Source organism: Microbulbifer magnicolonia (genome assembly GCF_035117725.1).
Classification (GTDB): Bacteria; Pseudomonadota; Gammaproteobacteria; order Pseudomonadales; family Cellvibrionaceae; genus Microbulbifer; species Microbulbifer magnicolonia.
This window is the reverse complement of record NZ_JAYEFD010000002.1, coordinates 1-57,044: the sequence shown is the minus strand read 5'-3', so window position 1 is coordinate 57,044 and position 57,044 is coordinate 1. Positions and strand designations below refer to the sequence as shown.

General features: G+C 63.0%; 52 protein-coding genes and 1 rRNA gene. 25 read left to right on the top strand and 28 right to left on the bottom strand.

Features of this window, described 5'->3' with window-relative positions:
* Positions 1-125 precede the first annotated feature (125 nt).
* Positions 126-338: a hypothetical protein gene (locus RRF64_RS09595; RefSeq protein ID WP_323845666.1), complete on the top strand. Its 213-nt coding sequence runs from the start codon at positions 126-128 to the stop codon at positions 336-338.
* 971 nt (positions 339-1,309) lie between these two features.
* Positions 1,310-1,990: a CPBP family intramembrane glutamic endopeptidase gene (locus tag RRF64_RS09590; RefSeq protein ID WP_323845665.1), complete on the top strand. Its 681-nt coding sequence runs from the start codon at positions 1,310-1,312 to the stop codon at positions 1,988-1,990.
* 105 nt (positions 1,991-2,095) lie between these two features.
* Here RRF64_RS09590 and RRF64_RS09585 read toward each other — a convergent pair whose 3' ends face one another.
* The 5 genes from RRF64_RS09585 to RRF64_RS09565 all read right to left on the bottom strand — a co-directional run bounded on the left by RRF64_RS09585 (position 2,096) and on the right by RRF64_RS09565 (position 8,813).
* Positions 2,096-2,908, bottom strand: a complete 813-nt coding sequence (locus RRF64_RS09585; protein WP_323845664.1) for a symmetrical bis(5'-nucleosyl)-tetraphosphatase — start codon at positions 2,906-2,908, stop codon at positions 2,096-2,098.
* A 27-nt stretch (positions 2,909-2,935) separates the two neighbouring features.
* Positions 2,936-3,766 carry a 16S rRNA (adenine(1518)-N(6)/adenine(1519)-N(6))-dimethyltransferase RsmA gene (gene rsmA / locus RRF64_RS09580; RefSeq protein WP_323845663.1) on the bottom strand — a complete coding sequence of 277 codons (831 nt, stop codon included), beginning with the start codon at positions 3,764-3,766 and terminating at the stop codon, positions 2,936-2,938.
* 27 nt (positions 3,767-3,793) lie between these two features.
* Complete coding sequence (gene pdxA / locus RRF64_RS09575; RefSeq protein WP_323845662.1) at positions 3,794-4,798, bottom strand: 4-hydroxythreonine-4-phosphate dehydrogenase PdxA; 1,005 nt, start codon at positions 4,796-4,798, stop codon at positions 3,794-3,796.
* A gap of 68 nt (positions 4,799-4,866) precedes the next feature.
* Entirely contained in the window at positions 4,867-6,201 is a 1,335-nt protein-coding gene (locus RRF64_RS09570) for a peptidylprolyl isomerase (RefSeq protein ID WP_323845661.1), read from the bottom strand.
* Between the two features lie 8 nt (positions 6,202-6,209).
* The gene (locus RRF64_RS09565; RefSeq protein WP_323845660.1) at positions 6,210-8,813 is read right to left on the bottom strand and encodes an LPS-assembly protein LptD; all 2,604 of its coding nucleotides are present in this window, start codon (positions 8,811-8,813) and stop codon (positions 6,210-6,212) included.
* 225 nt (positions 8,814-9,038) lie between these two features.
* Between RRF64_RS09565 and RRF64_RS09560 the strand changes: the two genes are divergently transcribed.
* From RRF64_RS09560 to trpC, 8 genes are all read left to right on the top strand, one after another.
* Positions 9,039-10,148, top strand: a complete 1,110-nt coding sequence (locus tag RRF64_RS09560; RefSeq protein ID WP_323845659.1) for an aminoglycoside phosphotransferase family protein — start codon at positions 9,039-9,041, stop codon at positions 10,146-10,148.
* A 29-nt stretch (positions 10,149-10,177) separates the two neighbouring features.
* Positions 10,178-10,894 (top strand): N-acetylmuramate alpha-1-phosphate uridylyltransferase MurU, encoded by a 717-nt coding sequence (gene murU, locus RRF64_RS09555; RefSeq protein WP_323845658.1) that lies wholly within the window; start codon positions 10,178-10,180, stop codon positions 10,892-10,894.
* Positions 10,895-10,917: 23 nt separating this feature from the next.
* Positions 10,918-11,595: a ribulose-phosphate 3-epimerase gene (gene rpe / locus RRF64_RS09550; protein WP_323845657.1), complete on the top strand. Its 678-nt coding sequence runs from the start codon at positions 10,918-10,920 to the stop codon at positions 11,593-11,595.
* A 261-nt stretch (positions 11,596-11,856) separates the two neighbouring features.
* Positions 11,857-13,434, top strand: coding sequence for an anthranilate synthase component I (gene trpE / locus RRF64_RS09545; RefSeq protein WP_323845656.1), 1,578 nt, complete (start codon positions 11,857-11,859; stop codon positions 13,432-13,434).
* The gene (locus RRF64_RS09540) at positions 13,421-14,269 is read left to right on the top strand and encodes an ion transporter (RefSeq protein WP_323845655.1); all 849 of its coding nucleotides are present in this window, start codon (positions 13,421-13,423) and stop codon (positions 14,267-14,269) included. Before trpE ends, RRF64_RS09540 begins: the two co-directional genes overlap by 14 nt.
* A complete protein-coding gene (locus tag RRF64_RS09535; protein ID WP_323845654.1) occupies positions 14,266-14,844 on the top strand; it encodes an anthranilate synthase component II in 579 nt (192 codons plus the stop codon). The genes RRF64_RS09540 and RRF64_RS09535 overlap by 4 nt, the downstream gene beginning before the upstream one ends.
* Positions 14,845-15,031: 187 nt before the next feature.
* Complete coding sequence (gene trpD, locus RRF64_RS09530; RefSeq protein ID WP_323845653.1) at positions 15,032-16,099, top strand: anthranilate phosphoribosyltransferase; 1,068 nt, start codon at positions 15,032-15,034, stop codon at positions 16,097-16,099.
* Positions 16,096-16,890 carry an indole-3-glycerol phosphate synthase TrpC gene (trpC, locus tag RRF64_RS09525; RefSeq protein WP_323845652.1) on the top strand — a complete coding sequence of 265 codons (795 nt, stop codon included), beginning with the start codon at positions 16,096-16,098 and terminating at the stop codon, positions 16,888-16,890. The genes trpD and trpC overlap by 4 nt, the downstream gene beginning before the upstream one ends.
* A 308-nt stretch (positions 16,891-17,198) precedes the next feature.
* Here the strand turns inward: trpC and crp are convergent, their stop codons facing one another.
* The gene (gene crp / locus RRF64_RS09520) at positions 17,199-17,834 is read right to left on the bottom strand and encodes a cAMP-activated global transcriptional regulator CRP (protein ID WP_323845651.1); all 636 of its coding nucleotides are present in this window, start codon (positions 17,832-17,834) and stop codon (positions 17,199-17,201) included.
* Between the two features lie 352 nt (positions 17,835-18,186).
* Between crp and RRF64_RS09515 the strand changes: the two genes are divergently transcribed.
* Positions 18,187-18,594, top strand: coding sequence for an OsmC family protein (locus RRF64_RS09515; protein WP_323845650.1), 408 nt, complete (start codon positions 18,187-18,189; stop codon positions 18,592-18,594).
* A 90-nt stretch (positions 18,595-18,684) separates the two neighbouring features.
* Here RRF64_RS09515 and coq7 read toward each other — a convergent pair whose 3' ends face one another.
* From coq7 to RRF64_RS09460, 11 genes are all read right to left on the bottom strand, one after another.
* Positions 18,685-19,329, bottom strand: coding sequence for a 2-polyprenyl-3-methyl-6-methoxy-1,4-benzoquinone monooxygenase (gene coq7, locus RRF64_RS09510; protein WP_323845649.1), 645 nt, complete (start codon positions 19,327-19,329; stop codon positions 18,685-18,687).
* A 109-nt stretch (positions 19,330-19,438) separates the two neighbouring features.
* Positions 19,439-20,734 carry a phosphoribosylamine--glycine ligase gene (gene purD, locus RRF64_RS09505; protein WP_323845648.1) on the bottom strand — a complete coding sequence of 432 codons (1,296 nt, stop codon included), beginning with the start codon at positions 20,732-20,734 and terminating at the stop codon, positions 19,439-19,441.
* A gap of 157 nt (positions 20,735-20,891) precedes the next feature.
* Positions 20,892-22,484, bottom strand: a complete 1,593-nt coding sequence (gene purH, locus RRF64_RS09500; protein WP_323845647.1) for a bifunctional phosphoribosylaminoimidazolecarboxamide formyltransferase/IMP cyclohydrolase — start codon at positions 22,482-22,484, stop codon at positions 20,892-20,894.
* Between the two features lie 221 nt (positions 22,485-22,705).
* Entirely contained in the window at positions 22,706-23,014 is a 309-nt protein-coding gene (fis, locus tag RRF64_RS09495; protein WP_323845646.1) for a DNA-binding transcriptional regulator Fis, read from the bottom strand.
* Complete coding sequence (dusB, locus tag RRF64_RS09490) at positions 23,011-23,949, bottom strand: tRNA dihydrouridine synthase DusB (RefSeq protein WP_323846684.1); 939 nt, start codon at positions 23,947-23,949, stop codon at positions 23,011-23,013. Before dusB ends, fis begins: the two co-directional genes overlap by 4 nt.
* A 314-nt stretch (positions 23,950-24,263) precedes the next feature.
* Positions 24,264-25,424: a DUF3426 domain-containing protein gene (locus RRF64_RS09485; protein WP_323845645.1), complete on the bottom strand. Its 1,161-nt coding sequence runs from the start codon at positions 25,422-25,424 to the stop codon at positions 24,264-24,266.
* Positions 25,425-25,498: 74 nt separating this feature from the next.
* Complete coding sequence (gene prmA, locus RRF64_RS09480) at positions 25,499-26,380, bottom strand: 50S ribosomal protein L11 methyltransferase (RefSeq protein WP_323845644.1); 882 nt, start codon at positions 26,378-26,380, stop codon at positions 25,499-25,501.
* A 380-nt stretch (positions 26,381-26,760) separates the two neighbouring features.
* On the bottom strand, positions 26,761-28,101 hold the full coding sequence (accC, locus tag RRF64_RS09475; protein ID WP_323845643.1) for an acetyl-CoA carboxylase biotin carboxylase subunit: 1,341 nt from the start codon (positions 28,099-28,101) through the stop codon (positions 26,761-26,763).
* Positions 28,102-28,116: 15 nt separating this feature from the next.
* A complete protein-coding gene (accB, locus tag RRF64_RS09470) occupies positions 28,117-28,578 on the bottom strand; it encodes an acetyl-CoA carboxylase biotin carboxyl carrier protein (protein ID WP_323845642.1) in 462 nt (153 codons plus the stop codon).
* 35 nt (positions 28,579-28,613) lie between these two features.
* Complete coding sequence (gene aroQ / locus RRF64_RS09465; protein WP_323845641.1) at positions 28,614-29,069, bottom strand: type II 3-dehydroquinate dehydratase; 456 nt, start codon at positions 29,067-29,069, stop codon at positions 28,614-28,616.
* Positions 29,070-29,308: 239 nt separating this feature from the next.
* The gene (locus RRF64_RS09460; protein WP_323845640.1) at positions 29,309-31,141 is read right to left on the bottom strand and encodes a protein-disulfide reductase DsbD family protein; all 1,833 of its coding nucleotides are present in this window, start codon (positions 31,139-31,141) and stop codon (positions 29,309-29,311) included.
* A gap of 120 nt (positions 31,142-31,261) precedes the next feature.
* Between RRF64_RS09460 and RRF64_RS09455 the strand changes: the two genes are divergently transcribed.
* From RRF64_RS09455 to RRF64_RS09440, 4 genes are all read left to right on the top strand, one after another.
* The gene (locus tag RRF64_RS09455) at positions 31,262-31,999 is read left to right on the top strand and encodes an N-acetylglucosaminyltransferase (protein WP_323845639.1); all 738 of its coding nucleotides are present in this window, start codon (positions 31,262-31,264) and stop codon (positions 31,997-31,999) included.
* Positions 31,996-32,532 (top strand): copper chaperone PCu(A)C, encoded by a 537-nt coding sequence (locus tag RRF64_RS09450; protein WP_323845638.1) that lies wholly within the window; start codon positions 31,996-31,998, stop codon positions 32,530-32,532. The genes RRF64_RS09455 and RRF64_RS09450 overlap by 4 nt, the downstream gene beginning before the upstream one ends.
* A gap of 67 nt (positions 32,533-32,599) precedes the next feature.
* On the top strand, positions 32,600-33,169 hold the full coding sequence (locus RRF64_RS09445) for a YajG family lipoprotein (RefSeq protein WP_323845637.1): 570 nt from the start codon (positions 32,600-32,602) through the stop codon (positions 33,167-33,169).
* Positions 33,170-33,352: 183 nt separating this feature from the next.
* Positions 33,353-35,140, top strand: coding sequence for an EAL domain-containing protein (locus tag RRF64_RS09440; protein ID WP_323845635.1), 1,788 nt, complete (start codon positions 33,353-33,355; stop codon positions 35,138-35,140).
* A gap of 234 nt (positions 35,141-35,374) precedes the next feature.
* Here the strand turns inward: RRF64_RS09440 and RRF64_RS09435 are convergent, their stop codons facing one another.
* Entirely contained in the window at positions 35,375-36,373 is a 999-nt protein-coding gene (locus tag RRF64_RS09435) for an adenosine kinase (RefSeq protein WP_323845634.1), read from the bottom strand.
* 310 nt (positions 36,374-36,683) lie between these two features.
* Here RRF64_RS09435 and mrcB point away from each other — a divergent pair, with 310 nt between their 5' ends.
* From mrcB to RRF64_RS09420, 3 genes are all read left to right on the top strand, one after another.
* The gene (gene mrcB, locus RRF64_RS09430; RefSeq protein ID WP_323845633.1) at positions 36,684-39,212 is read left to right on the top strand and encodes a penicillin-binding protein 1B; all 2,529 of its coding nucleotides are present in this window, start codon (positions 36,684-36,686) and stop codon (positions 39,210-39,212) included.
* Between the two features lie 65 nt (positions 39,213-39,277).
* Positions 39,278-40,201: a winged helix-turn-helix domain-containing protein gene (locus RRF64_RS09425; RefSeq protein ID WP_323845632.1), complete on the top strand. Its 924-nt coding sequence runs from the start codon at positions 39,278-39,280 to the stop codon at positions 40,199-40,201.
* A gap of 160 nt (positions 40,202-40,361) precedes the next feature.
* Positions 40,362-40,646: a response regulator transcription factor gene (locus RRF64_RS09420; protein WP_323845631.1), complete on the top strand. Its 285-nt coding sequence runs from the start codon at positions 40,362-40,364 to the stop codon at positions 40,644-40,646.
* A gap of 92 nt (positions 40,647-40,738) precedes the next feature.
* Here RRF64_RS09420 and hemB read toward each other — a convergent pair whose 3' ends face one another.
* Positions 40,739-41,749: a porphobilinogen synthase gene (hemB, locus tag RRF64_RS09415; protein ID WP_323845630.1), complete on the bottom strand. Its 1,011-nt coding sequence runs from the start codon at positions 41,747-41,749 to the stop codon at positions 40,739-40,741.
* A gap of 94 nt (positions 41,750-41,843) precedes the next feature.
* Here hemB and RRF64_RS09410 point away from each other — a divergent pair, with 94 nt between their 5' ends.
* A complete protein-coding gene (locus RRF64_RS09410) occupies positions 41,844-42,236 on the top strand; it encodes an MAPEG family protein (protein ID WP_323845629.1) in 393 nt (130 codons plus the stop codon).
* A 4-nt stretch (positions 42,237-42,240) separates the two neighbouring features.
* On the opposite strand, the gene RRF64_RS09405 is transcribed toward RRF64_RS09410, so the two are convergent.
* The 6 genes from RRF64_RS09405 to RRF64_RS09380 form a co-directional block, all read right to left on the bottom strand.
* Positions 42,241-42,867 (bottom strand): GntR family transcriptional regulator, encoded by a 627-nt coding sequence (locus tag RRF64_RS09405; RefSeq protein ID WP_323845627.1) that lies wholly within the window; start codon positions 42,865-42,867, stop codon positions 42,241-42,243.
* Positions 42,864-44,039: a benzoate/H(+) symporter BenE family transporter gene (locus RRF64_RS09400; protein ID WP_323845626.1), complete on the bottom strand. Its 1,176-nt coding sequence runs from the start codon at positions 44,037-44,039 to the stop codon at positions 42,864-42,866. The genes RRF64_RS09405 and RRF64_RS09400 overlap by 4 nt, the downstream gene beginning before the upstream one ends.
* Positions 44,040-44,225: 186 nt before the next feature.
* Positions 44,226-45,509, bottom strand: a complete 1,284-nt coding sequence (gene hemL / locus RRF64_RS09395; RefSeq protein WP_323845625.1) for a glutamate-1-semialdehyde 2,1-aminomutase — start codon at positions 45,507-45,509, stop codon at positions 44,226-44,228.
* A 442-nt stretch (positions 45,510-45,951) separates the two neighbouring features.
* Positions 45,952-46,737, bottom strand: a complete 786-nt coding sequence (gene thiD / locus RRF64_RS09390) for a bifunctional hydroxymethylpyrimidine kinase/phosphomethylpyrimidine kinase (RefSeq protein WP_323845624.1) — start codon at positions 46,735-46,737, stop codon at positions 45,952-45,954.
* A gap of 92 nt (positions 46,738-46,829) precedes the next feature.
* Complete coding sequence (gene hemJ, locus RRF64_RS09385; RefSeq protein ID WP_323845623.1) at positions 46,830-47,252, bottom strand: protoporphyrinogen oxidase HemJ; 423 nt, start codon at positions 47,250-47,252, stop codon at positions 46,830-46,832.
* A gap of 33 nt (positions 47,253-47,285) precedes the next feature.
* A complete protein-coding gene (locus RRF64_RS09380) occupies positions 47,286-49,106 on the bottom strand; it encodes a chloride channel protein (protein ID WP_323845622.1) in 1,821 nt (606 codons plus the stop codon).
* 95 nt (positions 49,107-49,201) lie between these two features.
* Here RRF64_RS09380 and argC point away from each other — a divergent pair, with 95 nt between their 5' ends.
* The 4 genes from argC (at position 49,202) to erpA (ending at position 52,067) form a co-directional block, all read left to right on the top strand.
* Complete coding sequence (argC, locus tag RRF64_RS09375; protein WP_323845621.1) at positions 49,202-50,248, top strand: N-acetyl-gamma-glutamyl-phosphate reductase; 1,047 nt, start codon at positions 49,202-49,204, stop codon at positions 50,246-50,248.
* Between the two features lie 57 nt (positions 50,249-50,305).
* Positions 50,306-51,046, top strand: a complete 741-nt coding sequence (locus RRF64_RS09370; protein WP_323845620.1) for a DUF6776 family protein — start codon at positions 50,306-50,308, stop codon at positions 51,044-51,046.
* A 67-nt stretch (positions 51,047-51,113) separates the two neighbouring features.
* Positions 51,114-51,527 carry a bactofilin family protein gene (locus RRF64_RS09365; protein ID WP_323845619.1) on the top strand — a complete coding sequence of 138 codons (414 nt, stop codon included), beginning with the start codon at positions 51,114-51,116 and terminating at the stop codon, positions 51,525-51,527.
* Positions 51,528-51,713: 186 nt separating this feature from the next.
* Positions 51,714-52,067: an iron-sulfur cluster insertion protein ErpA gene (erpA, locus tag RRF64_RS09360; protein ID WP_323845618.1), complete on the top strand. Its 354-nt coding sequence runs from the start codon at positions 51,714-51,716 to the stop codon at positions 52,065-52,067.
* 119 nt (positions 52,068-52,186) lie between these two features.
* Here the strand turns inward: erpA and RRF64_RS09355 are convergent, their stop codons facing one another.
* Together RRF64_RS09355 and RRF64_RS09350 are read right to left on the bottom strand one after the other, a co-directional pair.
* Positions 52,187-53,296: an anhydro-N-acetylmuramic acid kinase gene (locus tag RRF64_RS09355; protein WP_323845617.1), complete on the bottom strand. Its 1,110-nt coding sequence runs from the start codon at positions 53,294-53,296 to the stop codon at positions 52,187-52,189.
* Position 53,297: 1 nt separating this feature from the next.
* Complete coding sequence (locus RRF64_RS09350; protein WP_323845616.1) at positions 53,298-54,686, bottom strand: peptidoglycan DD-metalloendopeptidase family protein; 1,389 nt, start codon at positions 54,684-54,686, stop codon at positions 53,298-53,300.
* Positions 54,687-54,978: 292 nt separating this feature from the next.
* Here RRF64_RS09350 and tyrS point away from each other — a divergent pair, with 292 nt between their 5' ends.
* Positions 54,979-56,283 carry a tyrosine--tRNA ligase gene (tyrS, locus tag RRF64_RS09345; protein WP_323845615.1) on the top strand — a complete coding sequence of 435 codons (1,305 nt, stop codon included), beginning with the start codon at positions 54,979-54,981 and terminating at the stop codon, positions 56,281-56,283.
* A gap of 159 nt (positions 56,284-56,442) precedes the next feature.
* On the opposite strand, the gene RRF64_RS09340 is transcribed toward tyrS, so the two are convergent.
* Positions 56,443-56,871 (bottom strand): hypothetical protein, encoded by a 429-nt coding sequence (locus RRF64_RS09340; RefSeq protein WP_323845614.1) that lies wholly within the window; start codon positions 56,869-56,871, stop codon positions 56,443-56,445.
* Between the two features lie 83 nt (positions 56,872-56,954).
* Between RRF64_RS09340 and RRF64_RS09335 the strand changes: the two genes are divergently transcribed.
* Positions 56,955-57,044 (top strand): 16S ribosomal RNA (locus tag RRF64_RS09335); the annotation flags it as partial.

The window sequence follows — 57,044 nt, the reverse complement described above, 5'->3', positions numbered from 1 at the left end:
GGGGGCGACATTGGCTGCTGCGAATGGAGCGCGTTGGGGGGCTATCGGAGGCCTTGGAGGTATGGTCGCTGGTGGTGCTATTGGCCTAGCTGTTTACTATCTCCATTGAATAAGGAACTGAAATTATGCGTGAACTGACCTATATAGAGCTTTGTGAAGCTGGTGCTGGTGTCGATATGTTTGGGGTGTGGACATCAGCCGTTTCTCATGGTGGAGCAGGCATGGGGCTCGGTGCAGGTTTAGGGGCGTTTGCTGGTCCTGGCGGCGCTCTAGTTGGTGGACTGATTGGTTTTGGAGGTGGAACTATTATGGGAACAGTAAGAGCAATGATGCGTTAATTCCCAGATAATCAAAACCTAATTCTATGGGGTGCAAGTTGTCAAAAATAATATGCATCCCCTTTGGTCGGATGTGACCGGCAATTTTTTTTGCAGTCTGACTTGATGCATTAAGAGCGAATTAATTTTAGTCTATTGTTGATGGCCTGGATCACGATAAATTGTTGTTGATCTATTTGATGCCGTGAAGATCGGTTTAAATTTTTGAGCAGTTTGCAGACATATTGTTGGTGTTAATTATATGAATGATAAATGGATGCTTTGGGGATTAATTCTATTTTTCATAATGGCTGCGATAATCATATCTTTTGATGTTAATTTGATGGTTAAAGGGCTTTTTCTTTTGGCGTTTGCTTTTTTTTGTACCTATGTTCTAGCTAGAAGGTCATAGGTTTAAAGTAGAGAGCTGAAGGTATTTGTTAATACGATTAATTTGGATTGGAAATTGATTTTGCTGTCTTTTTGTTTCCTGAGTTAGCCATTAGCTAGAAGTCTGGATTGATGACGATCCATCAAAGAAATGAAGTTGCTTGGGGATGTAAGTTCGCGATTGAATGTATTATCAGCCTATCGAATCCCAAAGTAGCCTGTTTCCTCTGAATTCCCACACGGCCATGGCGGTGCGCACGGTCGAAGTGGTGTTGCTCTACTGTCAGTGGCTGGTGACGCTGTCCCTGCTGCTGGGGCCATCCAGGGAATCCAGAAAATTTGGCCGCGCCTATTCACCTTTGGGTCTAAGTGATACGGCAATACGGCAAGGAGTTCAACTTGGGCGATATCTGGTGGGCTAGCAAAGTGCATCAGTCGCTGGATCTTTAAATCAACGCAGCAATTAAAAGGAACAAACCATGGATTCTGCGCTTGAAAGCACTTCTACTTCGTCACGCAGTATCGAGAATGGGCTGGGGCCTGAGCCTGACTGGAGACCAGGGCCATTGCGCGCCGCGGGATGGCTTTTTGTTTTTGCCGTTTTGCATTTTCTGGCCATTTTTCTCTATATCGCCGGTTATGGCGGCTACTTGGGGGCGCAGATTGGGGCTAAGGGAGAGGTGCTCGACCCGGCGGCGATCCAGTCCGCAGTGCAGGCACATATGCAGACTCCGGCGGCCATGGCCGGCTTTTATCTACTCCAGTTCTCGCTGATTATGCCGGTACTCCTGCTTGTGGCCAAATTCAGGGGGCAGTCGCGCTGGGATACGCTGGCTGTGCGTCCCTTTGCACTCAAGTTCCTGTGGCGCTGGGTGGCACTGCTGCTGGTATTCCTGTTTGCACAGATATTTGTGGTGCGGCTGCTGGGGATAGGGCAGGGCGAGTTTATGGAGATGCTGGCCGGGATTCGCCATTTGCCGCTGGCGCTGGTGATAGTGATGGCGGCGCCGCTGCTGGAGGAGCTGGTATTTCGCGGCTACCTGTTCAGCGCCTGGCGGCGAACGCGCCTCGGCTTTAGCGGCACCCTGCTGCTGACTTCGGCCCTGTTCACGCTGTTGCACTGGGGTCAGTACCACTGGGTGCAGTTGGGCTCTATTTTCGTACTGGCATTGATACTCGGATTGGCGCGGGAGAAAAGCGGCTCTGTACTGTTGCCGATGTTGCTGCACCTGCTCAACAATCTTGTCAGTACGATCGTAGTGATCTACCTTGGTATCTTGTGAAGTCCAAGAGGATGGCGGGTCTTTGGCCCGCCTGCGGAGCTGAATCCATCAGAGTTTCACGGTAAATGGCTCCGCGTTCCCCGCCTGACTTTCCAGCTGTCGACCCTACAAACTGCAATCCACACAGAAAAATTTTTCATCGCTCAGCCGCATCGCGCTCAGATAGCCGCCCCAGACACAGCCGGTATCCAGCGCGTAAACATTCCTCGTATCGGCTCTGCCTTCCAGTGCGGCCCAGTGACCGAAAATAATCTTATCGTTTTTGGTTTTGCGCTCCGGAAAACTGAACCAGGGCCTGAAGTCGCCGTGGGTCGCCTCGGGGCCGCGTTTGGTCACCAGGTCCAGGGTGCCGTCGGCCTTGCAGAAACGCATGCGCGTGAAATAGTTGGTAATGGAACGCAGGCGTTCAATCCCGAGTAAATGCTCGCTCCAGCAGTGGGGCTCGTTGCCGTACATGCCGTAAAAATAGGCCTTCGCCATGGCGTCGTCGGCCAGCGCCTGGTGCACTTCGCGCGAGAGCTCCAGCGACTTGGTGACGCTCCAGATCGGCGGTATGCCGGCGTGCACCAGGGTAAAGCCCTTCTTGTGCACTACCAGCGGCAGGCTCTGCAGCCAGCTCAGTAGTGTGTCCGCGTCCCTCGCGCGCAGCACCTTGGCCAGGTCGTGCTCCCTGTCTGTCAGGCGCTTGGCGCCGTGCGCGAGGGCGAGCAGGTGGAGATCGTGGTTGCCGAGTACGGCCGTCACCTGGTGGCGGTGTTCGTACAGGAAGCGCAGGGTGCCGAGGCTGTCGTGACCGCGGTGTACCATGTCACCGGCGATCCACAGTTTGTCGCGGTCTGCGCGAAAGTGTATTTTTTTCAGCAGCCGCTGCAGCGGTTCAAAACAGCCCTGAATGTCGCCGATGGCATAAGTGGCCAAGACTCTACCCCGAAATCGATGCTCTGGTTATTGGTCTTCGAGTGCCGCGCAATAGTTTGCCAGCTGGACAAATTCCTGCACGCTGAAGGTTTCCGGGCGGCGGCCGGCATCCACCGGCAACTGCTCGGTATCGAGGTCAGGATACAGGGGTTTCAGCGCGTTGCGCAGGGTCTTGCGGCGCTGCTGGAACGCGACATTGACGATGCGCTCCAGCAGCTGTTCGTCCCGGGCCGGGTAGGGCAGCTCGGCGTGGGGAACCAGGCGCACTATCGCCGACTCCACCTTGGGGGCGGGGCGGAAGGCCTGCGGCGGCACCGGGAAAAGCCCCTGCACGCGGCAGTGATACTGCACCATGACGCTGAGGCGGCCATAGGATTTTGTGCCGGGCGTGGCGCTGAGGCGATCCACGACTTCCTTCTGCAGCATGAAGTGCATGTCCTGCACCTTGCCTTTAAAACTCAGCAGGTGGAACAGCAGCGGTGTGGAAATGTTGTAGGGCAGGTTGCCGACTATCCGCAGCATCCGCTCGCCGGCCCCGGTATCTTTGGTCAGTGTGCAGAAGTCGAACTTGAGCGCATCCTGCTCGACAATGGTGAATTCCGGGTAATCGCGGAACTTGAACTGCAGCAGCGGTATCAGGTCGCGGTCCAGTTCCACCGCCGTGAGGGAGGGACAGCGCTGCAGCAGCAATCGGGTAATGGCGCCCTGGCCGGGGCCTATCTCCACCAGATTGTCGGTTTCTTTGGGGCCGATGGCGCGCACGATGCGCTCGATAATATTCTCATCGACCAGAAAATTCTGGCCGAAACGCTTGCGCGCCCTGTGGTGAAAAAAGGAGTTTTGGGAAGAATTGTCCATTGAATAGTCTGTGATTTAACCGCGGGCTCACAGGCCGCGCAGTTTGGCTAACTGGATCGCCTGTAATATCGCGGCCTGCAGGCTGCCGCAATCGGCGACACCGGTGCCGGCAATATTGAGGGCGGTGCCGTGGTCCACCGAGGTGCGAATAAACGGCAGTCCGAGGGTGATATTCACCGCGTGGCCGAAGCCCTTGAATTTTAACACCGGCAGGCCCTGGTCGTGGTACATGGCCAGTACCGCGTCCAGGCGCGCCAGCTGCGGTGGCGTAAACAGGGTGTCGGCGGGCAGCGGGCCGATCAGCTGTATCCCCAGGGCGCGCAGCTTGTCCAGCGCCGGTTCTATGATCTCGATCTCCTCGCGCCCGAGGTGGCCGCCCTCACCGGCGTGCGGATTGAGGCCGCAGACGCCGATACGCGGTGTGTCGATGCGAAACTGATCGCGCAGACTGCGGTGCAGTATGGTGATGATCTGCTCCAGCCGCGGGCCGGTGATGGCGGCGCTGACCTCCTTGAGAGGCAGGTGGGTGGTGACCAGTGCCACCCGCAGCTCTTCCGCCGCCAGCATCATCACGACGCGCTCGACGCCGGCCAATTCGGCAAAGAACTCGGTGTGGCCGCTGAAAGGAATACCGGCGTCGTTGATCACGCCCTTGTGCACGGGGCCGGTCACCAGCGCGTCGAAACGGCGCGCCAGGCAGCCCTCGGCGGCCATGCGCAGGGTGTCGAGCACATAGCCGGCGTTGGCGCTGTTCAATCTGCCCGCCGCGGACGGTGCGCCCAGTGCAGCCGGTTGGATATAGAGGCTGCCGGCGGGGGTGCCGGTTGCCGGTGCCGCGGGATCGAACGGCAGCAACGTCAGGGGCTGGCGCAACTGGGCAGCGGCCCGCTGCAGCAGTTGCGGGTCGGCGACGGCGACGATTTGCGCCGCACCGCAGGCGCTCTGGGTGGCGCCGCAGTTGGCGAGTTTGACCGCCAGCTCGGGCCCGATGCCGGCGGGTTCGCCGGGAGTGAAGGCGATTCTGGGTATCATGTTTCCGTCGCGCTCTTCCATAAAAAACCGGGCGCAGAGCGCCCGGTATTGCGACTGAGAGCAGGCTGTTACTGCTGTTCAGTGCTCTCGGGCTGTTCCTGCGTTTCCGGCAGTTTGATCTCTACATAGGCCTGGTCGCGAATTTCGCGGCGCCAGTTCTGCAGCTCTTCCTCGTAGCGGCGGTTGCGCAGCAGGTTGGCGGCCTGGTTGCGGATATACTGGTCGGTCATGTCCTGCTTGCGGCGTCCGTCGACTTTCAGGATATGCCAGCCGAACTGGCTGCGAAACGGCATGCTCACCTCACCGACCGGCGTATTGTCCATGGCCTGGGTGAACTCGGGTACGAACTGCCCGGGCATGGACCAGCCGAGATCGCCACCGGAGAGCATGGTGCCGATGTCCTCGGAGTTTTCCCGCGCCAACTCGCCGAAATCGGCGCCCTTCATGATCTGCTCGCGCAGGTCGATCAGCTTGTTGTAGGCGTCGTCGTCGCTGAGGATCGCCGACGGCTTGACCAGTATGTGGCGCACCTTTGTCTGTTCCACTACCTGTTCGGTGGCGCCGCGCTGAGCGTGGATCTTCAGCAGGTGGAAGCCGGCGTCACTGCGGAAGGGCTCGGTGACTTCGCCGACTTTCAGCTCTTCCAGGGCGTCGGCAAACAGGGTCGGCAGCTCCACCGTCTTGCGCCAGCCGAGATCGCCCCCGGACAGCGCATTCTGGCCGGCGGAATTGGCGATCGCCAGCTGGCGGAAATCGGCGCCACCGCGAATCTGCTGCGCCAGCTGTTGCGCCTTCTCCCGCGCCTTGGTCACTTCGTCGGCGGGGGCGCTGGAGCTGACCGGAATCAGGATATGGCCGAGCTCATACTGTGGCGACTTCCAGAATTCCCCCTCCTTGGAGCGCAGGAAGTTGTCGATATCCTGCTCGGTGATCTGGATGCGGCGGTTGACGCTGCCCTGTTCCACCCGGCGGATCAGCAGCTCCTGGCGGATCTGCTGGCGAAAGCTCTTCATCGTCAGGCCGTCCGCTTCCAGCCGCTGGCGGAATTCCTCCGGGCTGACGCCGGCGCCCTGCTGTACCCGCGCTATGGCCTGATCCAGCTCGGCTTCGGAAACGGTGACGCCGGCGCGCGAGGCCATCTGTAGCTGCAACCGTTCGATGATCAGCTGTTCCAGTACCTGGCGGCGCAGGATATCGACGGGCGGTGCCTGCACCTGCTGGGCGCGGATCTGGTTCACGATGGTATCCATACGCTGCTGCAGCTCGCTCGCCATTACCACATCGTCATCTACGACGGCGACGACCCGATCGAGCGTCTGTACCTGCGCCGAGGCGGTACCGGCAGCCAGGCTACAGAGGGCCAGCAGCGCCAGCAGGCCGCGCATTGAAGTGAACTTGGTCATTATTCTCATCACTGTTTCAGTACTTCTCTCTGATCAAAGTTGGCGATGCCCTGGCTGAGCATACGGGTGACGGTGGTGCCTAGGCCGGCGAGGCCTTTCAGTTGTAGCTCTAAATACACGCCTTCATCGAATTCAAGGTCTTCCGGAGCGACCAGCCCCGCAAGATCGTTATCCAGGGAGCGGCGCCACACCAGGCGCGCGCGGTAGCAGCAGCTGTCATATTCGACGCCGGCCAGATATTCCAGTTCCCGGTCGAATGTCAGGTCATAGTTGGCACCGGCCAGTACCGAGGTATGGGCGTTGACCGGCACCACGGCCGAGGCGTTGACCTGCTTGACCGAGGCGTCGGTCAGGTCGCCGTCCTCGTCGATAAAGAATCTGTCGCTGCGCTGGTAGTAATAGCCCAGATTGAAAATGCGGAAGTCGTCGTCCAGATAGCGTAGGTTGACGTTGCCGCGGTTGATATTGTGTTCGCTGTCGTCGTAGACGACCTCGCTGCTGATGCGCAGATACTGGATGGGGCGGCTCTCCAGTCGCGCGGCCAGCTCCGAGCGGGGCGCCACATCCTCAACTATGTCAAAGCGCTCGATGCGCGCATCTTCCGAATAGAAAATCTGCCCGACGCTGGCGGACAGCAGGTCGCGGCCGCTCACCGGGTCGACAAAGCGCGTGGTCAGGCCCAGCGCCACCCGGTCGGCGTCGTCGATGCGGTCGTTGCCGGTAAAGCGGCTGTCGCGGAACAGCTGGTCGTAGCTGAAGGTGAACAGCGAGGTATCGTACAGCAGGTTGTTGCTTGCCTGGTCAATATCGCTGGCGCCCTGAGTGACATCCAGGAAATCGGTCTGGTCTGCTTCGGAACTCGCCAGCGCGAACAGGCGCGGCTCCAGGGTCTGTATGTAGTCGCGGCCAAAGGCCTGGCTGTAGCGCTCGAAGAACAGTCCGGAGTCCAGCGTGAACTGGCCGGCCGATGCCTCCGGGGAATCGCTGCTCCCCGGCATCAGGAACCGGTCATCCACGCGGTAACCCAGGTAGCGCGCCGCGATGCCGGGTTTGATATAACCCCACAGCCACTGCTTGTCCCAGTAGAGTTCATAGTCGAGTCGCACCCGCTCGGCGGTGACGAAATTGCGGGTGATATCCCTGACGCTGTTCGGGTCATCCGTATCATCAATGCGCTGGATGGTCTGGGTGTCGTCGTGATCCCAGCTGGTGATCTCATTCTCCATCGACAGCAGCCAGTCGCCCCAGCGGTAGTTGCCGTCAACGTCCAGGCGCGGCAGCTGGGCGAAGGTGTCAAACCTGTCCAGCTGCAGCACCTGGTAGTCCTGGCCGCGCAGCGTGGCCTGCCAGTGCTCGCTGCTGAGACTGCCCTGAACCATCTGGTTGACCTGGGTTTCCGCGGACACGCTGAGGTTGGCGGTATCCAGGTCGCGGAAATAGTCCGGATCGCTGACCTTGGTGTAGTCGATGTCGGTGCGCCAGAAACTGCCACTGCCGCCCTGCTGCTCCAGGTTCACCAGCCAGCGGTCTTCGCCCTTGGCCGGCAGCACCAGCTCTTCGGGGAAGCCCCTGCGGATCAGTTCGCGGGCGTCCTCATCATCGCCGCCCTTGTCGTCCGGCAGACCCGCAAAGCGCAGCTCGGTATTGAACAGCTGGCTCAGGTGGCGCACCTCCACCTCCGCGCCGGTGCCGCGGTACTCGATATAGCGGGGGACTATGGTGGCATCCAGCTGCGGCGCGATATTCCAGTAGTAGGGGATGGCGATATCCCAGCCGTTCTCGTCATTGTTGCTGAGGCCGGGAAACAGCAGCCCGGACAGGCGCGCGTCGCCCACCGGAAAGCGCAGGTAGGGGAAGTAGAACACCGGTACGTCGACAATCTCGAGGCGCACGTTGCGGGCCACCCCCTGGCGCTCGACATTGTCGATGGTGATCTGGCCGCCGGTCACACGCCAGATTTCCTCGCCGGGCTCGCAGCGGGTGTAGTTGCCCTCGGTCAGGGTCAGTTCGCCGCTGGCCTCCCGGGCCGCGTAGCTGGCGCTGCCGTGAATAAAGGCATCGTGGACCACATAGGTGGCATCTTCGATGGCCGCGGCCTTGCTGTCGGTGTGGACCTCCGCGGCCGCGCCGCGCACCAGCAGGCTGGGTTCGCGTATCTCGATGGCGCCGCGCAGATAGGCGGTGTTCTCGTTGCGGTTCACGTCCACCTGGTCGGCAAACAGCTGGCGGTAGCCCTGAGTGATCTGGACATTGCCGCGCAGCTCCGCGGTGCCGTCGTCCAGCCAGCGCGACTCATCGGCCGTGGCGCGCAGTGGCGCCTCCTCCGGTACCAGGTTGGCGTCGGCATAGTCCCGCGGCGGCGCGACAAAGGCGCCGGAGCAGACCGCCGGCATGGCGGCGCGCTGCTCTGGAGTGAGCGCCGATTTCGGCAGCCAGTCCAGGTAGAGGTAGGGGGTTTCCTCGAAACCAGTCAACAACTCATCAGTAGTCGGCTCGGCCGCCGCGCTGGCCCACAGGGGTTGCGCCGCCATCAGGCCGATGGCGAGTGAGCGCGGGCGTGAAATCTGTGCAATCGCCAGTGTGAGACGACGCCACCGGGAAGCTTCCAGCATCAGGTGATATGTTCCGGCTATCTTTTAGTGTTTCTTCCGTCGGGAGGAGCGCGCTGGGACGGTCCAGGGCGTGGCGCGCAAAAATCAGCGGACGATTCTACTTGAATGTAGATGTGGTTAATAGCAGCTTGCCGGTGCCGCGCCGGGGAGAATTGCACAGGCGCCGCTGGACGCAGCCGGCCCCACGGTTACAATGCGGCCAGATCCCTGGAGTAGAAACGGCGCATGAATGAGCGTTCGACTGGCGGACCAGATGATAGGTGCAATGAAGGGCGCGACGACAGGCGCGAGGCGCTGGGCCTGTGGGCCGGGCGGGCCCTGGGGCGCGATTGCGCCGTGGGGCTCGAAAATCTCGCCGGCGATGCAGGCTTCCGCCGCTACTTCCGCACCCTGACCGAACCGCGCCTGATCGCGGTGGACTCGCCGCCGGAGCGCACCAACCCGGCGAGATTCGTCGCCGTGGCCGACTATATGCGCCGCCACGGTATCCACACGCCGATGATCGCCGCGGCGGATGTGGAGCACGGCTTTATGCTGCTCGAGGACCTGGGCGACTGCCAGCTGTTGAGCCAGCTGGACGACGACAGTGTCGAGGGGCTCTACGCCGAGGTGCTGAGCGAACTACTGTGCCTGCAGCAGATACCACCGGCGGACAACCTGTTCCCGCCTTACAACCGCGAACTGCTACTGACGGAAATGCGCATTCTGCCCGAGTGGCTGGCTTCGCGGTTGCTCGGCTACCCGCTCAGCGAGGCGGACAACGGTTTGCTCGAGCGTATCTTCAACCTGCTGCTGGACAGCGCCGCGGAGCAGCCCCAGGTACTGGTACACCGCGATTACCACAGCCGCAACCTGATGATTCGGGACGGCGAGCGCCCGGGGGTGGTGGACTTTCAGGATGCGGTGTGGGGGCCGGTCACCTACGACCTGGCGTCACTGCTGCGCGACTGCTACATACGCTGGCCGCGGGAGCGGGTGGAGCGCTGGGCGCTGGCCTATGCCGCCACCGCCGAGGCCGCCGGGATACTGCCGCCGGTGGCACCGCAGACCTTTCTGCGCTGGTTCGACTGGATGGGCCTGCAGCGGCATATTAAAGTGCTGGGGCTCTTCCCGCGGCTCTATCTGCGCGATGGCAAACAGGGCTACCTGCCCGACCTGCCGCTGGTAATCCGCTATGCGCTGGAAGTCTCCGAGCGCTACCCTGAGCTGGAGCCCTTTGCCGACTGGTTCCGCGCCGGGCTGCTGCCGCGGATCGAAGGCCAGGACTGGTACCGCGACTACCGCTGTGCGGGCGAACATCGCCGGCAGCCAGAAGCTGGTAGCCAGAATCGGTAGCTAGAAAAAGTAACTGCACAGATTTATCGATGACCAACAGTACAAACAATCCGATCCCGACCGCGATGGTGCTGGCCGCCGGCTTTGGCAAGCGCATGCGCCCGCTGACCGACCGCACGCCCAAGCCGCTGTTGCCGGTGGCCGGCAAGCCCCTGATCGAGTACGCGCTGGAGCGCCTGGCTGCTATTGGTGTCAAGCGCGTGGTCATCAATCTCGGTCACCTCGGCCAGATGATTCGCGAGCGGCTCGGCAACGGCGAGCGCTGGGGTCTGGAAATCTGCTATTCGGTCGAGCGGGAAGAGGAGCCGCTGGAAACGGCCGGCGGTATCATCAAGGCGCTGCCGCTGTTGGGTGAGGAACCTTTCCTGGTGGTCAATGGCGACGTCTGGTGCGATTTCGACCTGGCGCGCTGGCTCGCGCGGCCGCTGCCCGCCGACTGCCCCGGGCGCCTGCTGATGGTGCCCAATCCGCCGCACAACCCCGAGGGTGACTTCGGTATCGACGGCGGCCTGCTGTCCGGCACCGTCAAGCCCCGCTATACCTTTGCCGGCATCAGCTGGCTGCGGCCGCAGGTCCTGACCGAATACCCGAAAGTGCGCACCTGTTTCGGCCTCGGTGAAGTATTCACCTATAACGAGGACAGGCTGCAGGCCGAGCTCTACGAGGGTGACTGGTGCGATGTGGGGACGCCCGAGCGCCTGCAGCGACTGGATCAGCGTCTCGTCAAAGGCGGTGGCACAGGCTGAGTGAACAACTGAAGGAAATCTCTATGCCAGATTACACCACATCGGATTACATTATTGCCCCGTCGATCCTCTCCGCCAATTTCGCCCGTCTCGGCGAGGAGGTGGATGCGGTGCTGGCCGCCGGCGCCGACTGGGTGCACTTCGACGTGATGGACAATCACTATGTGCCGAACCTGACCATCGGCCCGATGGTGTGCCAGGCGCTGCGCAAGCACGGCGTCGAGGCCCCCATCGACGTGCACCTGATGGTGGAGCCGGTGGACGATATGATCCGCATGTTCGCCGACGCCGGCGCCACCTACATCACCTTTCACCCGGAGGCCTCGCGCCACGTAGACCGATCCCTGCAGCTGATCCGCAGCCTCGGCTGCAAGGCGGGGCTGGTGTTCAATCCGGCCACCGGCCTGGATGCGGCCAGGTACGTGATGGACAAGCTGGATATGATCCTGCTGATGTCGGTGAACCCGGGTTTTGGCGGGCAGAAGTTCATTCCGGCCGCCCTGGACAAGCTGCGCGAGGCGCGGGCACTGATCGATGCCTCGGGCGAGAATATCCGCCTGGAGATCGACGGCGGCGTAACCCGCGACAATATCGCCGAGATTGCCGCCGCCGGTGCCGATACCTTCGTCGCCGGCTCGGCCATCTTCAATGTGGGCGACTACGCCGAAGCGATCGGTGCCATGCGCCGCAATCTCGGTTGACATGACGGGGCGGGCAAACTCTTGCCCGCCCGCAAAGGGATTTGTACACTTGAGCGCCTGCAACGAGGGAATGTCCGTGAACACCAACGCCTACATCAATTGGGCCCCCCGCAATTCCAGCTGGCGATGGCGCCACTGATCCGCTGAGGCCAATTTCCGGTACGCATACCGCCTGGCCGCCTTTCCCGTGGGCAACGCCCCCTTCTGTATCAGGGGTTGGCCGCCCGCAAACACGAAGCCTGTAAAAGACCTGGAGTCGCCATGACCCCAAGCGAATACGCCCAACTTGCGTCCGCGGGTTACAACCGCATACCGCTGGTGCGCCGCGTACTGGCGGATATCGAAACGCCGCTGTCCACCTATCTGAAACTTGCCGCGGGCCCCTACAGCTATCTGCTGGAGTCGGTCCAGGGGGGCGAGAAGTGGGGCCGCTACTCGATTATCGGGCTGCCCGCACGTACCCTGCTGCGGGTGCGCGGTCACGAGATTACTGTTGAGCGGGATGGCGAGGTAGAGGAACGGCACGATTCCGCCGATCCGCTGGCATTCGTGGAAGAGTTCCAGCACCGCTACCGGGTGCCCGAGCTGCCGAATCTGCCGCGCTTCAACGGGGGCCTGGTGGGTTATTTCGGTTATGACTGCGTGCGCTACATTGAGCCGCGCCTGGCCGACAGCGCGCCGCCGGACACGCTCGGCAATCCGGATATCCTGCTGATGGTCAGCGACGAGCTGGTGGTGTTCGACAACCTCGCCGGCGCAGTGATCTTTATCGTGCACGCGGATCCCGCGCAGGAAAATGCATTCGAGTGCGCAGAGCAGCGCCTGGATGAACTGGTGAACAAGCTGGCACAGCCGCTGCCGAACACGCTGCCGCTGGATCTGGACGGGGACGCCATCGACGAGCGTGCCTTCCGCTCCCACTTCGGCGAGGAGGCCTTCAAGCGGGCGGTCGCCCGGGTCAAGGAGTATGTGCTGGCCGGCGATGTGATGCAGGTGGTGCCATCGCAGCGACTGTCCGCGCCCTTCGCCGCGCCGCCACTGAACTTCTATCGCGCGCTGCGCAGCCTGAATCCATCGCCCTATATGTATTTCCTCGATCTGGACGACCACCAGGTGGTGGGCTCCAGCCCGGAAATCCTGGTGCATCTGGAAGAGGGTGAAATGACCGTGCGCCCGCTGGCCGGCACCCGTCGCCGCGGCGCCACCGAGGAGGAGGATGCCGCGCTGGAGCGGGAGCTGCTGGCGGACCCGAAGGAGCTGGCCGAGCATCTGATGCTGATCGACCTCGGCCGCAACGATGTCGGCCGGGTGGCGGAGACCGGCAGCGTGCAGGTCACCGAGAAGATGGTGGTGGAGCGCTACTCCCACGTGATGCACATTACGTCCAACGTGACCGGCAAACTGAAGGCCGGCCTCAGCGGTATAGACGCGCTGCGCGCGGCGCTGCCGGCCGGCACTTTATCGGGTGCGCCGAAGATCCGCGCGATGGAAATCATCGACGAACTGGAGCCGGAGAAGCGCGGCATCTACGGCGGTGCGGTCGGTTACCTGGCCTGGAATGGCAATATGGACACCGCCATCGCCATTCGCACGGCGGTGATCAAGGACGGTCACTTGTATATCCAGGCCGGCGCCGGCCTGGTGGCAGACTCGGACCCGCAGTCCGAGTGGGACGAAACCATGAACAAGGCCCGCGCACTCTTCCGTGCGGCGGCCATAGCGCTAACGGAAAAACGGTCGTTAGCGGATAATGAGGCGCTAGCGGATAACAAGCCGTTAGCGGATCAAAAGACTCTTTCCAGCGGTACAGCGAAAATTATCAGTAATGAACGAAGTTAGTATTTCCCAGACAGTTTCTGTTGCCGAGCGGTGTGAGCGTATCGTCGCGGCGCCGCTCTTCGGCCAGCTTATTATCGGCCTGATTCTGCTGAACGGTGTTGCCGTGGGCCTGGAGACATCGGCCTGGGTGACCGAGCGCTTCGGCAGCCTGTTGGCCGGGGTCAACCAACTGATTCTGGCCGCATTTGTCGCCGAGGCGGCGATCAAGATGGCCGCGCACGGCAACCGGCCCTGGCGCTATTTCGCCAGCGGCTGGAACTGCTTCGATTTCAGCATAATTGCACTGAGCCTGATTCCCGCCGCCGGCCCCCTGGCCACGCTCGCGCGCCTCGTCCGAGTGCTGCGCGTGCTGCGCCTGGTATCGGCCTTTCCCGAACTGCGCCTGCTGGTGGACACGCTGCTGCGCAGCCTGCCAAGCATGTTCCATATCGCGCTGCTGATGGGGATCATCTTCTATATCTACGGTGTGGCCGGTTATTTTCTCTTCCACGAGATAGACCCGACCCACTGGCGCAGCCTGCCGATCGCGCTGCTGAGCCTGTTCCGTATCGTCACCTTCGAGGACTGGACGGACATCATGTACACGGCCATGGAGACCATGCCCTGGGCGTGGCTCTACTTTGTCAGCTTCGTGGTGATGGGCGCGTTCGTGATGATCAACCTGTTTATCGGCGTGGTGCTGAACAACCTGGAAGAGGCCAAGCTGCGCCGCCTGGACGAACTGCAGCTGCCGCCGAGCCAGACCGAAATCCTGCGCGAACTGCGCGCGACCCAGGACGCGCTGGCGCGACTGCAGCGCCGCATGTCCCAGTCTGACGGAGGTGCCGGGCAATGATTCTGATGATCGACAACTACGACTCCTTCACCTGGAATGTGGTGCAGTACCTGGCGGAGCTGGGTGCGAATGTGAAAGTCGTGCGCAACGATGAAATCGGGGTTGAGGAAATAGACCGGCTGGCGCCGGAGAAAATCGTGATCTCGCCCGGGCCCTGTACGCCCAACGAGGCGGGCATATCGATGGATACCATCCGCCGCTTCGCCGGACAGATCCCGATCCTGGGAATCTGTCTCGGCCACCAGAGTATCGGCCAGGTGTTCGGCGGCAAAGTGGTGCGCGCGCGCCAGGTGATGCACGGCAAGACCTCGCCGATAGTGCACAACAATCTGGGGGTGTTTCACGGGCTGTCCAACCCGTTCGAGGCCACCCGCTACCACTCGCTGGTGGTGGAGAAGGACAGCCTGCCGGAGTGTCTGGAAGTCACCGCCTGGACCGAAAGCGAAGATGGCGAGATCGACGAGATTATGGGGTTGCGCCACCGCGAGCTGGCGGTGGAGGGAGTGCAGTTTCACCCCGAATCCATATTGACCCAGCACGGCCACGATATGTTGAGGAATTTCCTCGAGTCCTAGCCCGTTAGTGGAAAAGCTCTGACGAGGCGGCGCTGCTGCTGGGAACTGTTTGCGAGACACGCCGTGAATACATCCATGTAGGCTTGTCGGCGGGGTCCCTCCCGCCGACAGTCTCGCAAACAGTTCCCAGCATCAGCGCCTTCGCATACCGAAAATGCGTCCTATTCGAGTCTTGGGGAGAAAGATAATGAATATCCAACAGGCCATCGCCAAACTGGTGGACGGCGAACACCTGAGCCGCGCGGAGATGCGTGAGGCGGTGGGGCAGATAATGCGCGGTGAGGCCGAGGAGGCGCAGATAGGCGCGCTGCTGGTGGCCCTGCGGATTCGCGGCGAGACCGTCGACGAGATCGCCGGCGCCGTGGAGACCATGCGCGAGCTGGCAACTCCGGTGGAACTCGACCTGACCAATGCGGTGGATATCGTCGGTACCGGCGGTGACGGCGCCAATCTGTTCAACGTCTCCAGTGCCGCCAGCTTTGTCGCCGCCGCCGCGGGTGCGCGCGTCGCCAAGCACGGCAACCGCTCGGTGTCGTCCAGCTGCGGCGCCGCCGACCTGCTCGAGCACGCCGGTATCTTTCTCGAGCTTACTCCGGCGCAGGTGAGCCGCTGTATCGACACCATTGGCGTCGGCTTTATGTTCGCCCCCAGTTACCATAGCGCCGTGCGTCACGTGGGCCCTGCCCGCAGGGCACTGGGCATGCGCACCATCTTCAATCTGCTCGGCCCCTTGACCAACCCCGCCGGGGTGAAGCGCCAGGTCATCGGCGTCTACGACAAACACTATTGCCGTATCCTGGCGGAAGTACTGCAGAGTCTGGGCTCCGAACACGCATTGGTACTGCACAGTGAAGACGGCCTGGACGAGGTGAGTCTCGCCGCCGACACCTTCGCGGTGGAGCTGAAAGATGGCGTACTGCGCGAGCGGGTTATCCGCCCGGAGGATTTCGGTATCGCGCGCCAGAGCCTCGACGGGCTCTGCGTGTCCGGTTCCGCAGAGTCACTGGCGCTGATCCGCGATGCGCTGGGCAAATGCGCCACCGAGGCGGGGCAGAAGGCCGCGGACATCATCGCCCTGAACGCGGGCCTCGCCATCTACGTCAGCGGCGTCGCCGACTCCGCCGAACAGGGCGTGGTCATGGCCCAGGACGCCATCGCCAGCGGTCTGGCCGGCGAGAAGATCAACGACCTGGCCGCCTTTACCAGCGCCTTCCGCCCGGAGACAGCCGTGAGCGCAGAGGAGAAACCGCAGTGAGCACGCCCACCATCCTGAAGACCATCGTCGAGCGCAAGTGGCAGGAGGTGGCCGAGCGCAAGCGGCAGTGTCCGCTGGAGGAGATGCGCGCGCGGGCCCTGGATCAGCCAGCTGCCCGCGGTTTCGTCGCCGCGATCGAAAACAAGCTCAGCCAAGGCGAGCCTGCGGTGATCGCCGAGATCAAGAAGGCCTCGCCCAGCAAGGGGGTGATACGCGCGGACTTTATCCCGGCCGAAATCGCCACCAGCTATGAGAGGGGCGGCGCCGCCTGTCTGTCGGTGCTGACGGATGTGGATTTTTTCCAGGGTGCCGACGCCTACCTGCAGCAGGCGCGCAACGCCGTGCGCCTGCCGGTGCTGCGCAAGGATTTCACGGTGGACCCCTACCAGGTGTGCGAGGCCCGCGCCATCGGTGCCGACTGCATACTGCTGATCGCCGCCTGCCTGGAGGATGCGCAGATGCGGGATCTAAACGGCCTGGCGCTGGAACTTGGGCTGGACGTGCTGGTAGAGGTCCACAACCGGGCGGAGCTGGAGCGGGCGCTAACGCTGCCCAACCGCCTGATCGGTATCAACAACCGCAATCTGCACACCTTTGAGGTGCAGCTGGAGACTACCTTCAAGCTGCTGGACCTGATTCCCGACGATCGCATCGTGGTGACCGAGAGCGGTATTCACACCAGCGACGACGTGGCGGCCATGCGCGGTCACAATGTGAACAGCTTTCTGGTCGGTGAGGCGTTTATGCGCGAAGTGGAGCCGGGGCGGAAGCTGATGGAGATGTTTAACTAGCCGGGCACGCGCCGCCGGGAGCGCCGAGCTCCAGCTCGGCAAGCGGGCCAAGGGCCCGCCACTGCGAGGGCGGCCTGTATATAGAACGGGGCGGTCCTGCTGCCGGTGGCCTCTTGCGGGACACGGGCTAGGCGCCCCCCCTAAATACATCCCTGGAGGCTTGTCTGCGAGGTCCCTCTCGCAGACAGTCCCGCAAGAGGCCACCGGCAGCAAGACCTAAACTTCCACATCATTGCAACTATCGGGCTTCACAAACGAAAAAGGGCGATCACAAGGATCGCCCCTACAGATTGGAGTCCGGTGGCTATTCAGCGGGTCCCATAGACCACCATCGTCTTGCCTTTCACCGATACCAGACCCTGTTCTTCCAGGGTCTTCAGCACCCGGCCGACCATCTCCCGCGAACAGCCGACGATACGGCCGATTTCCTGGCGGGTGATTTTGATCTGCATGCCCTCCGGGTGGGTCATCGCATCCGGTTCGTTGCACAGGTCCAGCAGGGTGCGGGCTACGCGGCCGGTGACATCGAGGAAGGCCAGGTCGCCGACCTTGCGCGTGGTGTTGCGCAGGCGGCCGGCCATCTGGGTGGCCAGAGCGAACAGGAATTCCGGATGCTGGCGGGTCAGTTCCTGGAACTTGCTGTAGGAGATCTCCGCCACTTCGCACTCGGTCTTGGTGCGCACCCAGGCACTGCGGGTGTCCTGATCGAACAGGCCCATCTCGCCGAAGAAGTCGCCGTCGTTCAGATAGGCGACGATCATCTCGCGCCCCTCGTCGTCCTCGATCAGAACGGTGACAGAGCCGCGCATGATGAAATAGAGGGATTCGCAGCGGTCGCCGGCGTAGATGATAGTGCTCTTGGCCGGGTAGCGGCGCCGGTGGCAGTGGGCCAGGAAGTCTTCGATATTGCCTGTAGTCATTGTTTCTTCGGTAGCAACCGTCACGGATCTACTCCTTATTTTTTAATCTTGTGCCTGATCCCGACCAGCGTGCGCAGCAGCACGCGCAAATTATGGCGCGAATTAACTGTCCTCAACAGTGGCTGAGCTCGGGAAACTCTCGCAGTGTGACTTGCGACACCTTTGCCGCGTCTTTGCGATGCCAGGGCAGGGGCTATCCCAGAACAGACCTTATAACGGCTGCGAAGTTCGCTGGCAACCGGCCGGGTTGCTGACCGGGGATTCGCATCTGGCGACACGGCACTCCGGCCACTATACCGGAAAAACAGACCACTCAGGTTACAGCGACGCAATATGCTAAGCTTTGCGCCCTCTCTAATACATAAGGAGCGAGGCGATGCAGGGCAGGGTTACCTGGGTGGATGGGCTGACTTTTGTCGGTGAAGCCGGCAGCGGCAATTCGGTAGTGATGGAGGGGGGGCGCAAGAACAACGGCATTCGCCCGATGGAGATGATACTGCTGGGTGTCGGCGGCTGTGCCTCCTACGACGTGGTCAGTATCCTGCAGAAGGCGCGCCAGGACATCCTGTCCTGCCACTGCGAGCTGAACGGCGAGCGCCCGGATGCGACCCCCGCGCCCTTTACCCGTATCGAAATGGAGTTTGTGGTGCGCGGACGCGGCCTGAAAGAGGCCCAGGTGGCGCGGGCGGTTGAGCTGTCGGCGGAAAAATACTGCTCGGCATCGATCATGCTCAGAAACGCCGGCGTGGAGATAGTCCACAGTTACCGCGTCGAGGAGCTGTGACGGCGGAAGCCATAAAGTGTAAGCGGCTTGTGGGCGGCCGCAGGGCCTTCGCATCGAGCTTCGGGACTCCTGCCGGGCCCCTAGCCCCGCTCAGATCCGATAGCTGGCCGATGTCATCACTTTTGAAACCAGCGACATCAGTCCTTTCAGTGGCGCCGGGAAGCGGGCGCCGCCTGCTTCCAGCGCGGCGTGGCCGTGTTCTTGCTCTTCAATCTGCATCTGCTCCACCACTGCCCGGCTCCTCCGGTCCTGGGCCGGCAGGCGCTGCAGGTGACTCTCCAGGTGTTTGCACACCTGTTCCTCGGTGGCGGCCACAAAGCCGAGGCTGATGCGGTCGCTGACCTTGCCGGCGGCGGCGCCCAGGCCGAAGGACAGCCCGTACCAGAGCGGGTTCAGCAGGCTGGGGTGGCTGTCCAGCTCGCGCAGACGCTGTTCGCACCAGGCCAGGTGGTCTATCTCCTCGTCTGCAGCGCGCTCCATTTCGCCGCGCACTTCCGGCAGTTTGGCGGTCAGCGCCTGGCCCTGGTAGAGGGCCTGGGCGCAGACCTCACCGCTGTGGTTGACCCGCATCAGGCCGGCCGCGTGCCGGCGCTCGGCATCGGACATCTCTGTCTCTTCCTCGGCTCTGGCTGGCGACGGGCGCCCATAGCCGGGTGCGCCGGGGCTCAGAGTGCGCAGCGCGCGGTCGGCCTGCAGCAGCAGCCGGTCCAGGCCGGTCAGTTTGCGCTCACTCATCGTAACTGCTCCCGCTGTTTTCGAAGTCTCGTAGGAGCGGCCGGCGGCCGCGATGCCGAGCTGGAGCTCGGCGTTCCCAGGGGCGCGGCCATGGGCCGCTCCTGCAGTGTCAGCTGGTGGCGGCCTCTTCCCGCTCTATCGCGCGGTAGCCAATATCCTTGCGGTAGAAGACGCCGTCCCAGTAGATGGCGCGGGCGCAGGTATAGGCATTCGCCTGGGCCTCGGCGACGCTGTCGCCCAGCGCGGTGGCGCAGAGGACACGGCCACCGTTGGTGACCACCCGCTCGCCGTCCAGCGCGGTGCCGGCGTGGAAGACCTTGGCATTGTCGCTGTCGGCGCGATCCAGGCCGCTGATGGCATCGCCCTTGCGGTAGCTGCCCGGGTAGCCGTGGGCCGCGAGCACGACACCGAGGGCCGGCCGCGAATCCCACTCGGCGCTCACCTGGTCCAGGCGCTTGTCCAGCGCCGCCTGGCACAAGGCTACCAGGTCGGATTTGAGGCGCATCATGATCGGCTGTGTTTCCGGATCGCCAAAGCGGCAGTTGTATTCGATCACCTTGGGCGCGCCCTCGGTGTCGATCATCAGGCCGGCGTAGAGGAAGCCAGTGTAGGGCGTGCCCTCTGCGGCGAGCCCCTTTACCGTGGGTTCGATGACTTCCTTCATGATGCGCTGGTAGACGCTGTCTGTGACGACCGGGGCGGGGGAGTAGGCGCCCATGCCGCCGGTATTGGGGCCGGTGTCGCCGTCGCCGACCCGCTTGTGGTCCTGGCTGGTGGCCATCGGCAGTATGTGCTCGCCGTCCACCATGACGATAAAGCTAGCCTCTTCACCGGTCAGGAACTCCTCGATCACGACGCGACAGCCGGCTTCGCCGAACGCATTGCCGGACAGCATGTCACGCACCGCCAGCTCTGCCTGCTGTTCAGTCTCGGCGACGATGACGCCCTTGCCGGCGGCCAGGCCGTCCGCCTTGACGACGATCGGCGCACCGCACTCGCGGATATATTCAATGGCCGGCTCGATTTCGGTGAAGTTGCGGTAGGCGGCGGTGGGGATCTTGTGGCGCTCGAGGAAGTCCTTGGTGAAGGCCTTGGAGCCCTCCAGCTGCGCTGCGCCCTTGCTGGGGCCGAAGATGGCCAGGCCGCGAGCGTTGAAGAAATCGACGATGCCGTCTACCAGCGGCGCCTCGGGGCCGACGATGGTGAGCTCGACGCCATTCTCCTCGGCAAAATCTGCCAGGGCCGGGAAGTTATCTACGCCGATGGCGAGATTCTGCAACTTGGGTTCGTGCGCGGTGCCGGCATTGCCGGGTGCCACGAAGACGGTGTCGACGGCGGGGTTCTGTGCCGCTTTCCATGCCAGTGCGTGCTCGCGGCCGCCTGAGCCGATGATCAATACATTCATTCTTTATTCCCCCTGAGTCGGCCGGTGTAGTCCATTGGGTACGGATTTAGATGCCGTATTTTAGCCCGGAATTCCTGCGGGCAAGAAAAAGCCGGCCCTTTGCGCGCCGGCTTGTGCCTGAAAGTCGGTTATCAGTGGCGCCTCACAATGACGCCCCTCAATGACGAAAGTGGCGCATGCCGGTGAAGACCATCGCCATGTCGTGTTCGTCCGCCGCGGTGATGACTTCCTCGTCGCGCATGGAGCCGCCGGGCTGGATGACCGCGCGGATGCCCACTTTGGCGGCGTTGTCGATACCGTCGCGGAACGGGAAGAAGGCGTCGGAGGCCATCACCGAGCCCTGTACCGCGAGGCCCGCATGCTCCGCCTTGATTGCGGCGATACGCGCGGAGTTGACGCGGCTCATCTGGCCGGCGCCGACCCCGATGGTGCGGCCGCCCTGGCCGTAGACGATGGCGTTGGATTTGACGAACTTGGCCACCTTCCAGGTGAACAGCAGGTCGCGGATTTCTTCCTCGCTCGGCTGGCGCCTGGTGACCACCTTCAGGTCGGCTGCGGTGACGACGCCGTCGTCGCGATCCTGTACCAGCAGACCGCCGTTGACGCGCTTGTAATCCAGTGCCGGCACGCGCTCCGCACCCCACTGGCCGCAGATCAGCAGGCGCACGTTTTTCTTCTCGGCGACTGCCGCCTTGGCCTCCTCGGAGACCGAGGGCGCGATAATCACTTCGACGAACTGGCGTTCGACGATGGCTTTCGCGGTAGCGCCGTCCAGCTCGCGGTTGAAGGCGATGATGCCGCCGAAAGCGGATTCGCTGTCGGTGGCGAAGGCCAGGTCGTAGGCCTTGCCGATGTCTGCCGCGATGGCCACACCGCAGGGGTTGGCGTGCTTGACGATCACACAGGCGGGTTCGTCGAAGGCCTTCACGCACTCCAGCGCCGCGTCGGTGTCGGCAATGTTGTTGTAGGACAGTTCCTTGCCCTGCAGCTGCTCGGCGGTGGCGATGCCGGCCTCGGCCGGGTTGGCCTCTACATAGAAGGCGCTTTTCTGATGCGGGTTCTCGCCGTAGCGCAGGTCCAGCTTCTTGATGAACTGGCTGTTAAATGTGCGCGGGAACTGCTGTTTTTCGCCGTCCTCGATCGCGCCGGCGCCCGCGGCGATTGAACCAAGGTAGTTGGCGATGGCGCCGTCGTAGCCGGCGGTGTGTTCGAAGGCCTTCACGGCCAGATCGAAGCGGCTGGACTGGTTCAGGGCACCGTCATTGGCTTTCAGTTCGGCGATGATGCCGTCGTAGTCGCTGGCATTTACGACGATGGCGACATCTTTATGGTTCTTGGCTGCGGCGCGCACCATGGTCGGACCACCGATATCGATGTTCTCGATCGCGTCCGCTAAGGTGCAGTCCGGCTTGGCCACAGTCTGGGCAAAGGGGTAGAGGTTCACCACCACCATATCGATCGGGGTGATGCCGTGCTCGGACATGACACTGTCGTCGGTGCCGCGACGGCCGAGGATGCCGCCGTGAACTTTCGGGTGCAGGGTTTTCACCCGCCCGTCCATCATCTCCGGGAAGCCGGTGTAGTCGGAGACTTCCACGACAGGAATGCCGGCCTCCTTCAGCTGGCGGTGGGTGCCGCCGGTGGAGAGGATTTCTACGCCCATGTCGGCGAGTTGTCGGGAGAATTCCACGATTCCGCTCTTGTCCGACACGCTGATCAGCGCGCGGCGAATCGCAACCTTGTCAGTCATAGCACTTGGTCCATCTGAGTTTCTGAAAAGGGTAGCTGCCTCTGGTCTGGCTCAGAGAGCAAAAATGCCGCTAACGGTGCCGGTAACCTGGAATTGAAGGAAGCCACGGGGCTGGATTAGCAGCTGCTGGGCCGGCAAAACCTGCCGCCAGCAAATAGCGAGGGGGGATGAGTGACCCCATCCCCCCTCAAGTTGTCTGTGCCGCCGGCGCGGCGCGGTGCTTACAGCAGCCCGTAGCGCTTCAGCTTCTTGCGCAGGGTGCCGCGGTTAAGGCCCAGCAGATGTGCCGCGCGAGTCTGGTTGTGGCGAGTGTATTTCATCACCACTTCCAGCATGGGTGCTTCAATTTCTGACAGCACCATGTCGTAGACGTCGGTGACCATCTGGCCGTCCAGGTGGCGGAAGTAGTTCTCCATTGCCTGCTCAACGGCGTCGCGCAGAGACTGCTGCTGCGGCTGCGCCAGTTGAGTCTGTCCCCCGGCGGATACTTCTTCGCTGCCAGTATCCGGAATCAGTGCTTCGTTAGTCATGCCGCTTGTGCCCCTCTCGTTATTCGGCGTTCAAACCACTCATGAACGCTGGCATGTTGTGCTTCTGCGCTTTCAAGTTGAAAAAAGGTCTTGCGAAAGGACTCGCTCCCCGCGAGTGTCTTCAGGTACCACCCCACATGCTTGCGGGCGATACGGACCCCCATCACATCACCGTAGAAACGGTGCAATTCACCCAAATGGGCGAGCAAAATATCCCTGACTTCATCCAGTGAGGGTTCGGGCAGCCTCCCGCCGGTGGCGAGGTGATGAGCTATCTCCCGAAAAATCCATGGCCGTCCCTGTGCTGCACGGCCAACCATGACTGCAGCAGCGCCTGTGTAGTCGAGCACCTCTCGGGCCCGCTCCGCACTGGCGATGTCACCATTGGCGAAAACCGGAATTCTCACCCTGGATACAATTTCGGCAATGGTATCGAATTCGGCCTGGCCGTGGTAGCCACAGGCGCGGGTGCGACCGTGAACTGCCAGCGCAGCGATACCAATGTCTTCGGCCATTCTGGCCACCGTGACCCCGTTGCGAGTATCCGTGCACCAGCCGGTGCGGATTTTCAGGGTCACTGGTACTGAGACGGACTGAACCACGGCTTCCAGAATATCCGCGACCAGTTTTTCGTCCCGCAGCAGCGCAGAGCCCGCCGCCTTTTTGCAAACCTTCTTCGCCGGGCAGCCCATATTGATATCGATGATCTGGGCGCCGCGGCGGACATTCTCTCGCGCCGCCTCGGCCATCATATCCGGATCGCCGCCGGCGATCTGCACCGATATGGGGGCTCCCTCTCCACCGTGATCGAGGCGCAGCCGCGATTTGCGGCTGTTCCACAGGCGGGTGTCGGAAGTCACCATCTCCGACACCACCAGGCCGGCGCCCAGTTTCCGGCACAGCCGGCGGAAGGGGCGATCGGTAACACCGGCCATGGGCGCCAGAATTACCGGATTTTCGATCACGTAAGGGCCTAGGGCGATGGACACTGCAGCTCCGCTCGGGCGTCGAATGAGACTTCGGTTTAGGATCAAAGAGCCTTCAGCCCGGGATCAAAGAGCCTTCAGCCCGGGATCAAAGAGCCATCAGCCCGGAATCAAAGAGCCGCCTATGATAGCCGCTGCCCCGACGTTGGAAAAGCGAAAAAGCGGGCAAATTGGTTGCGCGGTGCGCGTTTAGTTCGCGGAATGCGCAGTTTTGGCAGTTTTATGCGCCAGCTTGCTGCGCCATCTCACAAGGAGCGTGTGCTTCAGTGCGCAATATGGAGCTCGTAATTCACCGCCTCGCTGCCGGGATCCACTATCTCTATGGCGATATGCACCGGACTGCCGCTGGGCATCTGCCGGCGGCCGGCCAGTTCGCCCTGCAGGTAGTCCGCGGGGGCAAACCGCCGACTCGCCACCGGCTTGTTCTTCAGGTCGCTGAAGCTGAGTAGCAGGCTCGGGAATGGCTGCGTATAGGGCGCCGTATTGAGCAGTACCGCGTCCACGACCAGTGCGCCGGCCAGCTGCGGGTGGCTGCGCACCATCAGATTGGCGGTGTGGATGGCTTGCAAGTCCTCCAGCGGCGGTAGCCGGCAGTCCAGCAGCGGACAGATTTTTGCGTAGAGGTCGCGCCAGGGCTGCTGTTTGCTCAGGCTGTCGAAGCGGAAGTAGGCGAGCTGCACCGCGATACCAGCGACCAGCAGGATTGCCAGCAACCACCACAGCCAGCCGGGTATTCTCCTGTCGCGCCGCGGCTGCCACGCGACTTCGAGTGGCGCCGGCTCTATCGCCGAGATCAACCGCTCGCGCTCCGGATTGACGGAAAACGCCGGGCCTGTGCGGGCTTTCGGCTCAGCCGCGTGGGCCTTGATATGCGCCAGTTGCTCACTGAATTCGTCGCCGGTCTCCTCGTCGTGCCAGTCGGTGGCGAAGGTCGGCTCGCGCTTTTGCGGCGGCTCCGGGATTTCGTTGGCCCAGGGATCGTCATCCCAGTCGGCCAGGTCCCCTTTTAGTACCGCTGCACTATCGTCGTCCTCATCATCCTCGTCAGCTGCGGGGGAGGCGGCGATGTCCTGCCACTGGCTGTCGCCGAAGGCTTCGCCGATCAGCGGCTCGCCTTCGATCCCGTCGTCGCCGCGTTCGGCGCCGGAATCGCCGCGCGGCGTTACGGCCACCGTGGGCGGCGCCGGCTCTTCATCGTCGTCCAGGTCTATGTCGTCGTGAATCAGGAAGTCGTCTTCCTCGAGCAGGGCCTCGAGGTCCTTGCCCGCCGCCGGATCGCTGTCGGTAAAGACGATATTTTCGTCGGCGCGGAATACCTGCAGACAGGAGCCGCAGCGCACGGCACCGCGGGCCGCGCGCAGCTGCTGTTCATTGACATGAAAGGACGTGCTGCAGTGGGGGCAGCGGGTTACCAGTTGCGACATGCTTGTTCGGAAAGTTTTATCAGGCGGTCAAGTCTATCAGCCTGTCCCGCGGCCGCGTAGTGGTTCCGGGGAATTCAGCGGACGCGCGTGCCGCTCAGGCGCACCCAGTCCTCGCGCTGGCCGTCGTCGTCAAAATCGATCCAGGGGCGGTAGGCGGCTTTCACCTTTTCGGCCTGGGAGGCCAGTATGCCGGACAGGCAGATGCGGCCGCCGACACGAGTCAGCTGCGCCAGTTGCGGTGCCAGCTCTACCAGCGGGCCGGCAAGGATATTGGCGAGCATCACGTCTGCCGGCTCCTGCGGCATCTTCTCGGGCAGGTACACCGGGAAGCGCCCGGGATCGATACCGTTGCGCTCGGCGTTGTCGCGGCTGGCGATCAGCGCCTGGAGGTCGATATCGGTACCCATCGCCCGTTCGGCGCCGAGCAGCAGTGCGCCTATGCCGAGAATGCCGGAGCCACAGCCGAAGTCGATGACACTGCTGCCGGCCAGATCCTCGCCAGCCAGCCACTGCAGGCACAGGAAGGTGGTGGGGTGAGTGCCGGTGCCGAAGGCGAGGCCGGGGTCCAGCAGCAGGTTCACCGCTTGCGGCTCCGGCGGCTCGCACCAGCTGGGACAGATCCAGAGATTGTCGCCGCACTGGATCGGCTTGTAGTGCGACATCCACTCCCGCTCCCAGTCCTTGTCTTCCAGCTGCTCCCAGCGCGCGTTGGGCAGCAGCTCGCACAGGTAGGAGGCGGCCTTGGCCTCGGTCACCGCCGTGTCCACGGTCGCGTCGAACAGTCCGGTGACCCGGGTCTGGTCCCACAGCGGCACTTCGCCGAGACCCGGTTCCAGGATCGGCTGGTCGGCGTTGTCCTCCAGGGTTACGGACACGGCGCCGGCAAACAGCAGTGCATCCTCGATTTTTTCAGCGTGTTCGCGATCGGTGTCTACGCGGAGTTGGAGCCAGGGCATCTTCTTGGTGACCGGTGGTAGGTGGTGAGTGCTAAGTGTAGGGCCAAAGGCGCCGCGAAAGCGTGGAGCGGCCGGTGGCCGCAATCGGGGCGGAAGAATACATGAATTCGTCGCGAAGGCCCTGATGCCGGGGGCAGTTTGCGGGACTGTGACTCGGGCCATCCATGCCCCTCGCCCTTCGGGCGCCTCCGGCGTCCAAAACGGCACTCCTGCCGTTTTGTCGGCGAGAGGGACCTCGCCGACAAGCCTCCAGGGATGGATTCACGGCGTGTCCCGCAAACTGCCCGCGGTAGCAGGGCCGCCGAAGGGCCTGCTTACGGAGCTCCGCTTCCGTGGGGCCCTGCGGCCCGCAAGCGGAGCTGGAGCTCCGCGCTCCCGGCCTAAAGCCCCAGCTTTTTCTCGAGGTAGTGAATATTCACCCCGCCCTCGGCGAAGGCGCTGTCGCGCACCAGTTCTTCCTGCAGCGGGATGTTGGTCTTGATGCCGTCGACAATCAGCTCCGACAGGGCAACGCGCATCCGCGCCAGGGCCGCTGCGCGGTCCTCTGCGTGGGTGATCACCTTGGCGATCATCGAGTCATAGTTGGCGGGCACCGTGTAGCCGGAATAGAGGTGCGAGTCGACGCGCACACCCAGACCGCCGGGGATGTGGAAGTTGTTCACCTTGCCCGGGCAGGGGAAGAAGGTCCTGGGGTCTTCCGCATTGATCCGGCACTCGAAGGCGTGGCCGCGAATGACGATGTCGTCCTGAGTGAGGGACAGTTTTTCGCCGGCGCAGACGCGGATCTGCTCCTTGATCAGGTCGACACCGGTGACCATCTCGGTGACCGGGTGCTCTACCTGAATGCGGGTGTTCATCTCGATGAAGTAGAAGCGCTCATCTTCATAGAGGAACTCGAAGGTGCCGGCGCCGCGGTAGCCGATATCGACACAGGCCTGCACGCAGGACTGATACACCGCCTGGCGCACTTCATCGGGAATGCCCGGTGCGGGCGCTTCCTCGAGCACCTTCTGGTGACGGCGCTGCAGGGAGCAGTCGCGATCGCCCAGGTGGATGGCGTTGCCCTGGCCGTCGGACATCACCTGGATTTCCACGTGGCGCGGGTTCTGCAGGAATTTCTCCATATAGACGGTGCTGTCACCGAAAGCGGCGCCGGCTTCGGACTTGGTCACCGAAATGGCGTTCAGCAGTGCCGCTTCCGTGTGCACCACGCGCATGCCGCGACCGCCGCCGCCGGCGGCGGCCTTGATGATCACCGGGAAACCGATTTTGTGGGCGATCTCCAGGCAGCGCTCTCCGTTGTCCGGCAGCGGGCCGTCGGAGCCGGGCACCGTGGGTACGCCGGCCTTCTTCATCGCGGCGATGGCGGACACCTTGTCGCCCATCAGGCGGATCACGTCGGGATCCGGGCCGATAAACGTAAAGCCGCTCTTCTGCACCTGTTCGGCGAAGTCGGCGTTTTCTGCCAGGAAACCGTAGCCGGGGTGTACGGCCACCGCGTCGGTAATCTCCATCGCGGAGATGATCGCGGGAATGTTCAAATAACTCTGCGGCGAGGGGTTGGGGCCGATGCACACGGACTCGTCGGCGAGGCGCACGTGCTTGAGGTCGCGGTCCACCTGGGAGTGCACGGCCACGGTGGCAATGCCCATCTCCTTACAGGCGCGCAGTACCCGCAGCGCGATTTCGCCCCGGTTGGCAATCAGGATCTTGTCAAACATATTCGCTCACCCCGCTCAGACGATGGTCACGAGCGGCTGGTCAAACTCTACCGGCTGGCCGTCTTCCACCAGGATGGACTCGATGGTGCCGGCCTTGTCGGCTTCGATCTGGTTCATCATCTTCATCGCCTCGACGATGCAGATGACATCGCCCACCTTGACTTGCTGGCCCACCTTCACGAAGGGCTCTGCGCCGGGGCTGGGCGCGGCATAGTAAGTGCCGACCATCGGCGATTTAACCGGGTGACCGGTCAGTGCGGGTACCGCTTCCTTCTCTTCGGCGGCCGGCGCTGCCATCGGGGCGGCCGGTGCAGCGGCCGGAACGGGCGGCGCCGCGTAAACCGGCGCTACCCCCTGGTGGGCGCCGCTGGTACCGCGGCTGATGCGCACGGATTCTTCGCCTTCCTTGATTTCCAGCTCGCCGATATCCGATTCCTCGAGCAGCTCAATCAGTTTTTTAATCTTGCGGATATCCATAGTTCTTCACTCTCAGTGTCTTGGGCAGTTCTGGTTCATTGACCGGCCGGCGCCACACTCAGTTGATGCATGGCTGCCTGCAGGGCCAGGGTGTAGCTGTGTGCGCCAAAGCCGCACACGACGCCCCGCGCCAGGTCGGAAAAATAGGAGTGGCGGCGGAATTCTTCCCGTGCGTGGGGGTTGGAAAGGTGCAGCTCGATAAACGGAATGGCCACTGCGGCCAGGGCATCGCGCAACGCCACGCTGGTGTGGGTAAAGGCGGCGGGGTTGATCACAATAAAGTCCACCCCTTCGCCGGCCGCCGCCTGTATCCGCCCGATCAGTTCCGCTTCGCTGTTGCTCTGCAGGGTCTCCAGCTGGTGGCCGGTGGCTTCGCACTGGGCGCGGGCGGCCGCGTCTATCTGCGCGAGCGTTGTGGCGCCGTAGATATGCGGCTCACGGCTGCCGAGCAGATTGAGATTGGGGCCGTGCAGCAGAAGAAGTCTTGCCATAGCGTGCTCTGAAGAAAAAGCGCAAAACAGTCACAAAAATCGGGCGAAAGTCAGCTATCTTGCGGGCAAAGTCGCATTCTCAGCGAGCTTGCCCGAGCGCCGGGGCGAGTTTGCCGCAAAAGTGACTCTCTGTCCATGCCTGCGGCACAGTTAATTGAAGTTAGCCGCAGTTCGGCGAAATTTCCGTGAAATTTAGCGCAAAATTATTATGTGCGTGGCTTTTTTGCCCGGCGGAATGGCTACAAAGACAGTTTGGCGTCGGTTTCGGCCCGGGACGTGCTGAGCGCGCTCTCGGCGGCGGCGTTGAGTTCCGCCAGCAGCCCGTCGCGGCTCAGTATCTGCGGCAGTATCTTTGCCTCGCCGCCCCCGGCCGGGTAGAGCAGATAGAGGGGTACACTCGAACGCCCGTACTGCGCCAGCAGCGCACTGATCTGCGGATCCTGATTGGTCCAGTCGCCCTTCAGGGCCACTACGCCGAGCCGCTCCACGGCCGCGCTGATCTCATCGCTGGACAGCACCGCCTTCTCATTGGCCAGGCAGGTGATGCACCAGGCCGCCGTCATATTCGCCAGCACCGGGCGCCCCGCGCTGCGCGCCGCGCTGAGGCGCTCGGCGGAGTAGGCTTGCCAGTAGCCACTCGCGGTGGTCGCGGGCTGTTGCACCGCGGTCAGGCGCGGCAGCAGCAGGGCGGCAAACGCCAGTGCCAGCAGTGCTGTCGCGCTTCTGCCCCAGTGCCACTTGCTCCGGGATTCATGGGGCCGCGGCCACAGCCACAGGGCGAAGGCAATCGCCACCGCACCGGCGAGCACCAGTGTCACGCCGTCGCTGCCGGTCTGGCGGCCCAGTACCCACAGCAGCCACACCGCGGTCAGGTACATCGGGAAGGCCAGCAGCTGTTTCAGTCTGTCCATCCACGGGCCCGGGCGCGGCAGCTTGTCAGCCAGGGCCGGCACATACGTCAGCAACAGGAAGGGTGCCGCCATGCCCGCGCCGAGCGCCGCGAACACCAGCAGTGCCACCGAGGCCGGCTGGGTGACCGCGAAGCCCAGCGCGGATCCCATCATCGGCGCGGTACAGGGGCTGGCCACCAGTGTGGCGAGGGCGCCGGTCGCGAAGGAGCCGCGCAGCCCCTGCCGGGCGCTGAGATTGCTGCCGGTGCCCATCAGGCTGCCGCCGAACTCGCTCAGCCCCGACAGGCTGAGCCCCATGGCGAAAAACAGATAGGCCAGTGCCGCCACCAGCCAGGGGGACTGCAACTGGAAGCCCCAGCCGACCGCCTCGCCGCCGGCGCGCAGTGTCAGCATCAGTGCCGCGATCAGCACGAAGCTCAATACCACGCCGGCGCTGTAGGCCCAGCCGTGGTGATGGCGCTGGCTCGCGTGGCGTGTCGCCTGGCTGACGGCCAGCAGTTTGATCGACAGTACCGGAAAGACGCAGGGCATCAGGTTCAGCAGCAGACCGCCGGCAAAGGCCAGCAATAACGCCAGGGACAGGGCCATACCGCCTCCCTCGCCAGCGCCGCCGGATGCAGGGGGGGCGGGAGGGGCCGGGGCGACGCCGGCGTCGACGGGGCTGGCGCTGCCACTGGCAGGGTCCAGCCGGAACTGGCGCACCTGCGGCGGGTAGCAGAGACCGGCATCGGCGCAGCCCTGGTAGTGGATCTCCAGTTGCAGCGGGCCGCTCGCGCCCTGCAACTCGACGGGAATCTCCAGCTGCAGGCGGTAGACCTCGGTCTCCTTCTCGAAATAGTCGTCCCAGATGACTTCCCCTGCGGGCAGCTTCAGGGGCAGCTCGGTTTTGCCGCGCCCATCTACGCGGTAGAGCGCCAGCTTGTCCCGATACAGGTAGTAGGCCGGCGCTATCTGGAATATGGCGCTGATCCCCGCGGCATCGAACAGGAAATCCTGGCGATAGGCCTCATCGACCGGCAGGAAGTCGGCATCTTGCGCGGCACCCGGCGGGGCGAAAGGGCTCTGGCTAGACTGTGCGCTGGCACCGGCGCATAACACCAGCGCCAGCGCGGCCAGCAGCGCGAGGAAATTTTTTTGGAAACTGTTGGTCTTCACAGCCATAGGAACAAAAATTCTTTATAGTCAGACGCAGCCTCTGACTGCCGCCGTGGACGGGGGTTCAGTTGTGCCGGCAGTATAGCGGCGCCTGCGGTTCAAAAAAACAACAGCAAGGGGATAGATTTGCCGTCATTTGACCGCCTTCACATAGTCGGGTCTTTGTTGCTGCTGGTGCTTGGGCTGAGCGGCTGTGTTACCACGCCGCCACTGCCAGCGCCGCGCGCCGTACCCTTGCCGGTACCGGAACCGGTCGGTCCGTCACCGGAGCAGATCCGCCAGCGCAACGTGGCATTCTTCCTCGAGCGCGCCGAGGCGGCCCAGCGCGAGGGGTTCCTGACCCAGCCGCCCGGTGCCAGCGCCTACGATTACTACCTGCGCGTCAAGCAGCTCGACCCGGGCAATACCCGCGCCGCCACCGGCATCCAGACCATCGTGATCGATTTCGTCGAGCGCGCCCGCGACGCGTTGCGTCGACGCTCCTTCGGTGAAGTGGACAGTTTCCTGAACCGCGCCGAAGAGTTGGCGCCGGGCAACCAGCTGGTGGCGGAAGTGCGCGGGCAGCTCGCGCGCGAACGCAGCCGCGCGAAGCTGGATCTGCCCACGGGGGAAACCCTGGCGCTGCCGGAGGTACAGCTGACGGCGAAGTCCACTGACGTTGTCGAGTTGCTGCGCGGCGCCGCCCGGCGCATCCGCAGCGAGGGGCTGCGCGTCATTATTGTGGCGCGCAGCGACGCCGAGGGGCGCTGGATTTACCAGCAGCTGCGCGAGGCGGTACCCGGTCACCGGGTGCGCGGGGATATCAAACTCGGCAGCCCGCCGCGGCTGCTGCTGATCCAAACTGCTGACGGAGGTGGCTCGTGAAAAAACTACTGACTGGTTTCGGAGTGCTGTTACTCGGCGGAGCGCTGGCCGGTACCGGCATTGCCGGCGTCGAGGGCAGTGAAAACCGTGCGAGAGTTGCGCGCGAAAATGCCGGGGATCGCGACACCGCGGTCGCCCGGTTGCAGTTCGAGGGCTATGCCCGCGAGACGCTGCCGGGCGGAGCCGTGAGTGCTGCCTATCTGTCCCTGCGCAACACCGGTGACAGCGAACTGCGCTTGCAGCGTGTCGAGTTGCCAGGCCGGGAAGATGCTGCGGCCGATCTCCACGCGACCGTCAGTGAGGGTGGGATCAACCGCATGCGTCCCCTGGCAGAGCTGGCCATTCCCGGCGGCCAAGAGGTGGTCATGGCGCCGGGCGGTGTGCACCTGATGCTGCACGGCGTGCAGCTGCGCGCCGGCGAGCAGCTGCCACTGCGACTGCGCTTCGCCAGCGGACTGGTGCTGGATGTCGCCGTGCCGGTGGTACCGTTGAAGGCAGTGTCTGAAGACCAGCATCACCACCACCACGGCTGAACTTTCTGCGCCGCGGGGTTACGAACAGAATCAGCAAATTATCCACATCAAATTACCGGAGGAATAAATGAAAAAACTGCTGTTGTTGCTGGGCGTCTGCATACTGTCTGCCTGCGCCCACAGTCCGCTGCAGATCCAGGTACGCCCGCAAGTGCAGGTGCCGTCCGACACCATTGGCGCAGGCCACACGTTGAGCGTGCACGGCGTCAACCAGCTGCCGGGCGGCGGCCTGGGTTCACTCGGCGGCATCTATGCGGACACCTCGAATGTGCGCCTCGGCAACAATGTGGAGAACGCGATCGCCGATGCGCTGAGCGCGGGGTTTGCCAGCTGGTCTTTCCGCACCGTCGACAGCGCTGCCGATGTCCAGGTGGTGGCCAAGCTGACCGGCCTCAGTTACGACAGCCCGGACAAGCTGTATACCAGTAAGGTAGACACATCCGCCGAGGTGCAACTGGAAGTGAAAATCGGTGGCGCCACCTACTTCGGAACTTACCGCTCCAGCGGCAAGGACCGCAGCCTGATCAAGCCGAGTCGCGAGGAAGTGGAGACCCGGGTCAACGACCTGCTGAGCGCGACGCTGCAGCGCGCCTTCGAGGATGAGAAACTGAAAAACTTCTTGCGCACCCATCTCTGAGTGTGCAATTTAGACGCATAAAGCAACGGGCGGGCAGGGAAAGCCCGAATCTTGAAATCTATTGGCGGGTTTGCGTGATGGAGTTTGCAACTTCGCCGTGCTGTCGGTCAGCTGGGTGTCCGGGGGGTGTGTCCGGCTCCGGTTGGCGCAGTGCAACAGCAAGAAAGACACGAGCTTGCAGCTTTGACTGAGTTTGACCCGCAATCCGTCGACTATCTCGGCCTGCTGACGCAGGTGGAGGACGAATTGATGCCCGGAGCGCACATCAGTCTGCAAGCCGCCGAAGCGGCCCTGGGCGAAATTGCCGATGGCGTTGTAGTGACCGATGCGTATGGCGTGGTTACCTATGCCAATCCCCTGATCAGCGAGATGACCGGAGACCTGCTCGGCTTGCTGCCCGGGCAGTCGCTGAACGACAGCCTGCGCTTGTACGACCACAGCGGCGCGCCGCTGCCGCCGATATTGCCGGCGGCGGGTGGTGACGTCGAGCCGCCGGGCATGCGCGAATTCAGTGCCTGCCTGCTGCGCCCCGGCGAGGAGAAATGCCCGCTGGAAGTCAGTGTGCAGGTGATGGCAGTGCGGGAAGGGGCTACCTTAAAAAACTTTGTCCTGATATTGCGCGATACTTCCGCCGCGCGCCGCATCTCCTCCCGTCTCAGCTGGCAGACCAGCCACGATTCCCTCACCCGCCTGCCCAACCGCCAGTATTTCGAAAGAGAACTGCAGAAGACCCTGTCTCTCTGCGTCGACCGGCGCCAGCACCACGTGCTGCTGTATCTCGATATCTACCAGTTCAAAGTGATCAACGACACCCTCGGCTACGGTGCCGGCGACCAGCTGCTGGTCGAGCTGGTGCAGCTGTTGCGCCGCTGCCTGACTACCGCCGACCTGTTCGCCCGCGTCGGCAGCGACGAGTTTGCGATACTGCTGCGGGACTGCACGCTGGAGGAGGCGGGGCGCGTGGTTACGCGCCTGCGCGAGGCGGTACAGGACTTCTCGTTTCACTGGGAGGGCAACGACTGCCGGGTGGCCGTCTCCATCGGTGTCGTTGCTGTGGATCGCCACGCGCCTTCGGTCAGCCAGTTGCTGGCTTCGGCGAATGATGCCTGTTGCGCCGCGCGGGATCAGGGGCGCAACCGGGTAAAACTCTTCGGCGATTCGCGCAAGGTGTTGGAGAAGCGTCGGGAAACGACCTGGATCGCGGAGATACACGCGGCGCTGCGGGAGGACCGCCTGATGCTGTACCGCCAGCCGGTGGTGTCGCTGAAGGGCGAGCAGCGGGTGCACCACTACGAAATCCTGGTGCGCATGCGCGGCCGCGATGGCGATGTCATCTCGCCGGGCCTGTTCCTGCCGGCGGCAGAGCGCTATGGCCTGATCGAGGAGGTGGATCGCTGGGTGATACGCAGGATCCTCACCTACATGGCGCAGGAGCAGCGCCAGGGGGGCAATGGTTTCAGCTATGCGATCAATATTTCCGGCATCAGCCTCGGCGACGAAACCTTTGCCGACTTTGTGTTGCGGGAGCTGACCGAGGCCGGGGTGGCGCCGTCGCGCGTGCAGTTCGAAATCACCGAGACCAGCGCCATCGACAATTTAGAGCGCGCGCTGATCTTTATCCACAAGCTGCGCGCCGCCGGCTGCAGCTTCGCGCTGGATGACTTCGGCCGCGGGGTGTCCTCCCTGGCCTATCTGCGCCAGCTGCCGGTGGATTATCTGAAGATCGATGGCAGCTTCGTGCGCAATATGCTCGAAGACGAAATCGACAGTGCCATGGTCAGCACCATCGACCACCTCGCCAAGCAGATGGGCATCAGCACCATCGCCGAGTATGTGGAGACGCCGGAGTTGATGGAGAAACTGCGCTTGATGGGCGTGGACTACGCCCAGGGCTTCGGCATTGCCGCTGCGGCCTGCCTGCCGGAAATCTGCGGAACGCCCGACGCGGGATTCGAGACCCAGGAGCCGTAGAGGCGAACCTTGTGTTCGCCCTGGCAGGACTTGCTTAGGCAACAATATTCAAAGCGAAGGCCCTGATACCGGTGGCTTCTCTCCAGGCCTTTCACGGCCATGGATGGCCGTGGAGAGCGTACAAGGATGTATTCACAGCGTGTCTGGGGAGAAGCCATCAGTAGCAGGGCCGCCACGGCGCCATCGACGAAGTCCCGAAACCTCGCCGCACCAAGGCGAACACAAGGTTCGCCCCTACGCCACTGCCGCCAGCAATTCCGCGTGCTGTTCGGCGCGCAGTCGCGGCCCGTACTGGCTCACCACCTGGGCGGCGGCGCGGCACGCCAGTTCGCCGGCCTCGGCAAAAGACATGTCGCGGTTGACCGCGTAGAGGAAAGCGCCGGCAAACATATCGCCGGCGCCATTGGTGTCGATCGCGTGCACCTTGGGACTCGCGACCCGGTACAGCTGTTCGCCATCCCACAGCAGGGCGCCCTCGGCGCCCAGGGTAACGGCGAAGCTGCGGCAGTAGCCGCGCAGGGCCTGTGCGGCCGCGTCTACGGAATCAGCGCCGGTGAAAGCGAGGGCCTCATCCCGGTTGCAGAACAGCATGTCCACACCGGTGCCGATCATCTCCCGCAGGCCATCCCCGAACAGGTGCACCATCGCCGGGTCGGAGAGACTGAGTGCGGTCTTCACGCCGTGCTGCTGTGCCCGCTCGCGCAGGGCGATGGCGGCTGCGCGACCGCTGCACGATGACACCAGATAGCCCTCGATATAGGCCCAGCGGGACGCCGACAGGGCCTCCACATCCAGCTCGGCCACGGACAGCTGCTCGCTGATACCGAGATAAGTGTTCATACTGCGCTCGGCGTCCGGTGTGACCAGTACCAGGCATTTGCCGGTGGTGCCGCCATCCGCCTGTTGCAGCGTTAGCGGATAGGAGACGCCGGCACTGGTCAGGTTGGCGCGGTAGAAGTCGCCATTGTCGTCCGCCGCCACCTTGCAGGAATAAAAAGTGCGCAGGCCGAAATAACTGGCGGCAATCACCGTGTTGGCGCCGGAGCCGCCGCAGGCACGTGTGGCGGTCACCAGGTGATCCCGCAGGTCATCCACCAGTTGTTGCTGGCGGGCGTCGTCCACCAGGGTCATAACCCCTTTCTCGACGCCGAGCGTCTGCAGATCGCTGTCGGAGACTTCGATTTCGGTGTCGAGCAGGGCGGCGCCAATGCCATAGAGATCGTACTGGTGCATGCTTGTCCTTGTAGGGCTGTTTTGTGTACTTTCCGGGCGCATTATGGCGCCCCTCCGGGCAAGTGCAAGGCGACAGAATTGACCGGAGTGGCGATATCCCGATTCGGGTTGAGACTGCACGGATCAGACCTTATAAAGGCCCGGCCCCTCCCGCAGTGGTGAACTTCCGGGCCGAAATTGCGGTCAATCCACGAATACGCGGAATTGGCACCTATCTATAGTTGATTGAGTAGCTTGGTATTGCATTTATATGGCATCGACAAAGCGCCGGCGCAGCAAGGCGTCTAAACCGGGAAGACTTCACCGCTGGATGGTAAGGCTCGGCCTGCTGGCCCTGGTCGGCGGCCTGGTGCTGGTCGGCTATATGGTCTATCTGGACGTGCAGCTGCGCGAGCGCCTGGACAGTCGCCAGTACCAGTTGCCGGCCCGTGTGTTTGCGCGCCCGCTGGTGCTGCGGGAGGGCATGGTCATGCGCCCGGACGAGCTGGAGGCGGAGTTCGAGGCCCTCAACTACCGCGAACAGGGCACGCTGTCCGAACCGGGGCACTGGTCGCGGGAGGGCATGGACTACCGGGTCTGGCGCCGGGATTTCGTCCATGCGGACGGCCGCGAGCCGGCCGCGGTGGTCAGCTTCCGCCTGCGCAATGACGAGATCAGCAATCTGCGCGGCGAGAACGGTGAGCGGCTGCAGAAGTTCCGCCTGGACGCCGCCAATATCGGCACCTTGCTCGGCGGCGGCGACGACCGCAATCCGGTGCGCTTCGCTGATATCCCCCCATTGCTGGCCAACACCCTGATCGCAGTCGAGGACCAGGATTTTCTGCAGCACTTCGGCGTCTCCCCCCGCGGCATCGCCCGCGCCATGGTGGCCAACGTCAAAGCCGGTGAGGTGGTGCAGGGTGGTTCCACCATCACCCAGCAACTGGTGAAGAATATCTTCTTCGACCACAAGCCGAGCCTGTGGCGCAAGTTCAACGAGGCGCTGATGGCGGTACTAATGGAGCTGCACTACGAGAAGGCCTACATCCTGCAGGAGTACATCAACGAGGTGTGGCTGGGCCAGCAGGGCAGTCGCGCCATCTACGGCTTCGGTCTGGCGTCCGAGTTCTATTTCCAGAAGCCGCTGGATACCCTCGAGCCGCATCAGATAGCGCTGTTGGTGGGACTGGCCAAGGGCGCCTCCTACTACAACCCGTGGCGCAACCCGAAGCGGGCACTGGAGCGCCGCAACACCGTGCTCGACGTCATGCTTGAGCAGGAGCTGATCACGCCCGAGCAGTACCAGACCTACAAGGCCAAGCCGCTGGAAGTGGCCAGTGCCGGCGCCGCCGCGCAGAACCCCTATCCGGCGTTTACCGAGCGGCTGCTGGAGGAATTGCGACCCTTCTACTCCTATGAAGAACTGCGCACCGCGGGCCTGCGGGTCTACACGACCCTGGCGCCCTCGGTGCAGAAAATTGCCGAGGACGCGGTCAGCGAGGGCGCGGCGAAACTGGAGCAGGACCGGGGTATCCAGAAGGACTCCCTGCAGGCGGCTACGGTGCTGCTGGACAACCACAGCGGCGATGTGTTGGCGATGGTCGGCGACCGCCGGCCGCACTACCCGGGCTTCAACCGCGCCCTCGAGGCGCGCCGCCAGGTCGGCTCACTGATCAAGCCGGCGGTCTTCCTGACCGCGCTCGAACGCCCCCATCAATACAATCTGGCCACGCTGATCGACGATGCGCCGATACGCATCGAAGGCGACAACGGCGAAATCTGGATGCCGTCCAATTTCGACAATCGCGCCCACGGCCAGGTACCCCTGTACGTGGCGCTGGAGAAGTCCTACAACCTGGCGACGGCCCGGCTGGGTCTGGATCTGGGACTGGAAAACGTGCGCCAGACGCTGCGGCGCATGGGGGTACAGGCGAAGCTGCCGCGGGTACCAGCCATGCTGCTCGGGGCGGTGGAGCTGACGCCGTTCGAGGTAGCCGGTATGTACCAGACCATCGCCAATGAGGGGGAGCACGTGGAGCCGCGCACCCTGCTGGCGGTGTCCGATGCCGATGGCGAGCAGGTACAGCAGTTCCGCCGCCGCGCCAACCGCGGCGTGGACCCGGTGCCCGCCTACCTGCTGCGCTTCGGCATGGAGCGCGTGATGCGCGAGGGCACCGGCCGCAGCGCCTACCGCCGCCTGCCGGGCAGCGTGGCCTTCGCCGGCAAAACCGGTACCACCAACGACTACCGCGACAGCTGGTTTGCCGGCTTTTCGCCGGGGGTAACCGCGGTGGTGTGGCTGGGCCGCGACGACAACGAGCGCACCAGCCTGACCGGTGCCACCGGCGCGCTGAGCATCTGGACCGAGATAATGCGCCAGCTGCCGCACCGCCACGGTTCAATAGAGCCGCCGCGCGGTGTCGAGTACAAGCCGGTCAACGCGCGCGGCCAGTTTATGAATCCCGAGTACTGCCGCGGCGGCACGGAACTGCCCTTCTCCTACGAAACCCGCCTGGAGCCGGCACCGGAGTGCGCCGGCCGCGACCGCTGGCGCTGGTTCCGCGACCTGTTAGGCGATGACGAGCAACAGCAGGAGGCGGCGCCGCGCGAGGAGATGACTCCCGGCTGGGGTGTGGATCCGCGCGAACAGCAGCGCCGCGAAGAGCGCGAGCGCCAGTTGCAGGAGCAGCTGCGGCAAGATGACGAGATGCAGCAGCTGCCGGAATCAGAAGATGAGCCGCTGCAGATTCCGCAAACTGAGGAAGAACAGCTGCAGTGGCAGCTTGAAGAGGAGCAGCAGGGCGCACCGGAGGAAGAGGGGGAGCCCTCGCCACTGGAGGAAGAGGACCAGTGGCCGTGACGGGGCGGTCAGCGCTTGTGGGTCCGGACCACCCGGAGCCCGCCGCTTATTGAATCTGGAAACTGGTGCCGCTGATCGGTCATAATCCCCGTCCAAGTCATGACCTGAATCACAGTTCCAGCAAGATGCAGTGCCGATTCGACAAGTTTGATCTGGACACCGAACAGTTGTGCATTAGTGCAGACGGCCGGCAACTGGACGCAGAATCCCGGCAACTGCAATTGCTGTCACTGCTGATCGACGCCTATCCGGAGCACTGCGACCAGGCATTCCTGCTGCAGAAGCTGTGGACCAGCACGGTGGTTTCCCACTGGTCCCTGGGCAGGCTGGTGTCCGATACGCGCAAGTTCTTCCGGCGGCAGGGCTACGAGAAGCCCCTGATCCAGACATTGCACGGGCGCGGCTACCGCCTGGCACCGGAGCTGGCGGAGCAGCTGCAGCGGCTGCCGACTGCGCCGCCGCGCAAGGGAGCGCGATTTCCCGGCTGGCGGGTCTCGATCGCCGCGCTGCTGTTGCTGCTCGCCGTCCAGATGGCCTACCTGTTTGCCGGGCGGCCGGCGGAGCAGAATCCGGATAGCCGCCTGGTGATCGGCGAGGCCCCGGATGTCCGGGGGCGCGTTTTGTGGGTGGATGACAACCCCGACAACAATCTGGCCGAAAGACATTTCCTCGAAGCCAATCACATCGCCGTCTATACGGCCACCAATACCGAAGACGCCCTGACGCTCCTGACCATGTACGACTATGACGCGGTGATCTCCGATATGGGGCGCGGCGGCGAGGCGCTGGCCGGCTTCAAATTGATAGAGCGGATGCGCGACGGGCGGGACCGGACGCCATTCTTTCTTTACACCATTATGCCGTCCGCGGCGCAGCGCGCGCTGCTCAACGAGCGCGGCGGTCAGGGGGTTGCCGTGACCTCGGAGGAGCTCTATGGGCTGTTACTGCCACTGTTCGATATAGATCCGCACCAGTCATCTGCCCACTGAGGCGCGCCCGCCGGCCTGTTCGGGCCGATTCAAAACTTTTCAAAAGCTTTCAAAGACTTCTCCTGCGCCCACTCGCTATGGTCTCCGGCAGATTGTGCATCCGGAGGCGCCGAATTTTCTCGGCCCTTCGCGTTCGCCCGATGTGGATGGGGGAGGAGCTATGTTGGATGTTGGACTTTGGAGTATGGCGCTGGCGCCACAGAAGAGGTTTTCGGCGGCAGATGGCTGTGGCCAGCGGCCGGGGGGCGGGGGCCGGCTTTTCAGCGGTCGGGAGCGGCAGGTGATCCGGCTGCTATCCGAGGGTAAGACGAGCGCGGAGATTGCGGACCGGCTCAGCATCTCGGTAAACACCGTCAAAAATCACCGCCGGAATATCCTGCACAAGGCCAATTGCCGCAATACCGGGCAGCTGCTGAGCAAATGCATGGCGCTGGGTGAGATCTAACAGCGCATCGCGCGGGTGCCGGACGGCGCACGCTCGTGCGCCGCTGGCGGTGCTGCCGCCGGGCACTGCCGGCGACACACTCCGGTGACAGCTCAACCCTGCAACAGGCGAGCGGCGTCCTCGGCGAAGTAGGTCAGAATGCCATCGGCGCCGGCGCGCTTGAATGCCAGCAGGGATTCCAGTATCACCGCGTCACGGTTGAGCCAGCCGTTTTCGAAGGCGGCGCAGTGCATCGCGTACTCGCCGCTCACCTGGTAGGCGAAGGTCGGCACGCGCAGCTCGTCCTTCACCCGCCGCACCACGTCCAGATAGGGCATGCCCGGTTTCACCATGATCATGTCGGCGCCTTCCTCCAGATCCAGCGCGCACTCGTGCAGCGCCTCGTCGCCGTTGGCCGGGTCCATCTGGAAGCTGGCCTTGCTGGCACCCTTCAGATTACCGGCGGAGCCGACTGCGTCGCGGAAGGGCCCGTAGTAGGCCGAGGCGTACTTGGCGGCGTAGGACATGATCAGCGTATTCACACGGCCCTCGCGCTCCAGCGCGCCGCGGATGGCGCCGATACGGCCGTCCATCATGTCCGACGGCGCCACCACGTCGGCACCGGCGGCGGCGTGGGACAGGGCCTGCTGCACCAGCACCTCGACGGTGTCGTCGTTGACGATATAGCCGCTGTCGTCCATCAGGCCGTCCAGGCCGTGGCTGGTAAACGGGTCCAGGGCCACGTCGGTGATCACGCCCAGTTCCGGCGCGGCGTTCTTCAATTCGCGCACCGCGCGCTGGGCCAGGCCATCGGCGTCGTAGGCGGCGCGGGCGTCCGCGGACTTGTGCGCCGGGTCCACCACCGGGAACAGCGCCACGGCCGGAATCCCCAGTTGCAGCAGTTCTTTTGCCTTTTTCGCCAGCAGATCCACGCTCAGCCGTTCGACGCCGGGCATGGAGGCGACGCGCTGGGTCTCGCCGCGGCTCTCGATCACGAACAGCGGCAGGATCAGATCGTCGCAGGTAAGGCGGCTTTCGCGCACCAGGCGGCGGGAGAAATCCTGCGCGCGCAGGCGGCGCAGGCGGGTGTTCGGGTAGGCGCCGCGGTGAAGGCTGATACTCATAGGGATAATCACTCCGGCTGTAAGTTCGGGTTTTGCCGCGACCGCAGTGGTGCGGCTAAGCTGGCGGCTATCATAACAAATGGGAGACCTACCGATGGCAGTTGCTTTCTGGTGCCTGCTTGCGGCGGTGCTGATGCCGCCGATATTTGCCGCTATCGCCAAGGCCACCGGCGAGGGACGCTATAACAACCTGGCGCCGCGGGAGTACCTGGAGCGGCAGACCGGCCTGTCGCGCCGCGCGGACTGGGCCCAGCGCAACAGCTTCGAAGCGCTGCCGACATTCGCCGCGGCCGTGCTCGCGGCCGCGCTCGCTGGCGCCCCCGAGATATGGCTGTCCGGTCTGTCGCTGGCGTTTGTCGCCGCGCGGATTCTGTATGGTATTTCCTATCTGAAAGACTGGGGTTACGCACGCTCACTGTTCTGGTTCAGCGGCTTCTTCTGCTGCCTGGGGCTGCTGGTGCTGGCGGCACTGGGCGCGGCGGCCTGAGAGTTCAGCGGGTGGCAGCGCGCAGATAGTCGACCAGTAGGCGGCCCGCGTTGCCGATGTGCTGTTCGAGCAGTCGCGCGGCGGCGCTGGCGTCGCCGCGCTCGAGTGCGGCGAGGATTTCATGGTGTTCGCGCTGGCTGGTGTCCTGGTAGTCGAGGCTGCGGGACTGATAGCCGATATAGCGCTCGCACTGGCGGTGCAGCTGCTCCACGGTGGCAAACAGGGTCGGGCGGTCGGCGGCCCGGTAGAGGCAGGCGTGAAACTGCCAGTTCAGCGCGCCTATCTCCGCGGCCGTCAGCGCCGGTTCCGTTTCCATGCGCTGGAGAATATCCCGCGCGCGGCCGAGTATCTCGCCGCTCAGGTGCGGTGCCGCCAGCTCCTGCAGCAGCGGTTCGAGCCGCAAGCGCATCAGGTAGAGATCTTCCACTTCCCGCGCATCGAAACGCGGCACCGCCACGCCGCGCTTGCCGTGCCCGGTAAGCCAGCCCTCACTCTTCAGGCGCTGCAGCGCATCTCGTACCGGAATGCGGCTGACGCCGTAGTGCTCGGCCAGTTCCGTCTGCTTCAGCACGCTGCCCGGCGCAAAGCGGCCCCGCTGCAGATCCCGCTTGAGGCGCTGGTAGAGGCTCACCGCTCGCCCCGCCTGAACAGCCGGTAACTCGCCAGCCCGCCGACCAGTCCCCAGAAGGCGGCGCCGATACCGAGGAAGCTCGCGCCCGAGGCGGTGATCAGGAATGTGATCAGGGCCGCCTCGCGGCTGTCGGCGTCACGGGTGGCGCCCTCGAGGCTGGCGCCGATGGTGCCGATCAGTGCGAGCCCGGCGACGCTCGCGATCAGCGCCTGGGGAAAGGCGCTGAACAGGGCGACGACACTGGCACCGCAGACTCCTACCAGCAGATAGAAGACCCCGGCGGCGATACCGGCGGTATAGCGCCTGGCGGGATCCGGGTGCGCCTCCGGCCCGGTGCAGATGGCGGCGGTAATCGCGGCGAGGTTGAAGGCGAAGCCGCCGAAGGGCGTCAGCAACAGCGACGTCAGACCGGTGCCGCTGATCACCGGCGAAACCGGCACCCGTTCGTAACCGCTGGCGCGCAGCGTGGCTACACCCGGGATATTCTGCGAGGTCATGGTGACGATAAACAGCGGCAGGCCGACGCCGAGCAGGGTGGAGAGCTCGAACTCGGGCGCCACCCACACCGGCCTGCTAAGCGTCCAGTGCAGCTGCGCGAGCTGCACCAGCCCCAGCAGCCAGCTGGCGGCGAAACCGACGGCCAGGACCAGGATGATCGCAAAGCGCGGCAGCCAGCGGCGACCCAGCAGGTAAGTAAGCAGCATGGCGCCGACGAGCAGCGGCTGGCTCTGCAGCGACGTGAATACCGACAGGCCGAACTGCACCAGGATGCCGGCGAGCATGGCGCTGGCGATCGGCGTGGGCACCCTCCGCATTACCCGGTCAAAGGTGCCCGACAGACCCAGCAGCAGGGTCAGCAGTGCGCTGAACAGGAAGGCCCCAATGGCCTCGGCCATCGGCACGCCCACCAGGCCGGTGGCCAGCAGCGCCGCGCCGGGGGTCGACCAGGCGGTGATCACCGGTGCGCGGTAATACCAGGAGAAGGCGATACAGGTGAGCCCCATTCCCAGGCCGAGTGCGGCGATCCAGGACACCATCATCGCCTCGCTGGCGCCGGCGGCGCGGGCCGCCTCGAAGACGATAGCGACGGAGCTGGCGATGCCCACCAGCACCGCGACAAAGCCGGCGCTGATTGTGGACAGGCTGGTATCGGCCAACAGTGAGCGGGACACAATGTATACCTTATGAAAAATGTATACATTTTTATATAGCGCAACGCGAGTAGATGCAATGGGTTTTGCGCGGCGCTTTGGCTGATTGGATTAACGGGCGGGAGTCTCGGCAGGCCCGCCCCGGACGGAGCGGGCCTATTTTGACTGGCCTTTCGTGTCGGGCCTTTGGTGTTGTAGTGGCGCCGATCAGGCGAGTCGGGCGAAGACCCGGCGCGCGGCGGCGATAGTCTGCTCGATATCCTCATCGCTGTGGGCGGCGGACATAAAGCCGGCCTCGTAAGAGGCGGGCGCCAGATAGACGCCCTCCTCCAGCATGCCGTGGAAGAAGCGGTTGAAGCGCTCGTTGTTGCAGGCCATCACCTGCTGGTAGTTAGTGACCTGCGGCACATCGGTAAAGAAGAAACCGAACATACTGCCGGCCTTGTTGGCGGTCAGCGGGATACCCGCCTCCCGGGCCGCTTCGAGCACGCCCTCGACCAAGCGGTCGGTCTTGGCGGTGAGTGCTTCATAGAGGCCCGGTTCCTGTACCAGGCGCAGGGTTTCCAGGCCGGCCACCATCGCCACCGGGTTGCCGGACAGGGTGCCGGCCTGGTAGACCGGGCCCAGCGGGGCGATCTTTTCCATAATCTCGCGCTTGCCGCCGAAGGCGCCGACCGGCATGCCGCCGCCGATCACCTTGCCGAGGGTGGTGATGTCGGCCTCGATGCCGTAGTGACCCTGAGCGCCGGTCAGACTGACGCGGAAACCGGTCATGACTTCATCCAGAATCAGCAGCGCGCCGTGCTGGTCGCAGACCTCGCGCAGGGTTTCCAGGAAACCGGGCACCGGCGGAATGCAGTTCATGTTGCCGGCCACCGGCTCGACAATGATACAGGCGATCTGCTCGCCGATTTCATCAAAGCAGCGGCGCACGCCGTCGGCGTCGTTGTAACTGAGGGTAATGGTGTGGTCGGCCAGCGATGCCGGCACGCCGGGCGAGGAGGGCACGCCCATGGTCAGGGCGCCGGAGCCGGCCTTGACCAGCAGCGAGTCCGAGTGGCCGTGATAGCAGCCTTCGAATTTGACGATCTTGTCGCGACCGGTAAAGCCGCGCGCCAGGCGAATGGCGCTCATGGTGGCTTCGGTGCCCGAGTTCACGAAGCGCACCAGGTCCATGTTCGGCCACAGCCGGCACAGCTCTTCCGCCAGCTCGGTTTCCAGCTCAGTCGGGGCGCCGAAGCTGAGGCCGGACTGCGCCTGTTCCACCACCGCTTCGATCACGTCCGGGTGCGCGTGACCGAGCACCATCGGGCCCCAGGACTGCACGTAATCGATGTAGCGTTTGCCGTCGGCGTCGTACAGATAGGCGCCTTCTGCGCGCTGGATAAACAGGGGCGTACCGCCGACCGCGCGGAAGGCGCGCACCGGAGAGTTCACGCCACCGGGGATATATTTTTGGGCTTCGGCGAAGAGTTGCTCGGATTTGCTCATAGGACTCATTCAGGAATTTTGGGGGATGGGTTGGAATTCTGGCGGGCCATTATCGCGGCCATGGGCCGGTGGTACAACGTGCCCATAAGACGGCTGGGCGGCGGGCCTGCTGCCGATGGCCTTTTGCGGGACACGCCGTGAATCCATCCCTGGAGGCTTGTCGGCCGGGTCCCTCCGGCCGACAGTCCCGCAAAAGGCCATCGGCATCAGGCCCTTAGCATTGGACTCTGCCGTTCTTTACTGATCGAAGCCAGGATGTTGATGCGAAGGTCCTGATGCCGGGATTCGTTTGCGGGACCGTCGGTGGCCATGGATGGCCACCGCCGAGCGCACAGGGATGTGCTTGTAGCGTGTCCCGCAAACGGATACCGGTAGCAGGACCGCCCGGAAGCTTGCTAGGGGCACGTCTGAAAGGCCTGGAAAACTAGTACCATACAGGACACTAGCGCTTGCACCAGAAAAGCCGGTTCGGAATCGGCCGCCCCATGCCCAGCCGGCGGCTGTCGGCGATGGCGCTCCAGGTGAACTGCTGGCTGCGACTGACCGCCTCGATAATGGTGAGGCCGTGGGCGATATGGCAGGCGATGGCGGTGGCGAGGGTGCCGCAGACGCCGTAGGCCGCCGGCGGCAGTCGCTCCCAGTGGAACTGGCGGATCAGACCGCGCTCGTCGTAGAGGCGGTTCTCCAGTTGCTGCTCGCAGGGGACGCCGGTCAGCAGCAGGTAGCGGCAGCCGCTCTCGAGCAGTTCCTGTGCCATGGCGTCGAACACATCGGCCTCCAGCGCCATCGCGCGCGCCTCGCGCCGGTTGGGGCAGGCCATGGTGGCGTAGGGCAGCAGCAGTGAGGTCATCGCCTCCCACAGGGGGGGCGCCAGCAGGCTCTGTTTGTCCGCCAGGGTGGCGTCCGGATCGATAATGACGGGAATATTGGGATAGTCGCGCAGTACGCTGTGCAGCGCGCGCACATTTTCCACCGAACCCAGGTAGCCCACCTTGATCGCGGCGACCGGCATATCCTCGAGCACCGCGCGTGCCTGCTCCACCAGCAGGCTGTCATCCACCGGCGCCACGCCCAGCAATTCGCCGGTATCCCCGACGCTGATCGCAGTCACCACCGAGGCGCAGTGACAGCCGAGGCTCGCCGCGGTTTCCGTATCCGCCGCAATACCGGCACTGCCGCTGGGATCGTGATGTGTCACGGTCAGAATGACGGGTTGGCTCGTGTCCATAGACGGTCCGTGTCGCTACCTTGCTGTGCGCCTAATTCTAGCTGCTTGGCGCCTTCCTTTCGGAGTGATCCGGCGCCCTTTTTACCTGGGGATCAAAAGGGCTTCACCACTGCGAGAATCACAATTGCGATCAGCGCTATCACCGGCAGTTCGTTGAATATACGGAAATAGCGCCCGCTCTTGGTGTTGGTGCCCTCGGCGAATCTGCGGACATAGGCGCCACAAATATGGTGATAGCCGATCAGCAGTACCACGAACAGCAGTTTCGCGTGTAGCCAGCCAGCGGTTTTGTAATAGGCCCAGTTGAAACTCATCAGCCAGATGCCGAGGGCGATAGTGGCGATCATCGACGGGATGGCGATGCCGCGATAGAGGCGGCGTTCCATGATGCAGAAACGGTCGCGGCTCAGCGCATCGGTGGCGTCCACGTGGTAGACGAACAGACGCGGCAGATAGAAGAGTGCGGCGAACCAGCAGACAACGGCGACCAGGTGGAAAGCTTTGACCCACAGCATTGAGTGCCCCCTCGGCAGTAATATTGATGGCGGTTATTTTCGGTAAAAATTGTCGATTTGTTGCGGCAGGATAATACCGGTAGCTCTGCTGTCCAGTGTGCCGCCGTGGCCGCGGCTGATAAACAGCGCTCCGGCGCCGCTGGACTCCAGCTTCTGCTGAGCCTCCAGCAGGGTGGCGCGCCAGTTGAGCTCGGCTAGTTGCTCGCGATCGCCGGGCAATTTGAGGAGATCTACCGGTTCGGCTTCAGCTTCCGCGGTTCGCTCCCTGTCCGTGTCCTTCGTCTCCTGGCGCATTTCTTTCACGCGCAATAGGAAAGTCGCCAGATCCGCAGCGCGGAGCAGCTGCGGTGCCGGTTCCTTCGGCAGGTCGATCAGGATCCACTGCGGGTGCCGCTCGATCAGCCGCACCGCCTCGTCTACGCTGATTTTCTGTGGCGCCACGACAAAGCGCCTGTCCATTACGCTGGCCACGCCCACCCGGCTCAGCATCTGCTGGCGCCAGCTGGGGGTGCCGCTCTTGTCCAGTGCGCGCAGCGTTTCCTGGTAAATGCCCTCGGTGGCCAAGAAATAGCGGCTTACCAGGCAGGCCACCACGATCATCATCATGCCGGGAAAGAGCACGTTGGGGTTGTAGGTCAGCTCGAGAATGGCCAGCAGCGCTGCCAGCGGCGCATTCAGCAGCGCCGCCATCATCGCCGCCATCCCCACCATGGCGTAGAAACCGGGGCTGGCAGTGTATTCGCCGAGCCAGAGGTTGGTCAGGCCGCCGGCGATACCGCCGAGGCAGGCGCCGAGGAACAGGCTCGGGCCAATCACGCCGCCGGGAATCCCCAGGCTGGTGCCCACGGCCGTGGCAATGAATTTGGCCGCAACGATAACCATCAGCGCGGTAACCCCGATTTCGCCAAGCATGGCCATTTCCAGCGTGTCGTAGCCAGTACCGAGTATTTCCGGGACCCAAATGGCGAGGGTGCCGGTGGTGAGTCCTACGAGCAGGAAGCGCAGCAGCGGCGAGCGGCGCTGCTGCGGCACCAGCAGCCGATGAATGCGGATGAACAGTGCCGCCAAAACGCCGATAACCAGCGCGCACAGAAACAGCGCCGGCAGTTCGGCCAAGGAGTGGAGCTGGATCGCGGGCACATTGAAGGCGGGCTGGCGGCCGAAGGCGATTTGCGTTGTCACGCTGCCGGCGACTGCCGCCAGAATCACCGGCAGGAAGCCCACCACCGAGTACTCCAGCATCACGACTTCCATCGCGAATATCACCCCGGCCAGCGGAGTGTTGAAAGAGGCGGCTATGGCCGCGGCGACACCGCAACCGAGCAGGCTGCGTGCAGAGTTGTTCGGCAAGCGCAATTTGCGCGCCACCCAGCTGCCACTGGCGGCGCCCAGGTGCACTGCCGGGCCTTCGCGCCCGACCGACTGGCCGCTGATCAGCGCGGTAGCGCCGGCGAAGAACTGCAGAAAGGCATTCTGCAGCGGCATCTGTCCCTGGTGGTTGTGCAGGCGGTCGAGCACGTGTACCACACCGACATTGCGGCGGCTCGGTGTCAGTAGCAGGTACATGCTGCCGAGGAGCAGTGCTCCGATAACCGGGAGGCCGAAGCGCCAGTGCGGCGGCAGCGATTCGTAGCGTTCTGGGATGGCCAAAAACAGGTGGGTCGGCCATTCGCTTAGCAGGCGGAAACCGACGGTAACCACGCCGGCACAGATGCCGGTCAGCAGTGCCATGGCCAGCAGGGGCGCCAGTGCATCCTGGCCGGACAGCAGCAGGCGCAGTCTCTCCAGACCGCGCTCCTGTTGCGGCCAGCCGGACTGGGCCTTTTGGGCGGGTTTCCCGGAACGCTGTGACACCGCACATCCTTATAGTGCAGAGGCTTGTGGTAGAGTGCTCCGCTGGTTGAAACACTGCCGCCGCAGTCGGCGGGCATACAGGGAGATGCGAACAGGTGATTAAGGTAGCAATTGTCGGCGGCACGGGCTACACGGGCGTGGAGCTGTTGCGCCTGCTGACGGCGCACCCGCAGGTCGAACTGGTTGCGATTACCTCTCGCGCGCTCGCCGGCACTCCGGTGGCGGAGCTGTTCCCGAGCCTGCGGGGCCACTGTGACCTCGCCTTCTGTGAGCCCGATTTAGAGCAGCTGGTCGCCTGCGACCTGGTGTTCTTTGCCACCCCGCACGGCGTCGCTCAGGCGCAGGTGCCGGAATTGATCCGGCGCGGTGTGCGGGTGATCGACCTGTCAGCCGATTTCCGCCTCAGGGACATTGCCAACTGGGAGCAGTGGTACGGCCAGAAGCACGCCGCGCCCGAGCTGGCGGCGCAGGCGGTCTACGGCCTGCCGGAAGTGAACCGTGCGCAGATTGCCGGCGCGCAGCTGGTGGCCTGTCCGGGTTGCTATCCGACCGCGATCCAATTGGGCTGGATCCCTTTGCTGGAGGCGGGCATCGTCGATCCCGTGCAGCTGATCGCCAGCGCCGCCAGTGGCGCCAGCGGCGCCGGGCGCCAGGGCAAGACCGAATTGCTGCTGGCAGAGAACAGCGATAATTTCCGTGCCTACGCTGCCGGCGGCCACCGCCACCTGCCGGAGATCGAGCAGGGGCTGCGCCGGGTACAGCCGAGCGGGGCGGCAGCCGCACAGGTGACCTTCGTGCCGCACCTTTTGCCCATGGTGCGAGGCATTCATGCGACGCTGTTCGCAAAATTGCAAGCCGGGCAATCGGCGCAGGAACTACAGCAGTTGTTCGAGAATCGCTATAAGGACGAACCATTCGTGGACGTCATGCCGGCCGGCAGTCACCCGCAGACCCGCAGCGTGCGCGGCACCAATATCTGCCGGCTCGCCGTGATGCAGCCGCAGGGGCGGGATACGCTGCTGGTACTGTCGGTGATCGACAACCTGGCCAAGGGGGCTTCGGCGCAGGCGGTACAGAATATGAATATCATGTTCGGCCTAATTGAGACATTGGGGTTGGAGAGCCCGGCGTTGCTGCCTTAGAATCGGCAGTTTCACCACATCGAACAAAAACCAGACAAATAAACAACGGATTTCAAGTTGCGCAAAGTTAAAGGCAGCAAGCAGTACCGCATGAAGGTGGTGCCCCATCGCCCATTTTCTGGAGTCCTGTCCGTGGTCGGGGCCGCTCTGCTGGTGCTGGTCACTTCCGCCGCGGCCTATTTTGCCGGCCAGCACCACCTGCGCAGCAACCTCGACCAGAAAACCCTGGCCCACGAGAAGGCCCTGCAGCGGCTCCAGGAACTGACCAGTGAAAACGAGGCGCTGCGCCTGCGCGTTGCCACCGCCGAGCAGTCGCTGGCCATCGGCGAACAGGCGAGCGAAGAGGTGCGTGCAGAACTGGTGCAGAAGGAGAGCCGCATCGCCGAGCTCAAGCAGGAAATTTCTTTCTACCGGGGCCTGATGGCTCCGGCCGACGGCAGCGATGGCGTGTCCATCGGCCGCTTCAGTATTTCGCAGACCGCCGATGTGCGTCGCTACCAGTACAAGTTGCTGGTTCAGCAGTCGGCCACGCGACACAGTGTCGTGAAGGGCAATGTGACCTTCACCATTGTGGGCCGCCAGGATGGACAGCCAAAACGCTACCCGCTGAGCGACCTGTCGCCCCAGGTGGATAGCGAATCGATTCCGTTGCGCTTTAAGTACTTCCAGAATATCGAAGGTGAGCTACAGTTGCCCGACGGCTTTGAGCCGGAGGGCGTAGAGCTGGCGCTCAAATCCGGCGGGCGCAATGGTTTCAACATAGAGCAGCGCTATGGCTGGCTGGTGCAGAAAAGCTAGCGGTGGTGCCGAACGCACGAGGTTTGACTGAATTATGTTTAGTAAGAAAGAGAAGGCGACAACTACTATGGCCAGTACCGCAAGCAACCACACGACTCTGATTGCACGCCAGACCGAAGTTTCCGGCGACCTGCATTTTCGCGGCAACCTGGTGATCGAGGGCAAGGTGCGCGGCAACGTGAATGCACACAGCGACAGCGATGCCCGCCTGCAGATCGTTGACGGCGGCATGGTGGAGGGTGAGATCCGCGTGCCCCACGTGGTGATCAACGGCCACGTCAAGGGCAACGTTCACGCCTCGCGCCACCTGGAGCTGGCCTCCAAGGCAATGGTGGAGGGCAACGTCCACTACAAGCTGATCGAGATGGTCAAGGGTGCCCAGGTGAACGGTGCTCTGGTCTCCAACGTCGACATGGATACCAGTGGCGAGCCGCGCATGATCGAATACTCCGAGGAAGAGACGGTCATAGAAGTCGAGTAACGGCCCGGTCTGACTGGCGCCGCCATTGAGCCCCGGCATCTCCCCGCGACGGGAGTAGATGCCGGGGCTCGCCATTTTGCAATACTTGACTGATTTTCTGGGTTTAAGCAAGATGACGGCCTCGAGGCTGCGCTCTGTATAATTTTTGTACGAGCTGCGAATGTCTCGATGAGCTGAGAGAGATCTATGTCAGAAGCTGTATCCTTTTCTCCCGAACCGCTAGCGGTAACCGAAAGGGCGGTGGCCAAGGTTAAGAGCCTGCTGGAGGATGAGGGCAATGCGGAACTGAAACTGCGCGTTTTCGTGACCGGCGGCGGCTGTTCCGGTTTTCAGTACGGTTTCACCTTCGATGAATTGGTGGCCGAAGACGACGCCGTGGTCGAAAAAGATGGCATTCAGGTGCTGGTGGATGCGATGAGCTATCCGTATCTGGTGGGTGCCAGTGTCGACTATGAAGAGGGACTGTCCGGTTCCCGCTTCGTAATACAGAACCCCAACGCCTCTTCTACCTGCGGTTGCGGTTCCTCCTTCTCCATCTAACAGAATCCCCGCATCCCTTCTTGTAAGAGGAGCGGCCCATTCACCGACGGCGGGCCCGCGGCCCGCTTGCGGAGCTGGAGCCTTCAGCGGCCCGCGACATATAGCTCCGCGCTCCCGGGTCAGGCCGGGTAAATAGCCCCCAACACCGTCTCCAGCTTGGCGCCGGTGACACCCGGGCAGTTCCCCGGCAGCCCCAGCAGTGTCTGTCGCGCCAGCCAGGCAAATCCCACGGCTTCCAGCCAGTCGGCGTCTATGCCGTAGCTGCCGGTATCGGCAATGGACCAGGTTGGCAGGCGCCGGCGCAGGCGCGACTGCAGATCCTTGTTCTTGGCACCACCGCCGCACACCAGCAGTTCGCCGCCGTCGGCAAACAGGTGTACGGCCTCGGCCACACTGGCCGCGGTCACTTCTGACAGGGTCGCCTGGACGTCTGCCGGCGCCAATTCCAGGCCGGAACAGGCCTGCTCCAGCCAGCTGGCATTGAAGGTCTCCCGGCCGGTGCTCTTGGGCGGCTTCGCCGCGAAGTAGGGGTCGGCCATCAGCCGGTTCAGCAACTCCGAGTGAACGCGGCCGCTGGCAGCCCAGGCGCCGTCGCGATCGAAAGGTTGCCCCTGGTGCAGTCCAATCCAGTAGTCGAGCAGCGCATTGCCCGGCCCGGTGTCGTAGCCGTAGACGCTGCCGTCCGCGGCCAATTCGGTGATATTGGCCATACCGCCAATATTGACCACCGCGCGATTCCGGTCGGTGGCAAAGGCGGCGCGATGGAAGGCGGGCATCAGCGGCGCGCCCTGGCCGCCGAGGGCCATGTCGCGGCGGCGGAAATCCGCCACGGTGGTGATGCCGGTCAGCGCCGCTATGGTGTTGGGGTCGCCGAGCTGCAGGGTAAACGGCGATGCCACTGTGCCCGGCGGGCGGTGGCGAACTGTCTGGCCGTGACTGCCGATGGCGGTGATATCGCCAGCCTTGACGCCGGCCCGGGCCAGCAGCGTGTTGGCGGCCTCGGCGAAGGTCTGTCCCAGCTGCCGGTCGAGCTGGCCGGCGCGGTCGAGTTCCGAGGGGCCGGGTGCACAGAGGGCGAGAATTGCATCGCGCAGTGGTGGATGAATCGGGTGACCGAGAGCGGTCAGGATGCGGGGTTTTGGCTTGTCTTCGTCGCCGAAGTCGACCAGCACCGCGTCGATGGAGTCGACGCTGGTGCCGGACATCAGGCCGATATAGAGATCGGGCATTCTAGTTGACGCTGTTGTCGTTGTTATCCGTATCGCGTTGCGCGAGCGCTGGCTGTTCGTAGTTCTCCAGCTGGGCCAGTAACGGCTGCGTCTGAGACTTGAAGCGCGCCATTTCGGCTTCGGGAACCGATTTGGCCTTGGGCAGCTTCCGCACGATAGTGGCCGGGTTGCGGTGGTGGCCGTTTACCAGGAATTCGTAGTGCAGGTGCGGTCCGGTGGCGTATCCGGTTGCGCCGACGGTGCCGATCACCTGGCGTTGCTTGACGCGCTGTCCACTTTTCACCTTGCGCTGGTGCAGGTGCAGATAGCGGGTCACGTAGCGTTCGCCGTGCTGAACAAACACGTAGTTGCCGTTGGCCTTGCTGTAGCCGGCTTTGATTACGCGGCCGTCGCCGACGGCGTACACCGGCGTACCGCGCGGAGCGGCGTAGTCGGTGCCATTGTGCGGGCGCCGCGTCTTGAATATCGGATGCAGACGGCGCGGATTGAAGTGTGAGCTGATGCGGCCGATATCCACCGGTGTGCGGATAAACGCCTTGCGCATGCTTTTGCCATCGGGCGTGTAGTAGTTGGCATCACCATTGCTGTCGACGTAGCGCACGGCGCTGAATGTCTTGCCCTGGTTGGTGAAACTCACCGCCTGGATGGGCCCGTTGCCGATTTTCTCCCCATCGAGGAATTTCTCTTCGTACATCACGCTGAAGCGGTCGCCCTTGCGGATATCCAGCGCGAAGTCGATATCGGAACTGAAGACCTCCGCCATTTCCATAATCAGGCTCTGGCTGAGACCGGCGTTGCTGCCGGCGACAAACAGGGAGCTGTCGATCTCGGCCTCGCGGTAGGCGCTGTAGCTGTCGGCCTCGCGCTGGTGCCGGGCGTACCTGAAATCGTCGGCTTCGCCGCGCGTGAACTCAATCAAGTTGAGGCGGTCTCGATGCAGTTCCAGGCTCTGCAGCGCGCCGTCATCGTCAATATGGAAAGTGAGCTCCTCGCCCGGGGTCAGGCGCGCCAGCTGCTTCGCTTCTTTGCCACTGGCGAGCAGCTTGTACATATCCGCTGCATTTACGTTGGCGCGCTGGAACAGGTCGGACAGGGTATCGCCGCTCTGTACTGTGAGGCTTTGGCTGCGCAGGCTGGTCGCGATCGCTGGCGGCTCCACTTTGCCTGCCGCTGCCTCCGGCGTCGCCGGAACCGCTTCAGGGCCCGTCACTTCGGCTGTGGACAGGTTTACCGGCAGTGAAAGTCGCCTGGCCTCTACTTCCGGCGTCGAGACAAACATGGTCAGCGCCAGGGCAAAGCTGGCAGCACCGGCGGTCAGGGCATGGGTGCGCGGGAAGTGCTGGCGTAGGGTGCCCAGCAGGCGCGGCGTCGGTTTGCGTTGGTCTTGCATGGTCTTAACGGGTGGCGCTGATTGTCGTTGTTATCAGTGCTTTAGGCATCGTGTGCCTAAAAAACGAACACTGAGGCGGCTTTATAACAAAATTCCCGCCGTGATTCACGGAGTAATTGACCTGTCTTCCCATGACTGAGTTCCTCTGCACTTTTCCCTGGCAGTCGTTTGCGCCTGCGCCCCGCACCTGTCTTCGCCGCAGCTTGTATTTGCCGCAAAGTCCGGTAATGTTGCAGCCCATTTCGCCGCCGCCCGGCGGCGCTAGTCAAGCATCACAGTATGAGGGGAAACCATGGCCGGGGTCGATGCGACACTGCTTAAAGACTTGGACCGCCGCGGGCTGATAAATCAGGCGACCGGCGACGGCGAGCTTACACAGCATTTGACGGAAAGCCGCACCCTCTATTGCGGTTTCGACCCCACCGCGGATTCCCTGCATATTGGCAGTCTAGTACCCCTGCTCACTTTGAAGAGGTTTCAAGCGGCAGGACATCAGCCGATCGCACTGGTTGGCGGCGCAACCGGCCTGATTGGCGATCCATCCTTCAAGGCGCAGGAGCGCAGCCTCAATACACCGGAGGTGGTTTCCGGCTGGGTGGAGAAACTGAAGCGCCAGGTATCCCAGTTCATCGATTTCGACTGTGGTGAGAACAGTGCCATCGTAGTCAACAATCTGGACTGGACGCAGGGCCTGGATGTCCTCGATTTTCTGCGTGACGTAGGAAAACATTTCTCCGTCAACAATATGATCAACAAGGAATCCGTCAAACAGCGTATTCAGCGGGAGGGTGAGGGAATCTCCTTCACCGAGTTCTCCTACATGTTGCTGCAGTCGATGGATTTCTCCGAATTGTACAAGCGCTATAACTGCACGCTGCAGATCGGCGGTTCCGACCAGTGGGGCAATATCACCGGAGGTGTCGACCTGACTCGCCGGCAGCACCGGGGTAAGGTCTACGGCCTGACACTGCCGCTGGTGACCAAGGCGGACGGCACGAAATTCGGCAAAACAGAGAGTGGCACCATCTGGCTGGACGCGAAACGCACCTCGCCTTACGCCTTTTACCAGTTTTGGCTGAATACCGCCGATGCGGACGTTTACAAGTTCCTGCGCTACTTCACTTTCCTCGGCGTCGACGAGATCGACGAAATTGAGGCGGCGGATCGCGAGCGCGCCGGCCGGCCGGAGGCGCAGGGCATCCTGGCGCGCGAGGTGACGCGTCTGGTGCACGGGGAAGAGGGGCTTGCCGCGGCGGAGCGCATTTCCCATGCACTCTTCTCGGGTGATATCGCCGATCTTTCCGCGAGCGACCTGGAGCAGCTGAGCCTCGATGGCCTGCCCTGTTCCGCGCTCCCGACCGATTTCGGCGAGCTGACCCTGATCAACCTGCTCGTCGACGCGGGCATGGCGCCCTCGGGCAAGCCCGTCAAAGATGCGCTGGGCCGCAACGCGGTGCTGGTCAATGGGCATCCCGTGGGTATGGACAGCAATGGTAGTCCCGCCAGTGTGTTCAGTGCGGACAAGTCACTCGGCGGCCGCTTCTTCATCGTCCGCCTGGGCAAGAAGAAGTACCACCTGTTCACCACCGCGGCCTGATGCTTTTTTGGGCGAAAACTCGACAAAAAAGTCTTTTTTACAGTTCTGTCACAAAAGTGCTTGCGGCGGCTGCGGCCAGCCCGTATAGTTCGCGCCCTCGCTGCTTGAGAAGCGGCGAGAAAGTGGCTCCAAGTGATTGATTTTCATAAGAAAATTTTTTCAGAAAGGGGTTGCCAAGGTTGAAGGGCTCGCTATAATGCGCGCCACCTTGAGCGAAGCCGGCAGCGGATTCGCCGCTTCCAAAAAGGCCTTTTTAAAGGTGTTTTTGACAGCGAAAAGCTCTTCAAAAAAGAGCTTGCCAAGGTCGAAGCGGTCGCTATAATGCGCGCCTCTTCGAGGGTCACCGGAAGCGGTGATCCGGAGGGTCCGGAAGGCTTTCGAGTCGCACCGGAAGCCTCGAAAAAGTCTGCAAAAAGCACTTGCTTCAGCAGAGTGGATGTGTAGAATACGCGTCCCGCGGTTAGGGCCGAGCGCCCAGCTGAGTTGTTTAAAAATTCGATCAAGCAATATGTGTGGGTGCTTACGGGGCGATGAATCGATACATCCAGCTTCGGCTGGAAAATGATTTATCGGAAGTAAGTAACTCATGTCAATGAATTACGTTTTAATTCCGAGCAAGACTTAAGCCTGATTGGGGGTCACATTCCGACTCTTATGAAAGGCGACTCTTTAAACTGAAGAGTTTGATCATGGCTCAGATTGAACGCTGGCGGCAGGCCTAACACATGCAAGTCGAGCGCGAAAGGTCCTTCGGGACTGAG

Bases quoted from the DNA above. Each gene is read 5' to 3' on its own strand.
- trpD (WP_323845653.1), top strand. From the start codon at position 15,032: ATGAATATCCAACAGGCCATCGCCAAACTGGTGGACGGCGAACACCTG.
- hemJ (WP_323845623.1), bottom strand. From the start codon at position 47,252: ATGCTGTGGGTCAAAGCTTTCCACCTGGTCGCCGTTGTCTGCTGGTTC.
- trpE (WP_323845656.1), top strand. From the start codon at position 11,857: ATGACCCCAAGCGAATACGCCCAACTTGCGTCCGCGGGTTACAACCGC.
- RRF64_RS09420 (WP_323845631.1), top strand. From the start codon at position 40,362: ATGTTGGATGTTGGACTTTGGAGTATGGCGCTGGCGCCACAGAAGAGG.
- RRF64_RS09595 (WP_323845666.1), top strand. From the start codon at position 126: ATGCGTGAACTGACCTATATAGAGCTTTGTGAAGCTGGTGCTGGTGTC.
- rsmA (WP_323845663.1), bottom strand. From the start codon at position 3,766: ATGGACAATTCTTCCCAAAACTCCTTTTTTCACCACAGGGCGCGCAAG.
- RRF64_RS09435 (WP_323845634.1), bottom strand. From the start codon at position 36,373: ATGCACCAGTACGATCTCTATGGCATTGGCGCCGCCCTGCTCGACACC.
- accB (WP_323845642.1), bottom strand. From the start codon at position 28,578: ATGGATATCCGCAAGATTAAAAAACTGATTGAGCTGCTCGAGGAATCG.
- dusB (WP_323846684.1), bottom strand. From the start codon at position 23,949: ATGGCCGGTGTTACCGATCGCCCCTTCCGCCGGCTGTGCCGGAAACTG.
- fis (WP_323845646.1), bottom strand. From the start codon at position 23,014: ATGACTAACGAAGCACTGATTCCGGATACTGGCAGCGAAGAAGTATCC.
- RRF64_RS09445 (WP_323845637.1), top strand. From the start codon at position 32,600: ATGAAAAAACTGCTGTTGTTGCTGGGCGTCTGCATACTGTCTGCCTGC.
- RRF64_RS09565 (WP_323845660.1), bottom strand. From the start codon at position 8,813: ATGCTGGAAGCTTCCCGGTGGCGTCGTCTCACACTGGCGATTGCACAG.
- hemL (WP_323845625.1), bottom strand. From the start codon at position 45,509: ATGAGCAAATCCGAGCAACTCTTCGCCGAAGCCCAAAAATATATCCCC.
- RRF64_RS09485 (WP_323845645.1), bottom strand. From the start codon at position 25,424: ATGTCGCAACTGGTAACCCGCTGCCCCCACTGCAGCACGTCCTTTCAT.
- coq7 (WP_323845649.1), bottom strand. From the start codon at position 19,329: ATGAGTGAGCGCAAACTGACCGGCCTGGACCGGCTGCTGCTGCAGGCC.
- tyrS (WP_323845615.1), top strand. From the start codon at position 54,979: ATGGCCGGGGTCGATGCGACACTGCTTAAAGACTTGGACCGCCGCGGG.
- accC (WP_323845643.1), bottom strand. From the start codon at position 28,101: ATGTTTGACAAGATCCTGATTGCCAACCGGGGCGAAATCGCGCTGCGG.
- rpe (WP_323845657.1), top strand. From the start codon at position 10,918: ATGCCAGATTACACCACATCGGATTACATTATTGCCCCGTCGATCCTC.
- RRF64_RS09515 (WP_323845650.1), top strand. From the start codon at position 18,187: ATGCAGGGCAGGGTTACCTGGGTGGATGGGCTGACTTTTGTCGGTGAA.
- thiD (WP_323845624.1), bottom strand. From the start codon at position 46,737: ATGGACACGAGCCAACCCGTCATTCTGACCGTGACACATCACGATCCC.
- RRF64_RS09355 (WP_323845617.1), bottom strand. From the start codon at position 53,296: ATGCCCGATCTCTATATCGGCCTGATGTCCGGCACCAGCGTCGACTCC.
- RRF64_RS09365 (WP_323845619.1), top strand. From the start codon at position 51,114: ATGGCCAGTACCGCAAGCAACCACACGACTCTGATTGCACGCCAGACC.
- RRF64_RS09340 (WP_323845614.1), bottom strand. From the start codon at position 56,871: ATGAGTTACTTACTTCCGATAAATCATTTTCCAGCCGAAGCTGGATGT.
- hemB (WP_323845630.1), bottom strand. From the start codon at position 41,749: ATGAGTATCAGCCTTCACCGCGGCGCCTACCCGAACACCCGCCTGCGC.
- aroQ (WP_323845641.1), bottom strand. From the start codon at position 29,069: ATGGCAAGACTTCTTCTGCTGCACGGCCCCAATCTCAATCTGCTCGGC.
- RRF64_RS09540 (WP_323845655.1), top strand. From the start codon at position 13,421: ATGAACGAAGTTAGTATTTCCCAGACAGTTTCTGTTGCCGAGCGGTGT.
- RRF64_RS09570 (WP_323845661.1), bottom strand. From the start codon at position 6,201: ATGACCAAGTTCACTTCAATGCGCGGCCTGCTGGCGCTGCTGGCCCTC.
- RRF64_RS09460 (WP_323845640.1), bottom strand. From the start codon at position 31,141: ATGGCTGTGAAGACCAACAGTTTCCAAAAAAATTTCCTCGCGCTGCTG.
- erpA (WP_323845618.1), top strand. From the start codon at position 51,714: ATGTCAGAAGCTGTATCCTTTTCTCCCGAACCGCTAGCGGTAACCGAA.
- purD (WP_323845648.1), bottom strand. From the start codon at position 20,734: ATGAATGTATTGATCATCGGCTCAGGCGGCCGCGAGCACGCACTGGCA.
- RRF64_RS09410 (WP_323845629.1), top strand. From the start codon at position 41,844: ATGGCAGTTGCTTTCTGGTGCCTGCTTGCGGCGGTGCTGATGCCGCCG.
- murU (WP_323845658.1), top strand. From the start codon at position 10,178: ATGACCAACAGTACAAACAATCCGATCCCGACCGCGATGGTGCTGGCC.
- prmA (WP_323845644.1), bottom strand. From the start codon at position 26,380: ATGCCCTGGCTCCAACTCCGCGTAGACACCGATCGCGAACACGCTGAA.
- RRF64_RS09535 (WP_323845654.1), top strand. From the start codon at position 14,266: ATGATTCTGATGATCGACAACTACGACTCCTTCACCTGGAATGTGGTG.
- pdxA (WP_323845662.1), bottom strand. From the start codon at position 4,798: ATGATACCCAGAATCGCCTTCACTCCCGGCGAACCCGCCGGCATCGGG.
- purH (WP_323845647.1), bottom strand. From the start codon at position 22,484: ATGACTGACAAGGTTGCGATTCGCCGCGCGCTGATCAGCGTGTCGGAC.
- RRF64_RS09560 (WP_323845659.1), top strand. From the start codon at position 9,039: ATGAATGAGCGTTCGACTGGCGGACCAGATGATAGGTGCAATGAAGGG.
- mrcB (WP_323845633.1), top strand. From the start codon at position 36,684: ATGGTAAGGCTCGGCCTGCTGGCCCTGGTCGGCGGCCTGGTGCTGGTC.
- RRF64_RS09350 (WP_323845616.1), bottom strand. From the start codon at position 54,686: ATGCAAGACCAACGCAAACCGACGCCGCGCCTGCTGGGCACCCTACGC.